The following is a 57,671-nucleotide window of genomic DNA, read 5'->3' on the forward strand; positions in this document are numbered from 1 at the left end:
GCCCGCGCCGATTTCCAGCATAAATTATCTCGCGCAATTGTTGACGAAAACCAAGCGGTAATTGTCGAGACGCTGAAAGCGGCAAATATGATGAAAAATCACCATCTGGCTCGTGCGATAGGCGATGCTGGATGGTCTGGATTCGTCGCAAAACTGGAATACAAAGCAGCAGAGAAAGGAGTGCATCTGGTGAAGTTGGATCAATGGTTCGCCAGTTCGAAAACCTGTCACTGCTGTGGTCACAAAATGTCGGAGATGCCGTTAAATAAACGCATCTGGCAATGTCCTGAATGCGGAGTAGAGCATGACCGCGATATCAATGCGGCGATCAACATCGAACGCAAGGGAATACTGGAATTACAAGCGGCGGGACTCGTCGTTTCTGCCCATGGAGGCCAGTGTAAATCCGTCACACAGACGGTTGCGGCCTAGGAAGTGGGAAGCCTCGCCCGACAGGGCGGGGAGCAGTCACGTAAGAAGAAATTAAAGATGGTGGTGTCTGGATGATTAATGTATAGAAGAGTCCCATTTTTTGCATCGAGAGCCAGATAATTCAGGCCAGTCCAACTTTTTGCTATGTTGGATGGCAATGCCTCATTGAAATGAGTATCTCGAAAGTAAGAGGTGAAGGCGCTGATGTTGCGTTTTTGTCTGGAGATTATAGAAAATATTAGCGCGCCTATTAATGCTAAAGAAACCCAAATAATCACCCAGAGTGTAATATCTGATTTTTGAAAACCATAATACTTCACATACTTATATATGAAGCCAGCTAAAGCGATGTGTATTGGAAGGCAGAATACTAAATACATGGCCGAAAGTGTTCCCACTAACGCGACAGACCATTTTTTTGATATGTTTAACCGTCATATGCATCGTCCTGATATGTTATCTGAGTCGTTTACTGGCGAGGTTATAAACTTCACTATGTTCACGTTTTCCGACAGCAACAACAGCAATGATTAGCTCATCATTAAGGATTTGGTAAACAAGTCTGAAGCCAGATGACCTGAGTTTAATTTTGTAGCAGTCCGGCATTCCTCTCAGCTTGGCAGAGGGAATATGGGGATTCTCAGAGCATTTTTTAAGCTTCTTAGCGAACTGCTGTTGAATGGAACGATCAAGATTATTCCATTCCTTAAGCGCATCAGTTCTGAACTTAACTTTGTAGATCATAAGTAACGGTCCAGATTGACATCATGCAATGTCTGTTCTGAACGCTCTTTGACCAGATTTGCTAGTTCCTGGTCATCAATAAACTCTAACATTTGTTCGTATAACTCTGCAGGAACGCAGTAAAACGCAGGTTGATTACGATTCAAAATCGCAACCGGATACCCATCTCCTGAGTTGACTGTTGCCATCGGGTTTGTTTTCAACTCAGTGATGCTGGCCGTTGTTGTACTAAGAATGGTCGTTGGCATAAAACCCTCGCTACAAAAGAACCTTTTTATAGGTTTTATAATAGCACTAAGAAACTTATTAACAAGTCGTTTGTGTGGTTTTTGCCCGGCTTTTACCGGGCAACCGATGCAGATGATTTTACTCCTGTATACCACAAATGTCGTCATATTGTAGTTTCGCTCCCATTACCCCTATCTGGGTAAATCGGGGCATATGAAGGCAAAAGCGTTATCTCTCTGGGATAAGCTGATGTTAAGAAGGCGATTTTTGATAGAAAGTGTGCCGCAGGCATACAAACTAGCAGCATAGGGAATGCAGCCAGTATGTAGCATAAGCTCAGGAGGAGATGGTGGTCGGCCCACCGAAGTCTGCTGTCGGAAGCTGGCTTCAAACCACCTCAAGCGGCTGCCGTAAAGAGCGGTGGTTGTGAGCGTTGAGGTCAAAGCATGAACAAAAAAAAATTTGCTACTCCGCCAAAACTGCATGCTATTTGGCAAGAGCAGCAAGAAATTAAGAGATAAAGGGAAGGAGATTGTTACCAAGGTCTCGGTAACAATCTCATGCAATATTATAGTCCTAAAAATTCAATATGCTGAATTAACCCCTGACCAGATAGACGTTTACCTTCTTCTTCATGTAATGTTAACAATAGAGGCCCAGCCTTTAAATCAACCTCAGTTGTCCGATATACAACCGGCCCGTAGTTTGAACCTGATTTATAAGGTGTTAAAACTCTTTCGGTAAAGAATTTGATATTTTTATCGAAAATAGTGCTGTTTGATTTTTCTAGCTTCATTTGAACTGCCGAATCAAAATTGAATGAATCTGCCATATAAGCATAATACATTCTTAAACGATACCGTCCTGCCGATTTAACCTGTAAGGTAATTTGAGTCGGGCCACGTTCATACATTTTCGGTTCTGTTGCTGAGAGATAATTATAACCACCGTTTTTAGATGATCTACCACCATTCAAAAATACATCGCCGAGAAAGATATTAATTATAGAATATTCAATATCGTGCATAGTTAGAATGATTATAATCCCGACTGATAGTATTCCTGATATTTTAGTCAGAACAGAGCAAAATATAGGTAAAGAAATTTTAGTAAAGAAAAAATAAACCTCTTTCTAAAGTCTACATCTGAACATTCTCATATAATCATAAAATTAATTAATAATTGTGATGGTGTTAATAGAGCAATAACATTCCTTATCCTATGCTTAGAGGTATCATCGCGACTTGCCAGCAAGTTAATTTACTGTGTTAATGTTGCTTTGAGTATGCATCCTGATGTGGAAGAGGTGATTCTATCTGGTGGAAACAATACTTTGGAAAGATTATGTTAGCATTAGTTAATGGTTTTATTCTTTGCTTAGGGCTTGTTGTTTCGATTGGCCCTCAAAACATGGAAATCCTCCGGGTTGGCTTGTTGAACGACCGTGTTGGTTTGCTCGCTTCAGTTTTTGTGATTTGCGATGTAATCCTAATTATCACAGGTGCGTTGGGTGTTGGAAGTATCATTGCGTTAAACCGGGGAATTACGGTGGCTTTGACGTTACTCACAGTAATGTTCCTGCTATTCCTGACATTCCAGGCGGGGCGCCGGGCTATGAATGAGGGTGGGGCGATTGTTTCCCTTGGCGAGCAACAGAATACCCGTCCCTTCAATATGGTGAAACGCGGGCTTGGTCTTTCGTTTCTTAATCCTTTAGCTCTGCTGGAAACTGTTGTTATCCTGGGCTCAACAGCAGCGCCTTACCCTGCCAATCATCGGATTTTGTTCGTGGCTGGCGCGCTTGCGGCCTCGACCATATGGTTCTACGGCTTGGCCTATAGCTCACGCTGGTTCTCGACCTGCATATCGAAACCCTGGCAGCGTTGCATTATGGAATGTGTTGTTGCTGTCATTCTGTTCATTACGGCTTGTTGGCTGACATTGCGTACTTTCGGTGGTTGAGTTGATAAAAGTTCAGATTTCTCAAACCAAACTAAATTGAATTCCTTAAGTGATCTACTATTTATTTAAGTATAATAGTTGTTAAAATTAATGTGATTAAGTGCTAAATTTATAATCACTTGAACGTAACATATGGCGTGTTACTGAAAAATCACGCAAACTATTGGAGTAGATAGCTTGGAATTAAATCAAGTCATTACCGCTCTTAAAAAGTCTGATAATAACTGGACTGTAGAGCAAACAGGTGAGTGCCTTGTTATCACTAATGAAGATGGTGTTAAGGCACATCTGGCAATTTGTGGAAAACAAATCACAGTGGAAGCGTTAATATTTTCGGAAGAGCATGTTTCGGATACTGCCGCCTTAAATAAATTCATTTTAGAAACACATAAGATGATCCCTCTGACCTCTGTTGGAATTACCGAAGTAGATGGTCAATCTTATTATACCGCTTTTGGCGCTCTGTCTTCGGAATCAAAAGTGGAGAGTGTTGTCATCGAAGTCTCTATGTTGTTCACCAACATCAATGAACTTCTTGATGCATATTCTGAGTTTCTGAAATAACAGTATAGGTAAATATCAATGAGTAGTGTATGGAAGAAGCTTTTCAAAGCAATCAAAGGCACGGTAAATAACGCGGTAGAAGCGGTAGCTGACGAGAATGCATTAACCATTCTTGATCAGGAAATTCGTGAGGCTAAAGCAGAAATCCGCCGTGCGGATGACAGTTTGATCAATATTATCGCCAAGCGCAAAATGGCAGAGCAAAAGGTTTCAGCTATCAAAGCCAGTATCACCGAATACGAAGGGCATGCTCGCTCCGCCGCCAATAAAGGTGACAATGGGCTTGCGCTGGAATGTGCTCAGAAAGTTGCGAGCCTACGTGGCGAACTGGAAACAGGGCAATCACAGCTGGACGCTTTCAAGACGGCTGAAGCCACCCACCGCCGTACTGTGCAAGAAGCTAAAGAAAAAGTGTCTCAGCTTGAGAATCAAGTTGACCTTGTTAAGGCTACTGAACAAGTACAGAAAGCCCAGGCCGCAACCCATAACTCTGTAGTTGGCGCGTCGTCAAAAACATCTACTGCGCTTGATTCCCTTGAACGTATCAAAGCGCGTCAGGCTGAAAAATCGGCTAAGTTTGAGGCCCAACAAGAGCTTCACGATAGCGCTACTTCAAGCGATTTGGACAAAAGGCTTAAAGAGGCTGGCATTACCTCAAGCTCCGCGTCCGCAGAAGATGAACTTGCCCGCATTCTTGGCAAGTAATCCCCCTGGTTTGTTAGTCAAGATCCTGCTCCTTAGGCGGGATCTTCCTCTGTAAATTCAAAGGATGTTTCTATGTTTTCCAAAATCGCTAAAGCGTTTAAGAGAGCATTCAACAGCAAAGAAATTGTGTCTGTTGGTCCGAAGGCACCAGAAGTATTGGGTTTGCGTATTGGCGGCGCACTTGAGATAGACCCGCTGATACTAAAACTGATCGAGTCTGACCTTACCATCGAAAACGCTGCTTCAACTCAGCTTATATGCTCTGTCGGTGTTGTCGATCTTGGTGATAATGTACGTTTGGTTCGCTACTACACCGATGATGAAGGCTACCTCCAAGTGCTTCAAGAAAACGAAAGCGATGATGGGGTGAAAGAGGTGAGCCTTTGGTACTTCTACGAAACCAGGCCGATCGACGCCCAAACTCAATGGGATGCACTGATTAAAAGCGGTATTGTCACACCGAACGGACAATATGACCTCGACGGTACCAAGTTTTCCCGGTTGTGGGACAACACGAAACCTGTCGCTATTACTGAGAAAACCTACCATAAGAACGGCGCCATGACTGAAACTGACCAATTCATGATGGTTTACACTCGCCAGGTTTCAGATAACAGGACAGAGGAGCTGTTGATTGCGGGCGAAGAGAAGATTATAGGCAACAACTTAGACCGGCTGATGGTAAAAAGCACCGGTATTCAACTTAATCAAACAGATTTTAAAGTGGTAGCATAAATGATTACACTCGCAGATGAAGAACAAGCTTTAACTCAATTTATTGATAGTGTAACCAACTTTGGCTTGTGTTTTGGTTTGGCGCTTGTTTTCTTCATTGTATTCAAATTCATCTATGTCATGGTGACTCCACAGGATGAATGGAAGTTGATCAAAGAAGAAAAAAATACGGCCGCCGCAGTATCGCTAGGCGGCGCTCTGGTAGGTTATACCATCGCAATTGCGAGTGCAGCGAGCAACTCTATAGGCATTACTGATTTCGTGATGTGGGGTGTTGTTGCACTACTGGCGCAGATTGCCGGTTTCTTCATGGTTCGCATATTCATGATGCCGAAAATTGTATCCCGCATTGAGAACAATGAGATCCCAGCCGCTATAGTTCTGGCAGCAGTTTCAATCTCTGTTGGTCTTCTAAACGCAGCTTGCATGACTTACTAATCCAGAGGCTGTATGACGAACGAGAACAAAAGACGCAGAATGCGCAGCACAGGCATCAACATTGAAAGCAAACGTAAATATTGGCGTACCTTTTCACTGACTTCGCTAACGCTCAGTATTGGTTCGCTAGTTGGCTGCGGTCAATCGATGGATGAACTGTCAATCAAGCTTTATAAGGATTTAGCGGCTTGTCAGAACGATCCACAGAATACGATTGCTGCTGAATGTGAAACCACGTATAAGGCAGCATTGCGTGAAGCAGATCGGACATCGCAGAAATTCAGACAAGAAGCAATGTGCAAACTTGAATACGGTGAGTGTGAAGAAATGCCGGGCAAGCTTGGTTATCGACCAAAGATGGCTGCCTTCATGATGGCGGATGTCAAGCCTGAGTATTTCAATGAATACAACATTTCTGACAAATACCGTAATGTATTCTATCAACCCATTTTCACTTCAACATCAAGCTATAGCGACCTGTACGGCAATCTATTTTTCGCTGATGGTAAGGTGATTGGTTCTTACTCAGATATGGACAATATCCAGTTCGAGATGAACCAGCGTTATTTGCATCCATTGGCAACCGTCCGTCTGCCGCCTAAGCAAGAAATCTCTTCGGGGACAGCAAACGCCTCTGCGGGTATGAACTCGACACTGGGTACAATAGGGTCTGCTTATATAGCATCTGAACTGCTCAAGAACAGAGATAGTGTGTATAGGGAAAGAATGTATAGAGAACGCCTAAATCGTGAGAGGGAACAACAATCTAATACAGGCTATTACGGCGGCTCTTCAACTCGCTCTAAGGACAGTTTCACCCGGCTCCCTGATTACAATAAACCCATCGTAACCACCAAGTCTAAAGGTGGTTTTGGCTCAACATCCTCAGCCAGATCAAGCTGGGGTGGTTAATCAGCTTTGGTAGTTAATTCAGGATGACAAGAAGCATCGGGAGGTCAAAGTCATGCTACAGGTCCCAACGACACCACGCCATGATTGGAAAACGCGCGCCAAAGAATTTGGTTTTGGTTTCCATACAATTGATGATGAACCATACTGGACGGAAGACCGTTACTATCAGTTCACTCTCAGGCAGATTGAGGAGCATATTGAAGCTCCGACAGAGGAAATCCATCAACTGGGCCTTCAGGCGGTAGAGCGAGTGGTTAGTAGCGACAAATTGATGGCTAAATTCCAAATTCCAGAAACAATGTGGTCGTTGGTTCGTGAATCTTGGGAGCGCCAGGATCCGAGCCTGTATAGCCGACTCGATTTTGCCTATGACGGCAAAAATCCGGCGAAATTATTAGAATTCAACTCAGATACACCGACCTCGATCTATGAACTTGGCTTCTTTAGCTGGTTGTGGCTGGAAGACAAAGTTGACCGTGGAGAAGTGCCACGTTCTGCGGACCAGTTCAACTTATTACAAGAATTACTTGTGGATCGCTTCTATGAGCTTAAACCGTTCCTGCCATTCAACACACTTCACTTTGCATGTTGTAAAGATACAGAAGAGGACCGAGGTACGGTCGAATACATGGCTGATTGCGCCAAAGATGCCGGTATTCACACAGAATTTGTCTATGTTGAAGATATTGGCCTGAGTGAATGCGGCAAGTTTACGGACAACAATAGTAAAATCATCGACTCTATATTCAAGCTGTACCCGTGGGAGTTTATGTTTCGCGAAGAGTATGCTCAACACTTAACAACCGCTGGCGTTAACTGGTATGAGCCAATGTGGAAGTGCATTACCTCGAACAAATCAATCTTACCGTTGCTTTGGGAAATGTTCCCAGGGCACCCAAACCTGCTTGAATCTTACTTTGCTGATGACCCGAAAGCTAAACGCTTGACGCATTATGTAATAAAGCCAATATTTAGCCGCGAAGGTTCGAACATCAGTATTCACAAGAATGGCAAGGTGATTGAGAAAGTCGGTGGGCCTTATGGGGAAGAAGGTTACATCGTGCAACAATATAGCCCGTTACCAAAATTCGGTGATAATCACGTTCTTATCGGCAGCTGGCTTATTAATGACAGATCGGCTGGTTTATCGGTGAGGGAAGATGTTGGCCGAATAACAAAGGACACATCGTTATGTGTGCCTCATATTATTTTAGGCTGATTACAGTAAGCCAAAGCGCTTTTGCTCGACGCATTGGGGTGAGCTCCCGCACTATTCGTCGATGGGTTGACGGGAGCAAACAGGTAAATTATGCGGCATGGTGCATATTATGTATCGATGGGGGTTATTCACATATTTGGCGGTAGTCAAGCGAAAAATAAAGGACACTCCCAGAGTGTAAGAATATGTCTTATACTATAGAATATTAATTAATGATCTGAAATGAGGTGTATTATGGTATCACGTACAATGACAGTGGATACTGGCGAAGAATTACGGGGTTTTGTAGAAAGCCTGGTCGAATCAGGTTATTACAAAACTAATAGTGAAGTTGTTCGGGAGGGATTACGGTTGTTACAGGAAAAGCAAGCTGAGTCCAAACTGGAAGCGCTTCGTCAGCTAATTGATGAAGGTGATAACAGTGGCAAAGCCGTAGCGTGGGATATAAATACCTTCTTTACCCGTATGAAAAATAAAGCACATAATGTCCAGTAAAACCTTTTTTCTAAAGCCTAAAGCTGAACAGGACTTAGAGGCTATTTTTGAATACAGTTACCAAAAATTTGGCCTGGAAAAAGCGTATCAATATATCAAGGATATCGACAGAGCTTTTCATACACTTGCCGAAGAGCCCAGGCTGGCCCGGAGTTACAGCCATGTTCGACCTGGGCTAAAGGCATTCCCGGTTGCTTCACACATTATCTTTTTTCGTTTAATGGCAAATGGGATCACTATTGTAAGAGTTCTGCATCAATCTATGGATTATCAACGGCACATAGAGTGAGTACTCCCTGCTACGGGTACCGTAAGGATTCCTGCGTAAATGAGTCACATCCCCAATTTCGCTACATTTTTATGCTCTCCCAGTTTGTATCTAAGATCATTATTGTGAGCGATAGTCGTTCATGTATTGATAAAATTAAAAAACATCTAATGTAACGTGAATAAAACTAGTTTTATAACTCTCTCTCAATAAGATGCTCTCTGAGTAGTTGAAAGGCATCAGTATTATTATTCTGTTGGTTGAAAAGGTACTTATGTCCTTCAGTTAACTGACTGTAGAACTGCCCACTATCTGTTACTTTTAATATCTGCCAAAGATCAGACCAGCCTGTTTCATTACTGAGCTCTAAAGGAGAAAGAGAAATAGATAACCCTCTTGTAGTGCCTGAAAAAAAGACGACCTTATTATTTTCCGTTCTGAGTGCCAAGTGATTGATGAAATAACACTCACGGTTATCTTTTCCTGCTAATAGATTAATAATTCCCTGAATACCTAACGAAGATAAAATGTATTTAGTATACAGCGAGGGGAAACCATTAAGAACATCTATATGGAAGGTGCTGTCCTCAATAAAAACATAGGAAGAAGGGACGTATGGAACCTGATTTAACTTAAATAGTAGGTTTTCTTGAGGATCATCAGTTTGTAACTCTTTAAAGTCGAAGCTTTTATGAACCAAGTTTATGTCAACATAACTGGAAAAAATAGATTCGGCATAAGTGTATTTCTTTGAGTTAGACGTGTAAAAACAAAGGTTCATAATCAAGTCACAATTTCATCTATTTTATATTTGGCATGAAAACCATTTAATCCAACAGAGAGCTACAATAAGCGCTTACTCACAGGCAGTTAAGTTTTGAGCAAATCTCAGTTCATTCCCTTTTACCATATTACCGTACACTTAAAAGATCAAGCCAGTACGTGAATTGTTGTCAACTCGAATGTATAAAAAATAAGCTTGACGTAGGATGTTTTCCGTTTTCCAAGCGAACCCAACTAAAAGGAACAGCACCATGCTGTTCCCAAATTATGATATAATATGTACTAAATATCAGGCAGGATTAATTGTTGTATCAATGACTTGGTAAAATGCGTTAAGGGTATCTGCAACAGTCCAGACACCCAGTATAACGTGATAACCTTGATATCCTTCTGGTAAGGTACATTTATTAATAACTTGATTCCCTGGCATTTTCTCCTGGTAATCCTCAAAACAGAAAGGTGTGCTATTAAATTGCTCTCTGGTTAAAGGCTTATTAGGATCCCAGTTCGGTTTGGTAATAAAATATTCCCAGCTTGCAGTTTTGTGTTGAATGACAATTTCCCATTTAAACTCAATATTACCGGTAGTAATAGGGATTTTTTTCCAGCGATCTTCTGTTTGGGCATCCAACTCACCAAAGTGACCAATACCAGCACTGGCAATGTGACCATCTTCGGGACCTGCTTGTGGGAAGCCTTTTTTAGCTTCAAGAGATTGGGGTTCATATTTAACCAGCCCACAATCCGTATTTTGTTTATCTCCTTGAGCAGAACAAAGGAATGCACGACTACCTGGACTATCAATATAACCATGAGCCCAGGCACCATTAAATAAAGCTGCAATTATCGTAGTGGCTAAAGTCATATTTCTCACTTTATGTTTATACATAATAGTGTCCTCCATCAGACAGGATGATTTATCTATGACAAATAAAGCCCCGGGACTTAATCATTCATTTTAGGTGAATATAATATGATTATCCATTTCATAAATTGATTAACAATCTAATTACATTAAGCTATTGAAAGTTTTTCTAAAATGTGCCTGTTATTATTTTTTATAATATAAAAGGATATGATTTTCTTAATTTATTTGACATGGTTCATGCTATAACAACCTATGCGTTTTGATAGCATTTATTAACTTAAAAACACTTACTTATAGTTATGGTGATGTGTTTTTGGCAGTATATTCTTATGCAGATAACCTGAATGATAAAAACTATCGATATGGAATAATTATATAGATTGATGAAAATATTAAATCATATCGTAAAAATATATAAAAAAGACATTAATTTAGTAAAGTTAAATTTTCTACTATACTAATTCTCTCTTTTTAATTTAGATTCATCAGGAGCAATTGAATTATCAATTTCTACTCAGAAAGCTAATTCATCTGCTTTCTATTGTGGAAAAACAGTCCCTGAAACTCCAAGGGATATTATTTCAATTTTGATATATAGCAGAGGTTATAGTGAGTATTTTATATAATGCTGTCGTGGGTCCTGGTGCTATACCGTATTATGGCTCCATTATTATCAATAACTTACATTATGATACCGGATACCAGATTCATATTGATAACTATCTGAGTTTTAACTTTATTTCTCCGGCTCCAATATTACCAACCAATATAAATCTGTCATTTTCCGAATGGAAAAATTGGAGTGTTGATGTTCAAAATATCTCTATTGATGCCAATACATTTTCTGTAACGATAACAATAACTTTCCCAAATCCATATATATTTATTGATTCAGACTCAATAAATATTAGTGTCAATGGTGATTTGACAACAGATCCCAATAAATATCTTGATTCCTTTGTTTTTGCCGCAGACAGCGCACCAGATCTCAATGGCACGGTTAATATTACCTGTGCAGCATCACCTGATCCTGCATTGGATAATCTTCAACCTACTGTGTTATTTACTATCGCAGGCGGGTACTCCGTATCAGCTAATGTGGTAATGGGCACAATTCAGCTGGAAAGCATCCTGGCTGGTGACTATTCGTTGAGTGCTTCAAACCTGGAAAATGCAGATTTAACTGTGGTGGCTCCAGTGTTAGTTACTCCGGCTACGATAAAGGTTATTACAGGCGAAACGACAGGGGCGTCGATCGACTTTGGTCAAGTTGAATACTACTGCTCCATTGATTTTACCGTTGATGATATTCCAGGGCTTGAACATGAGATATTGAACGTTACAGTATTAGATGCGATACATGGTGACATAATTGATAATTTCTTTACTAAAGTGAATGAAACCACCCAGTTACGCAAATTAAGCAGTAGTGGAGTAGTTAATATTGTTATTGACACTGTAAACCTCAATAACCAGATATACACCTTTGATGTTCTTCCGGTGGAATTACAAAATGAACTAATTGATGTCAGATACACTGCCAATTTAGTCACAATAGAGTTTGGATGGCAATAAGTAAGAAATGGGAACAGTACCATTCTGTTCCCATATTAGACATTGAGTAGAATATTCAACAATTGATGACTCGATATAATTATTATGAGAATAATAGTTTTCACAAAACATATTATAGGTATTAAATATTCATTTTCTTCTTTATATTTACCCGAAAATTAAATAATATAAAAAATCATATCCAATTCATCACTAATGTATTAATATATGATAAGATGAAAACTTTAAGTAATTATTAAATTAATACTCAATAATATATCTCTTCGATAAATAAAGCACTTTGGCCTTTAGCTAAGGATAAAAAACATGAAAGATGACACTTTATATGACCCTATTGCACATCTTTACGAGAGCTTTTCAGATGCTTCTGACCATATCAAAGTAGAAATCAGAACTATTTTAAATCTGGCAGGAGATATACACGGGAAATCGGTGTTAGATTTAGCCTGTGGATATGGTCTCTTTAGTCGAGAATACAAAAATGGCGGTGCGTCAAAAGTCATTGGAGTCGATATATCAGATAACATGATAGCAATTGCGAAAAGCAAATCACAACAATACGGTGACGATATCGAATTTCATATAAGAGATGTCTGCAAGATGGAGTCATTTGGCAAATTTGACATAGTCAATGCAGCCTGGTTATTCTGCCATGCAGAATCTATTGAAGATCTTGAAACTATGTTCCGTGTCATTGCCGCTCATCTCAAACCTTCCGGTAAACTAATTGCGTATACCTTTGAACCTGATTATCGATTAGACAAAGGGAATTATGAAAATTATTGTATAAAAATTCTGAGTGAAGAGCCGGTGAAAGACACCACTCTCGTGAAAGCTGAATTTCTTACCACACCACCCAGCCCTTTCACTATGTATCGTTGGAATCGTGAACAATATCAAGCAGCGATCCAAAAGGCGGGGTTCAAACAATTTAGATGGCAAAAACCCATGCTGTTAAAAAGCGATATTGATAATCATCCCCTAGGTTTTTGGGATGATTATCAACGAAATTGCCTTGATACGGCTCTTGTTTGTCAGTTTTAACAAGATAATTCCTGAGATCCGATATTGCTTTCAGATGTTGGGTAAAATAGGGCGCCACTAATAATAAAATGGAATAAACATTCAATCATCAATATTTATATTGATGATTGATTTTTTATATAGTTCTGCTATTGTTTAATTAGGGGAATTTTTTTCTCGCAAACATAGAGGTTACATTAATCAATTGAAAGCCAGTTGAATTTTAAACAGCTTTAAGTAATACACAACTGTATTCTAAATGAATATTGCAGGGTGAAATTATGTCAAAAGTGATAATGATTGGTATATTTGTCAGCACATCAATTCTATCTATTAAGCAGGAAATTAAATCTTATATTAATAAAAATATTAATCCGGCGAACTGGGGTGATCCCTATGATGATTATGGAATAATTATGATTGAATATGATGGTGATTTAGATGATGATGCCTTGGATTATTTGTGCAGAGAAATGCTAGGTAAATATAGCTCAGATATTAATTATATAATTGTAAATTAAGGTTATACGTAATTTACAATTTAAACATATTAAACTATTATGGCTTGTCAATATATTACGGTCTAAAACAAATAAAACTGTTTAAAACCGTAATATCCATTTAAATATGATAATCATATTCTGCTAATGCTTAATAACATAGAGATCTTTCGACGACACAAAACCGAGTGGACTCAGATAATATCCGCCAATATAAGGTTTTACTAATCTGGCGCCAATATAGTAATAAACAGGAATTGCAGGTACATCTTTTGCCAGAATATTTTCTGCTTGCTGAAAATATTTTCGATCATTTGTTTCTTTGGCTTTATTTATCAAATCATCATAAACTTCATTGCTATATAAGAAAGTATTATTAGAACTATTAGTCACAAAATTATTTAAAAACGATGCAGGGTTATTATAATCAGCAATCCGTGCATATCTCACCATCTCAAAATTACCTTGATGAATGACATCCAACAAGGCTTTTCGTTCTTGGTTTTGCAAAACAATATCAGCACCCAGATTTTTTTTCCACATTGAAGTTGCGGCAATCGCAATTCGTTTATGCTCCTCTGATGTATTATAAAAAAGTTTAAATCTCAATGGGTTATCTCTATTATAACCGGCTGCGCTTAATAACTGCCTGGCTTTTTCAATTCTTGCCTGCTGCGTCCATAATGCATAATCAGGCTGCTCTAAATTCATTTCTCCGGTATTGGGTGGGGTATGATTATAGGCGGGTTCTTGGCCTTGTCCTAAGACTTTATTTGCTATGATATCTTTATCTAAAGCCAAATTTAATGCTTGTCTTACCCTGACATCATTAAAAGGTGCTTTTTGGTTATTAAAATCGTAATAATAAACCCCTAATGCAGGTGTAATGTGAACCTGACTGCCTAATTTAGTTTTTAAAGATTGAAATAAAACTGAGGGGATATTCTTGGTTATATCTATTTCTCCGGCCAGATAACGATTCACATCTGCTGTTTCCGATGCAATGGGAAGATAAGTCACTTTATTAATAACAGTATGTACATTGTCCCAATATTGAGAATTCCTGACGCCAACGACTTTCTCATTAACCACCCATTCAGATAATTTAAATGGCCCACTACTAACAAATATATCTGGGTGAGTCCATTTATCACCATATTTTTCAACCGCCTTTTGGCTGACAGGCACCATAACAGGATAAGCTAGCATCTGTAAAAAATAGGATACGGGCTGTTCTAATGTGATCTCCACTGTCAAATTATTCAATGCTTTAACACCTAATTCATCGTTTTTTTTCTTACCGGAAACAATATCTTTAGCATTGATTATATGCATGTTTCCAAGATAACTACTGTATGGCGACGCAATTTGTGGATCAACTAAACGTCGCCAACTAAAAACAACATCATGGGCAGTAATAGGTGAGCCATCAGACCATTTTATTCCTTCTCTTAAATAAAATAACCAGACTTTATTATCTTTAGTTTCCCAACGAGTCGCTAAATCAGGATTGATTTTTCCATCATTGCCTGTGCTGACTAATCCACTGAAAAAGTCATGAATAATATTAAATTCAACATCATTTTCAACTTTATGGACATCAAGAGACGCAGGTTCTGAACCATTATTACGAACGATATCTTGCTTAACTGACAACATTGTATTCTCTGGAATAATCGCTGCGTGAGATAATGTTAAATTGCCAACTATAAAACCAGTGAATAAAAATATGTCTTTTATTACTCTTTTCATTACTCTCTCTCCAATAATATCTCATTTTTAAATTGATATTGCTGATTAATCAATGCTTGGTATTGATTCTTACGGAAATAGTCCTGTCCAGATACGGAGATATGTTTATTGTTATCGAATCCTCTGGTAGTCATTCAGTCGTTGGTAGACTGATTATATTGAATATCCTATTTGTTATCGCTATAAGTTTGAAGTGAGGAAGATAACTACAATTGAGTATTTGTATAAAATACTTATCAGAACTTCATCAATATTGTGAGATTTAAGTAATAAACTCCCTTTCTCTATTTAACAATGCTTCCTATTACTTAGGGTATAGACTATAGAAATATTCTTTCACTTTGGTTTAATATAACTTAGGAATTAATTAGTGATTTTTATTAAAGGAATATAATATACCAAAGAAAAAGAATGGCAATGATGCCCCTGGTCTTCTTATTTCTTTAAGAGGTGCCGGAGATAATCCAAATAATCTGACACTGACTTTTACTGATATCAAACTTAATTCATCCTCGGATGAAATAGATATCGGGATTAAATTAGAGGACGAAAAATGGGATATGCTTGCTACTACTCTTGCCAACCAGAGTAGCTTGAAAACGGAGATAATTAATAAATTAAATGAACCTCCCTAAGTCATACCTTCAGTTAGGCTGCTCGGTCTAAAGAAAATCTTTTTCGAAAGCCAGCCATGTTCCTGTAGAATAATTTGTTTCCATATTGTCAACATAATAAACCTGCGGTATACTGTTTCCAGATTGGAAACAATGGGGTATGGAAATGCATGTTATTTCAAGGGAGCCATTTGATTTAGCTACACGCCGCTACCCAAATAGTTCCGCCGCACTTGATGATCTATATAAGTCGTTGCAGTGCTTAAAGTTCAGTTCTCCAGATGAAATGAAGTGCGTATTCCCTAGTCTAGATCGGATGAAATATCGGGAAAAATGGTGGGTCATTGATGTTGGCGGCAATAATTTAAGAGTGATGTTTTTTGCAGATTTTGAGCGTGGGAAAATTTTTATCAAGCACATATCAACCCATGCAGAATATGACAAATTGACGGATTATTACCGGAGGAATAAAGAATGATGATCAACGAAGCAATTCAGGCAGTAAATGGCCTAGTAAGCATTGTCCCTCTCTTAGGGGGCAGCACTTCCCGCAAAGATTATGATGAGGCTATGAAGCTGGTAGAATATCTGGTCGAGCACAATCCAGATAGTCCGCTGGTCGATATGCTTACGGCTAAAATTGACACATACGAAAGTAGTGCACCAGAGTTTACAAAGTTCAATGAACGTATTGCTAGCACACAAAGCGGTATAGCAATTCTGCGTACATTGATGGATCAGTACGGCCTGAATCAGACTGATTTTGAGGACGAAATAGGAACGCGTTCCCTTGTTAGTCGTATTTTGAAAGGTAAACGTTCGTTAACGCTTGAAGCTATGCGTAAACTCTCAGTTCGCTTTGGTGTACCGGTTAGCGTTTTTATTGATTAATCAATCGGTAGTCTGCGGCCATTAAAGAAATGCCGGCATTACCCGCTTAGTATAGCTAAATATGTGGCAACCATGTTTTATGCTTTTATTCGTTTCAGCACTAACGGATTAACCAGATTTAGTAAAATTCTCCAAAAAAATGTGAGATAAACTATATTTATACTTAAGCGTTATCAAAATTTGCCCCGTTTTCTCTGCATAACATGCATCATACTCATGAGATGCAATGTGGAGGCTAATATGAAAAATAAAAAAATAAGTGATGAAGTCAACGAACAGAGTGATGAGTTAGTGGTCAGCCGTCGTCGTTTTGTTCAGGCCAGTGCAGCACTTATTTCTGTTCCTTTTGTTTCTGCCCGCACAACGGTTGCAGAGGAGAAAAAAAACCAGGAATCTCTGCCAGTTAGCGTTGTCGATACCGGCGAAACGAAAGTCGTACCAACCTGTAGTACCTTTGACTGCGGGGGAAGATGTGATATCCGCGCCCATGTTAAAGACGGAGTCGTCACCCGGATAACCACCAGACCGGATCATGAACTTGATGAAGCCATGCCGATTATGCGGGCTTGCATTCGTGGCAAAGGCTATCGCAAATTTGTTTATAACCCTGATCGCTTAAAATATCCGATGAAACGGGTTGGCAAGCGGGGAGAGGGGAGGTTTGAGCGAATCTCCTGGGATGAGGCAACCACCATTATTGCAGATAAGCTGAAACACATTACTGAAAAATATGGCCCGGCTTGTCGCTATGTCAGCGTTAATACCGCAGTCATCGGTGGTGTATCATCCGGTGATAAAATGTTGCGTCGTTTACTGAATATTACCGGCGGGCATTTACAATATTACCATTCCGTGAGTATGGGCAATACTGCGGCAGCGACACCTTATACCTATGGTGTGGCAACTTCCGGCAGCACACTGGATACTTTGGAAGATACGCCATTGGTGATTCTTTGGGGCCATAATCCGGCTGAAACTATTTTTGGTCACACCAATCACTATTTTCAAAAAATGAAGAAAAACGGCACCAAATTTATTGTTGTCGATCCCCGTTATTCCGATTCGGCTTCCTCGCTGGCTGACCAATGGATTCCTTTGCTTCCAACAACCGATAACGCGATGATGGATGCAATGATGTATGTGATTGTCAGTGAAAATTTGCATGATAAAGAGTTTATTGATCGTTATACAATTGGTTTTGATGAAAACAATATGCCGGAGGGTGTTCCTGCCAATGAATCTTTGGTTGCTTATTTAACAGGCGCTAAAGATGGCGTTGTAAAAACACCGGAATGGGCTGAGAAAATCACTAAAGTGCCGGCAAATACAATTCGCCAGCTTGCCCGTGAATACGCCAGCACTAAACCCGCAGTCCTAATGCAGGGATGGGGGCCTCAACGTCATATCTGTGGTGAACGTGTCGCTCGTGGTTCTACAATTTTAGCCACAATCACCGGTAATGTGGGTAAAAAAGGCGGGTGGGCAGCAGGTTTCGGTGGTGTCGCTGGGAATAAATATCTGTACGGGCTTGATCTTGGTAAAAACCCGGTAAAAGAAAAAATCTCCGTTATGAATTGGGTTCAGGCCGCCGACGATGCCAGTAAAGTTACCCCGGAAGAGGGTTTGGTTAATGCCGATAAATTAAACACCAATATCCGTGTGTTATTCTCACTTGCGGGGAATTATCTTGCAAATCAAAACCCAGATATCAACCAGACAGTCAAAATATTGGCAGATGAATCTAAAATTGAGTTCATTGTCTCCAGTGATCTTTACTTGGCGCCCAGTGCCCGATATGCAGATATCTTATTGCCGGAAACCAGTTTTATGGAGCGCTGGAATATAGCTTATCCCTGGGGTACCGGCAGTTATTTCATACTGTCATCAAAGCTGATTCAACCTGAATTCGAACGGCGTTCTGATTATGAATGGATACGCGAAGTTGCAGCAAAATTGGGTGTTGAACGCGAGTTCAGCGAAGGTCGTGACGAAAAAGAGTGGATAGCCCATATTATGGAATCTAATCGTCAGGTAATGCCGGAAGCAAATTTGCCAACTTTTGAAGAATTACAAAGTACGCATAAACATCTTTTCAAAATACCGCCTTACGTGGCTTTCGAAGATAATATTCGGGATCCGAAAAATCATCCATTCCCAACACCGTCAGGAAAAATAGAGATATTTTCTAAACGTCTGTATGACATGCAAAATCCTGAAATCCCGGCATTGTCACATTATGTACCTGCATTCGAAGGACCAGAGGATAAATTAACTGAGAAATATCCATTGCAATTAATTACCTGGAAAGGGAAAAACCGCTCCAATTCAACCCAATATTCAAACCCTTGGATACAGGAAGTTCAAACCCAGAAATTGTGGATTCATCCTCTGGATGCGCAAAAACGCAATATTGAGCCGGGGGATTTAGTGCGTGTATTTAATGATCGTGGTATTTCTATGGTTCCTGCTGAGGTTACCCAACGAATTATTCCCGGAGTGGTGGCAATGCCAACCGGTGCATGGTGGCAACCGGATAAAAATGGCGTTGATTGGGGGGGGTGTGTCAATGTGTTGACATCATCCCGTAAAACAGCACTTGCACATGGAAACTCTCATCTAACTTTATTGGTTGAGGTAAAAAAGTATGAGTGAATTTATTAACTTTCGACTGAAGACCAGCGCTAAAAAGACGCTGGTATGTTATGAAGGCGAGACCGATGCAACAAAGCTCAAAGACCGAATTTTTCTTTAAGTTTATCAATCTGTTGTTGTTGAAATAGCTCAAACTCGGCTCTTGGCTGCTGCAAACGTATAGAATCTAACATTGGATCTTTGACTTCAGTACGAATACCGCTCATCTGTTCAAGTACAGCCAATCCACAGAATGGTACATAAGACTCCGCATACCCGCCTTCATGAACAACGACTAGTTTTCCGTCGCATAAACTATCTGCTGCCTGTTGCACTAGCTGGGTCATCTCCCGAAAACTTTCACTATGGAGCAGCATCCTTGCCAAAGGATCCACCGCATTCGCATCATAGCCACAGGCGACAATAATCAGTTCCGGTTTAAAGCGTTCAAGCGCAGGAAGCACTATCTGTGTCATTGCATAGATATAACTATTATGTCCGGCTCCAGCAAGTAATGGGATATTCAGGTTATAACCTGCCCCTTCACCTTCCCCGATATCATCTTCACCGCTGTATCCTGGAGGGAAACAACCATCCTGATGTATCGAGATAGTCAAAACATCAGAACGATCCCAATAAATATGTTGAGTCCCATTACCGTGATGAACATCCCAATCAATGACCGCAACTCGTTTTAAATTAAAACGTGCTTTTGCGTGTTCAATTGCCAATGGGATATTTGCTAGAAAACAAAATCCCATTGGCTTGTCAGGCAAACAGTGATGACCTGGTGGTCGAGAAAGGCTGTAAGCATTATCAAGCTCACCGCTAAGCACTGCTTCCACCGCAGCACAAGCAAGGCTGGCTGAGAGCTTAGCAATTTCATAGCTTCCCGGACCCAGAGAGGCTTCTATACCAAGCATTCCTCCGCCGTTATCACTGACTTGCTTAAACTGTTTCAGGTACTCTTCGGGATGAATTCTACGTAGTGTTTGCTCATCAATAGGCGAGGCCGAAGAAAGGTGCAAGGAGTGGCTCAAGCCTGATACATCCATCAAATTTTTTAACCGCCGTTTTGTTTCCGGCGATTCAGCATGTGCAGTTCCAGAAGAAGGCTGAACCCAACCTCCGACAGGTAGAGTCATTACATGTATTCCAGTACTATGCCAAAAACAATGTTCATCAAAGAAAAACCCTGTTTTTCGTCTCATCAACCCTTCCTTATATAATATCAAATTTATTTACACATTATTAACATAATCAGAATGCCGGGTAAATACGAGCCAGACTGTTTTTAATTACGAACCACTACCACTAGAAATTTCCGGCTCCTAGAATTATCCCTCTCAGCTCCAACAATCCGGTGCAGTCAACCTTCTGAAAATAACATCCCGGATGCCCACAACTTTCATATTTTCTGTTTTGTGACAGTAACGACAAGTCAATCAACTTTAATTATTCCCGTCTCAAAGAGACTTAATTTTTCCTGAAATAAGGATCATCCTTAAATTAGTTATATAACTCACCAATCAATAATTAAAAAGGAGGGATGTTTTCAATATTTAACAATTTAAATCAGTAAATTAACTTCATATCGTATCTTAGGCATTTTAAATAAACTCAAGAGGAAGCTGATAATGAGTTCCGCACCTGATGCGCCTAAAAAAGTGTTCGGCTTCAACGAGCCATTTTTATGCTTAGGTTCGATCAGACCGTCAGGCGGTTCATATCATCATATACCATAAAACAACGGTTGATATCACACCGTATCTTGGTAACACAACATAATAAGGAATGTCATGGGCCGTATGCTAGAAGGTAAGGCTGTGATTGTCACTGGCGGAGCAAGTGGCATCGGAGCGGGGCTGCCCGTCATGGCGCCGCGACCATCATCATCGGTGTGATGTCACCTCGCGCAGTGATATGGACTCGTTGGTTGATGTTTCTACGCCATTCGGTGGTGTTGATCTGATGGCTTGCAACGCCGGAATCGCGTTAGCTACCGATGGCCCACAAATTAGTTCGGACGATTTTCACAAGTTGCTTACTGTCAATCTTGATGGCGTTCTATTCAGCGCGCAGGCAGCAGCTGAACAGATGATGAATCTGGGCAAACGTGGGAGTATCGTGGCAACGTCGAGTATGGGGTCCATTAGGACGGGTCAACTCACGACGGCCTATTCCACCAGCAAAGCGGGCGTAAATATGATGGTCGCTGCGTTGGCTGATGCCTTTGGGCCGTCGGGTATTCGCGTCAATGCGGTATGCCCAGGGTTGATCAATACCGCACTTCCTCTTTCTTCGCCTGAAGTTGCCAAAACGTTTGATGTGTTGTGTGAACGGATGCCACTCCGGCGGCTGGGGTGCTGTGATCGTTTATTGGCTCAGATTTTACACACAGCATAAATAACACTTGTTCAGGCTGTTGCATCAGAAGAGCCGAAGATCTGCGCCAATTTCACTAATTGAGCAATTTCATCATTTGACGCACCATTTCTGAGAATATCCAGTACTGTTGTAGATCCGTCTATGCCGATATCAAGATCAAATGTATTGATTCTACGGGTGAAAAAATGGCATTTCCTGATGTTGCTTACTTTCCCTATATTAGCCAGTATTTCTGGAACGCCTTTTAAGTATCCTCTATTACTGGTTTTTTTATTTACCGAAAACTGGAAAACAGGATATAAATTTTCTATTCCCCAGTTTAATACAATGAGTTTATGATTCTCACCATATTTATTTACTGTGGGGCGGGTCACTCCTAATATGTCAGCAACTTTGCTGGACTTGTAGACTCCGCCGAATTCCCCAAGACAGGCAAGAAAAGCGTTTCTGCTTTCGATAAACTCCTCATGTTTTTTCTTTTCCAGAGTGGCTGTTTCCACTATTTCAATATAGTTGGCACGTCCTTTGATTTCCGCCCAAAATTCATCATCCGGCAAAGTCAGTAATAGGGAAATACTATCCGGGTCTTTTCTGCTAAGCACATCAATAAAATGATCAGCAAGGTTGGTGATGCGTGCTTTGATAAGTTCAGATTGGTTAAACCCACTTGTCGGTTTTATTACCCAGTTATTGGATTCTTCGGCTATTGTCTCCATTCTCACCTCAATGGCATTTTTCGATTTTAAGAATCCAGCATACATGATTTACATGCACTCGCCAGTGGCGGGTCTAGCTTTCATGGTAAATGATACCAAGTAAAATAGAAGAATTCACGGTATCGAAGGCTGTTCTACTCCTATTTCTCCCAAGGGTTGATAACTGGCACGCCAGCAGCTTCTATCTTATCACGCTGAAAACCTTCAAAATCTTTGTCCTTCAACCCCACTTGACGGCCAATTGCGGCAAGTGAGTCTCCTAGGCGTACACGTCCTTCTGGCTTCACAGCAGCAGCCAGAATGTTGCGGATTTCCGCTTCGGTACTGCAACCGTGCATTGCGGCTCGCACGCGTAAAGCGCGGTGTACCTCATCAGGTAAATTGCGAATAGTGACAGATGACATATCAATACCTCTCTTTGATATCAATGGTTGCACTTTAAATTAATGACATCACAAAGACAACATTTATCAACTGTACTTCTGTGATTCCAAATTGATTAAAAACCATCAATTAAAAAGTTTATTGCAGCTTTTATAGATTGCGTATTGTATCGTTAAAATGACGACTCATGAGAAGAAACGAACAGATAACCGACAATAATGTTGGTAATAACTTATTCTGAGTTGTTCACATATTTGTCATATAACAGTTTTCTGTTATGGTCATAGTTTAATGGGTTTTTTGTCCTACGGCACTTCAAATCCCACTTATCATATTAAACGAAATCCATAATAAAGGATCGTCAGAAGAAATAAGAGGTATGTATGCACAGCCAAATCAATTCATTACCCCAATATATGTTAGCGGTCAGTATTGTTAAGCCTGGCGGCCCGGAAAAATTGCATCTGGTTCAAACGCCATTACCACGATTAGAAAAAGGCTACTTGCTCGTTAAAGTGGCTGCGGCAGGTGTTAACCGGCCTGATATATTTCAGCGAATGGGTTCTTATCCACCACCACCTGATGCTTCTTCATTACCTGGCTTAGAGATTGCAGGAGAAATTGTTGCCAGAGGTGAAGGTTGTAAGCGCTGGAATATTGGCGATAAAGTTTGCGCTCTTGTTGCCGGCGGTGGTTATGCTGAATATTGCTTGGTACATGATTCCATTGCTTTACCTATATATGGATTGGATTTTGTCCAGGCGGCGGCATTGCCGGAAAACTTTTTTACGGTCTGGGTTAATGTTTTCCAGGCTGGCAAGTTGAAACAGGGAGAAAGTTTGCTGATTCATGGGGGAACTTCCGGGATAGGGAGTGTCACTATTATGTTAGCAAAAGCCTTTGGCGCCAAAGTGATTACAACTGTCGGCTCGGATGAGAAGGCTAAAGTTGCACACAGCTTAGGCGCTGACTTTGTTATTAATTATCGCAAAGAAGATTTTATTGATCGGGTATTGAAAATAACGGGTAATCACGGCGTTGATATGGTTGTTGATTTAATCGGTGGTGATTATGTCAATAAGAACTATAAAGTTGCTGCTAAGTTCGGGCGAATTATTCAGATTGGTATGATGAAAGGAAATTCTGAAAACCTTAATCTGATGCCTTTAATGCAAAAGCGTCTGACTCATACGGGTTCTACATTACGTTCACGCAGTGTGGAAGAAAAAGCAGAGATAGCCAGGGAATTGGAAAAACATGTCTGGCCACTGCTGAAATCAGGAAAAGTCAGCCCATTAATTTGTAAAGTATTTGATCTGAAAGATGCCGCTGATGCACATCGTATGATGGAAGCCGGTGATGTTATTGGCAAAGTGATTCTGGTAAATGTATCGTCTTGAAAATATTTCTTCTTAAATCAGGGCTATTTTCAACGGGTAGCCCTGTATTTTGTCTATTAACAGCTTCATGTTAGAAAAAATCCTTATGATTAATAAGCTTACTATCTAATAAGCTATTATTTCCCTCTGTTTTTGATTAATTTTTATCCATTATTTGTCCTCGCGCACAAAATCAGAATTTATATTTAACATTATCATTAATATTTTAACAAATATAGACTATATCTATTAACAAATGATCGGTTATAGATATGTTAATGACTAATCAATTTCACCTGATGGTTTTTTTTAATGTCTGGATTGCTAAGGTATAACCAGCTTTTGGTAAATCAGGTGGCATAAAAGTTTCTGTCTGCTTATCAGAGAATGATAGTGATTTCATTAACAAATAAAGAAAATCGAAATCTCTCTGTTGCTGACAGTCGTTTTTGTCAGTTGGAAAAGGGTATGTGATTATGACTAAGCAGTTTACTTCGCACTTAAACATTGATGCGTTGTTTTTAGGCCCTAAATCAGAAAATGCGGTTTTTTTTAGAGAAATGATGGAATATGCCGTAAGTGAGCATATGCACTGGCGTTCTGATTTTCATCCGGAAGATCCCGCCTTGGTAACTTCAGTAGATCGTTATGAACCTGATTACAGAGAAACCCTTTATAAAACGGAGGGGATTCTGAACCAGCTCTCTGCAAAATTGAAAAACACCTCTATTCCCTGGTTTTCTCCTCGCTATATGGGGCATATCAATGCCGATACCTTAATGGTTTCTAATCTCGCTTATGTCATGGCGATGATGTACAACCCGAACAACTGTGCTCATGAGTCATCCCCGACGACAACCGAGCTGGAAATTGAAGCAGGGTTGGATTTGTGCCGGATGTTTGGCTATGACGCCCGTCGGGCCTGGGGACATATCACATCCGGTGGAACCGTTGCCAACTATGAGGGATTATGGGTTGCGCGTAATTTAAAAACCATGCCGCTTGCCATTGCAAAACACCCGCAATCTTGTGATTTGACTGAGAATAAATCAGAGCAACAACTGTTGAATATGTCGTCATCAGATATTCTGGATCTAACTGATGAATTAAAACGGCGTGGTATTTTCGAACAAGTTCGTGAACTTTCTTGCCGTGGTATCGGGGTAAAGCCAGAAATGCTTGGCAAAGTTCTGGTTCCACAGTCGAAGCATTATTCATGGATGAAAGCGATGGATGTTCTAGGGATAGGTCAAGAGCACATTGTTTCACTGCCGGTAGATGAAAACTATCGTACTGATGTTGAAAAAATGCGTGAAATCACATTCAGCCTGATAGAGCAGGGCGAACCGATTTTGGCTATGGTGAGCGTCGTTGGAACCACTGAAGTTGGTGCTATTGATCGGGTTGATGAAGTTATTGCATTACGCAAAGAGTGTGAAGAGCGTTATGGCGTCTCATTTTACCTGCATATTGATGCTGCTTATGCAGGGTATGCCAGCGCAATGTTTCTTAACGAACAGGGTGAGTTTATGGAATATGATGAACTTATCTGCCGTTATCGTGAATTAGACATTATTCCTGAAGATATTATTTGGCCTAAGCCTGAACTTTATCAAAGTTTCAGGGCAATGTGTCAGGCTGATTCGATTACCGTAGACCCGCATAAAGTTGGCTTTATCCAATATGCAGCCGGTGCGGTATGTATGAAAGATAAGCGTATTATTGACTTGATTTCCTACCGTGCTGCTTATGTGTTTGAAGACGTTGAGACACAATCGGAGCAATCCGCTAACCAACATGTAGTGCTCGGCGCTTCTATTATGGAGGGTTCAAAAGCTGGGGCTAGCGCAGCCGCAATTTGGGCTGCACACCGATTGGTTCCACTGAATATCAGCGGCTATGGAAAAGTGATTGCTTCAGGCATTGTGGCAGCCAATTGGATGATTAAAAAACTTTTAATGGTAGAGCCCCTTGTTGTTGGTAAACGCCGTTTTGAAATTCATGCCATGCCGCATCCTGATTTCCATATGGTCAATTTTACTTTTAAAGAGCAAGGCAATGACGATCTGGGGCATCACAACCGCCTTAATAAACGCATGTATGAGCTTTGTTCATATGCCTCTGGCCGTACTTACACCAATGATTTTTTGACCTCTTCCACCTCTCTTGGTTATGGAGAATATGGGGATACTCCCTGGCATTATGCTGAAAGCTGTGGTTTCAGCCGGGAAGAATGGGAGAAAGTTCATAGCCTGTACTTGTTACGTGCCGCAGTCATGACCCATTGTTTGCGTAATACTGATGATTTTGATGAATATTGGGAACGGCTCCAGAAGATTTTTATTAAAAAACTGACTCAGGTCATTGATGAAGAAGATAAAAAGAAAGATGCCTGATTTTCTATTATTAAACATTTGCTGTTTATTTGAAGGGAAAAAATATGAAAAACCGTACTCTTGGAAGTACCTTTATCATAGCCGGGACTACAATTGGCGCTGGAATGCTGGCCATGCCATTGGCGACCGCCGGTGTAGGATTTGGTATAAGTTTTATCATGCTGGTTGGGTTATGGGTTTTGATGAGTTATACCGCATTATTGATGGTTGAAGTTTATCAATATGAGTCTCCTGATACGGGGTTGGGAACACTGGCCCAACGTTATCTTGGCAGTGGCGGTAAAATATTAGCAGGTTTCAGTATGATGTTTCTGATGTATGCACTGACATCAGCATATATCAGTGGAGCAGGGGAATTACTGACAACCAACCTCAATAAGTGGTTTGATTTATCTTGGCCTGCTTCAATCGGTGTTGCACTGTTTACTGTGATTGGCGGTGGAATTGTTTGCATTGGCACCAGTTCAGTAGATATGGTTAACCGGGTACTTTTCAGTGCAAAAATCATTTTTCTGATATTAATGCTGGGGCTGATGATGCCGCATGTTCAGCATACCAACTTACTGACTATGCCATTACAACAAGGATTAGTGTTATCCTCAATTCCTGTGATTTTCACCTCATTTGGTTTTCACGGCAGTATTCCCAGCATTGTCAAATATATGGGTGGAGATATACGTAAATTACGCTGGGTGTTTATTATCGGTAGCGCTATTCCGCTATTCGCTTATATTTTTTGGCAATTAGCGACGTTGGGCAGTATCAATTCCGTCACATTCGTTGGTATTTTAGCTGAAAATTCAGGGTTGAATGGTTTATTACACAGTATTCGTGAAGTTGTTGCTTCACCAAAAACTGAAATTTCAGTACAAATGTTTGCTAATCTGTCGCTCACTACCTCATTTCTTGGTGTTGCACTTGGTTTGTTTGATTTTCTCGGTGATCTGTTTAAACGCAAAAATAATATAACAGGACGTATGCAGACCGGTTTGCTGACTTTCGTTCCACCATTGGTTTTTGCTCTGTTTTATCCAAAAGGTTTTGTGATGGCTTTGGGATATGCCGCTGTGGCTTTATCTATTTTGGCGCTGGTATTACCCAGCCTACTAGCATTTAAATCCCGCCAGCATAATGAACGCCGGTATCGGGTATTAGGCGGTAAACCAGTATTGGCGCTGGTATTTGCCTGTGGTGTTGCAGTGATAGCAATTCAGATCGCGCTTGTGGGTGGGATGCTGCCGAAAGTGGGATAAACATTCTGTTGAAGATAACTTCTTTTTTGACCCAGAATGTATTCTCTGACAGACTGCCATATGAATTATCTGTATGGCAGGCCTATTAGTGGGGGCAGTTATGAATCATACACGTTACGAAACTGATGTAGTCGCTTGGGCAAATGAGCAGGCGGCATTATTACGTGCCGGTAAATTTTCTGAGATTGACATAGTCAACATTGCTGAGGAGATCGAAGACGTGGGTAAGAGCGAGCAGCGTGAGTTGGCTAGTCGCATGGCAGTATTAATTACTCATTTACTGAAATGGAAATATCAGCCAAGTTATAGAGGAACAAGTTGGGAAAGAACAATTAAAGCACAAAGAAAAGAAATTCTTTATGGCTTAAAAGAATCGCCCAGTTTAAAAACGAAATTAAGCGATTCAGATTGGATTGATGTTGTTTGGTCGAAGGCCGTCGCCTCAGCAATGAATGAAACGGGGTTGGATGTGTTTCCTGATGTATGTATTTGGCATATTTCCCAGATCTTGTCTTCTGAGTTTTACCCTAATTAAGATTTGTGATGCTGAAAGCAAGATAAACATTTTAAAAACAAAAAAGAAAAATTAAAAGTTATGATAACAATCAGTGTTTGACCTTACGAAAAACGAATGTTGATGATAAGGAGTTGGATCATGGCGAAAGAACTATTTACTGCCACAGCAAAATCTGTAGCTGGATTGAAAGTTGAATGTACATCAAGAGATTTCTCCTTTTATTTAGATGAACCGCGTAATTTAGGCGGCACTGACCAAGGGATGAATCCTGTTGAGGCTCTGCTCTGTTCTTTGGGGGCCTGTAAATGTATCGTCGCAAAAGCCTTTGCTAAAGTGCATAAAATTAATTTAATTGATATTCACATTGATCTGGAAGGTGAGCTTGATACTGATGGTTTCACTGGTAGAAATAAACAAGCGAAACTAGGTTTTTCTAAAATAGTAACAAAATTTCATATTAAAGCCGATAATAGCGAAGAAGAAATTCACGCCTTTGTTGATTTTATTAATAAAACTTGCCCAGTTCATGACACTATTGAAAATACGCCAAATTTCGCCACTGAAGTATATTGCGAATAATAGACGTCGTATTGGAATAATTCCATAAAGGAAAAGTTGTTTAAGTTAATTTAAAAATCCTCTACTATTAAGCGGAGGATTTTTTTAACTCTTTATCCTGTTTATAATAATGTAACAGTTAATTTCTATTGTTTAATAACGTAAACCGTAGTTATATTACAACTTGCGTTTTCTATACCAACTTTAATATTTAAACCCTGTAAATAAGCTTGACTTAATAGCTTATTGATGTTTTCAGCGCTTGATCCTGACCAAATATAACCTGGTTTTCCACAGTTACCGACTAAACTTCCGCTGAATGTATAAAGATAATGTGCAGGATTGTCCCAATCAGCTTTTATTTCTGCAACTCTAACAACACCACTATTCGTTTCCGCCGAGAATGCGGGGGCACTAATCATACCAATGAAAATAAATAGCATAGATATTAATTTTTTCATATTCAACTCCTGATTAATAATAAAGAAAATCTGACGCACTTGAAGTGTAAATCATGAAAATAATCTTTGCATCAACTTCATATTAATATAATAGGTTCCGCTCTTGATAAATAATGCCATAAAATTCTTAATCAAAATAAATGATTAACAAAAACAACATCAGCATTGTTTAAAATAATAAAAAAACCTCTATAGTAAAATAGAGGCAGACCGCTGACAAACCAAGTTTACAGGTTTTATCCTTTTAATTTTTGTCGCTTCATCAGGAAACCCCTCGGGGTGAATTCCGTGAATTTCATCATAATGCAGATGTTGCAGAGAGTGTTCTATATAAAGTACGTCACGGCAAAGTGAAATAGCCCATAGTTTTATAATATCTTGGTGGAATATAGAGATCATAGCCATTTTCTTTACAAAATAATCTTAACTCTATAACTGATCTAACAGAAAGTTTCTCATAAATATCTTCGAAATATTTTTCCACAGTACGGCATGAAATATCCATTTTGACCGCTATATTTTTATTACTGAGACCGCAGCAAAACAGGAAAATAACCATCCACTCTTTCTCTTTTAATATATCGTTCGGTGGATTAAATTTAACAGGGGTAAACATATGATGTTTAATATAATGAGTCATTGCAAAATGCTCTATTTCTCTAGCATGAGAAACCACACCAATACATTGATTATTTTCATCCATTAATGGGAATTTGTTATAAAAATAAGATCTAAATTGTTCACTTTTCCCCACTGGATAAATCCCTATGGCTGATATTCTCTGCATACGCTCTAAGACCTTACTATCATGTTCTTCAAAAAAGTGGGCAAAATGACGAAATGGTGTCAGCAATTCTTTTTCAGAATACCCGATAACATCAAAGTCTTTAGGAAGTTTATTAACTTTAATAAATACCTTGTTTCCATAAATTAAACGGAATTCTCTATCTTTTACAAACCACAGTTCAGAACTTTTATCCCACATATTTGTTAGCTGACGAGTAATTAAAGGGAAATTCTTGCATCTCGATTGATTCATATACAGGGAGTCCTTAAGGCATATCTTTGATGGTATAGACACCCGCCAAAGTCAGCAGCAGTAACGATACATGACGGGGTGGAAGATATTGTGCGTCATAGTGCAACACTCACATCCAACCCAACATTCAAGCCCTTACTTATCATATTGAGTGTATTTGGCCCTACTTGGAAACTGGAGACTCGGTATTTTTTGTCACCCAGATTTTCGCCGTAAAGTTTTATGTTAATGCCATGTGCCATTTCTAAACTGAGTGAAGCGTCGCAGAGGGTATATCCTCCTTGCTCAAGGGTATTCGCTGCATTAAAGTAGCTTTTTGAATAGTAGCGGGCGCCAGCACTTAAATAGAGGTTACCCGGTAACAGTGTTTGATCAATCAGATAGTCGAAACCTGCATTTAGCATGACATCTGGTGCATAAGGCAGACGTTTGTTGTCATAACTTACACCCGTTTCTGTATCGGTCGCGTTAGTGAAATTTGACTTACTGATACTCCCACCAAGAGAAAGTTTAAGTCCTTGCATGGGTTTAATCTGACTATTCAGCTCAATACCTTTGCTTTCCGCTTTGCCTGCATTGCGAATAGATTGCATAGCGACTGGTCCAACATAGATCTGCTTGTCTTTTGAACGGATATAGTAAACAGCACTATCTAACGTCATGACGTTATCGAAGAACGATGTATGCCAGCCAAACTCATAATTATCTGAAGTTTCAGTATCGTAGGGCTTTCTATCGTTGGCGGTGGCGACAATATTATTGAATCCGCTGGGTTTGTATCCTTTAGTGGCAGAGAGATAGAAATGGGTATCTGGCGTCAATTGCCAGCCCAAGGCCGCCTTAGGAGTGAATTCATTGCTGGAGACCTGATTATCAAAAGCTTCGACCGCCATCATGCCAGTACGACCTGAATAGTCTATCTGCGATTTTTCATGCGACAAGCGACCGCCAAGGGTCAGATCCCATTGAGAAGCAACCGGTAATTTAACTTCACCAAACAGTGCCAGCGATCTTCCTTTTATTGTGTTAAAGGCATCACCATAGTAACCGGGATAGCTGCTGGTATGATGTTTATTACTTTCATCTGAAAACCAACCACCGAACACGCTGGTAACCCCATTTGAAAAGCCGGAATTTAAACGCAGTTCCTGGGTTGTGGCGTGATGTTTCTCTTTCCATTTACCACCGATGAAATCACGGTAAATATCACGATCCTGATAAGAAAGGTGAATTTTCAGCCCATGCCACAGGCGAAATCAGACAACATAAGGCAGACGCCTTAGCATATTTTCTTTTCATATAGATACTCTTTGTACTCTATTTATCTGTGTCTTATAAAGTTAAGTGTGGAAAAAATCTGAAAAGGAGACTATCGGGAGTCGTAGAACAAGGCTAGCGGGATAGGGACAAAAGTAACGCATTACGTACTATTGTAACTAGGATCATTAATGATGGCTAATATGTAGTTAGCAATCTGCTTTCAGTGCTTACCTTCTTGAGTTGAAAAGCTGAATGCTAGAAACCCATGTTTACAAGGCGTGGTATTAAATTATAAATAAAAATATAATAGTACTTTTGAGGCACTTGGCGCTAATTTGACAGGGGAGCTCATGGATACGATTTATAGCAGAAAATTGAAAATTTTCACTGCTGGTCATTGTATGAATTCACATGAGGAGGAAAATAAGGCGAACTCACCGTTTCTAACGGAAGAATTATCTGATGGAATTCATATAAACAGAATGAATTTCGAGATTAAGCAAGATATTATAGAATATTGTGAGGGTCCGCCGACCGTATCAATTGCTTTTGTTCTAAGCGGGAAAGGCAAGATGGCGATTGAAAATGGCGATGTTTTAGATATAAATTCAGGAACGATGCTGTTTTTCTATTCCCCTAAGACAACACGAGGCATGAATTTCTTTGGTTGTGGAGAATGGCATATTCTCGATATTCGATTTTCATTAAGCGAAATTGTCGCCCAGGGGTTACCGCCTTTCACTCAATTAGCTGCTGGTTTTGAGAAAAACGGCAGTTACAGTGATGTATTGATGATGGCATGCCCTATCTACCCACCATTTATGCAGATAGTTAATCAAATAGAAGAGTGTCAGCTAAATGGTAGTATAAGGAAAATTTATTTAAAGGCGAAAGCATTAGAGATACTCGCTTGTGTATCGGCGCAAATTTATGATTGTCAATATGATGTGATCAACAGTTTGCAGCGCCGGGCCATTTACAATGCAATAAAAATAATTAACAGTGATTATCATTATCCCTGGACGATAAAATCATTATCAAAATCGGTTGGTTTGAATGAGCGGCAATTAAAAGAGGGATTTCGTGCTGTTGTTTTTTGTACTTTCCATCAATATCTGGAAAATGTCCGTATGACAACCGCAGAAAATTTATTGAAAAAAGGGATGACTGTCATTGATGTTTCTACCGCAGTGGGATATTCCAGCCCAAGTCATTTTTCTAAACGCTTCCGGCAACATTATTTGATCAATCCTAAAGCATGGCAGGCGAAATATGCGGTGGTTCATACATCATTTACAGAGCATATGGCTGTGGAAACTAAGTAAAAACGCCTGATTTGCCAAAAGGTGGCCATTTTTCATGGCCACATTATGGATAAGTGTATCGCATGATTTTTGTGTTGTTATGCCAATATTATATTGTCTGCGAACAGGCTATCCATACTTATGCCAACCAAAGTGACTGAATTTTGCCCAAAGGTAAACACCACATTATTGTCCACCATCGTAGCGTGATCCAGATAACTACTTTTTTCGTCACTGCTGCCTTCTGTGCCCAGAAATACCAGTTTATCGGTTTTATTGTAACCGTAAACAATATCTTGTCCAAAATCGCCGCTGAACAGGAAGGTATTGTTATTACCCTGACTTTTCAGCACATCGTTACCTTCACCGCCAACAAAAACATTGTTGTTGCCGAAGCCGATCAGAGTATCGTCACCATCCAGACCGAACAGCCAGGAGCCGGAGGTTTTGGAAGTGAGGGTATCATTCCCATCATTACCGGTTACCGAATTGGCGTACTGTTTCACTCCTTGGTTGGAATATAAACCGTCAGCTCTGACCTGCGAATCCACCGTTTTGGTCAGAAACAACCAGGTACTTTCCTTGCTTCTTATTGTGGAGATGTCCGTGGCGATAGTGATATCACCGTGTGCATCGCGCAGATACAATGTCCCCGCCTTGTCATAGGCTATTTCCGCGTTCTTTAACGACTTCTGTAAGTCAAAGGTATTATAGCCTTTCCCGCCAGCAATCATATTAAATCCACCGTCATCGCGGAATATATCATTACCGTCGAAACCTTCCAGATAATCGTTTCCTTTGCCACCTTTAATCAGATCATTACCTTTAGTACCAATAATGAAAGTACTACCAGTATGTTTCTCCGCGTTCCGGTTTAAATCCTCCACCCAAGTATTGCCACGGGTGACGTTGGAAAGATTGCTGACGACAATCGTGGAGTCTTTATGGGTTAGGTCATAGAACGTTGAATCCATAACCCGTTGCATACCACTCTGATAGAAAGGTGTGACATGCGAAACCCAGGTTGACAAGTTGGCGATAGAGAAGGGAAGCAGATTCCACGCGGTTGATGCGTAGTGATCGTTAAAGTTGACAATATTATTTGTCGCCGAATCCTTTGGTGCATCGTGCACGCCCACCGACGATGCAGTGGTGCTGGTACCAGTCAGTACACGGAATACCGGGTCATTCTCATATCCCACGTTCAGCACCTTGTTGCCTTTCTCATACTGTGATGGCGAGGCGAAGGTTATATAGTTCGACTCAGAGTAAAACCCACCCCATTTCGTCTCGCTGGATCCCGCCATGCTATTCGCCGCTAACCCACCCAAACTATGGCCGCTGACCAGAACATCCTGCCCAGTCAGACCGTGAGCTTTGGCATAGTTGGCGACATGATCTAACAGTCGGCCAAAAGCATTTGGTGTATAGTTATTCGAATATTCTGTTTTCCCTAAACCTACCAACACATTATTAATAACGTCGCCGAATGTATCGGTGATTAATGATTCCCGGGGGCCGCTGGTGCCACGAAATGCAATACCAATTGATGTTAGGTTACCATCAGCATCATATTTCCCCATCACCTCAGCCTGGGCAGTGGAGTGACTTGATTTTTCGCCATAAAAAGTACCACGGGCATCCGTTTTCCCCTTATAGTCCAATTCATCGGCGCTGATAGTAAACCATCCCTCTTCGTTTAGTTTATCCCGTGCTTGTTTTTCCGCATCTGGGTTCCAGGGTAATTTAGTCGAGACACCCTGTGAGGTCGTACTACCAATAAGCGCAGTCACCAGCGTTAATGGTATTCCCAAACCATAACCATAGTTGTAATACCCTTCGGCAAACCCACTGCCTAGATTATGGTAAGCATACCCTGAAATAACTTTAGCGTCAGAAAATAATTCTTTAGAAGTCGTGTCATCAAAATCTTTATACTGAAAAACACCCATGATGCATATCCTTGTGAGGTTAAAATAAGGTTAAAAGAGTGTTCTAAAAATATTAACGAACTAGATAAGTATAGATCTACATGGAGATTTTAAAGAGTAACCATCTGTTAATTTATAAATTAGTGAGCCATCATGAAAATTTGATATTTTTACAAATTATATATTGTAAAAATATTTTTTTGTGCTAAAAGAGCGAGGATAAGAATAAACACTCTGACATTTATATCACCGCTGGTGGTTTGATAGCGGCGAAAAGATAGATAGCAGATAATCCGCACTATTATAAATAGAAATCTATTAATTCCATTTAATACTTATAATAAAAATGTGGATATATGAATTCTGATGAAAAAATCCTATCGCTGATTCATTAAATTATTTTAAGAGAAGTAAATTTCTATTTGTTAGAATGATGAGTATTATAGTGTCAATGTCATTAATTTGATAAATAATTTCTTAATAAGTAGGTTTATTTAATAGATTTAAATCTAGTGTTATTGGTTTTTTATCTGGGTTTTTTATGAATAAATACCATAATAAGATTATTATTATGTTTTAATTACAGTCAAGAGCGGTGCAGGCCAGCGTTGATATTGAATCAGGTAACCAGGCTGAGCGCAGAACAATTACAGCCGGGTGAAGCCGTATGGTGCCGTCAAATCACTTGAGCAGACGCGGGGTGTATAGAGAAATTTAACATTTTCACCCCAAAAATACATTAAAATTATTTATGTATATCATTTGGTATCTTATAATACAGAGTATAAAATATTTGCCAATATAGAAGAAGGTATCTCAAATCAGGGATATTTTTTGCTAAATTAAGATTATTACCTGTGATGAATGTTTCACTTTTATCGAACTTCTCAAATTGCCAAAAAAGCCATTAAAATTACAAAATATCTGATATTTCAATCAGATAATTCTTTCTGTAAATTTGACAAATTATTCAGTGTTTCAAGGCCAGTGAAATCATGAAAGGATAGAGAGGATAGTCATCGATGAACTCGATTTCTTTTATATGATTTAAATCACAGTGTCAATAAAAAAACAATTAATTTAATTGTAACGTTAAGGTGAATTTGTTACTTTGTTGTTGCGTAAAAGTTAATTATGCAAGATGAGTTTGTTCGGTGGAAGATTAGGCTAATCTGATAACTGACGTGCTTCAATACAATGCTTCGATGATGCTCTATTTTTTGATTTGTTTGCCAGCATGTCTACAGAAGCTGAACGGGCTATCAGTGGTTTGTTTCGAGTGTATATTGACAGCATGTTGAGCCCTCAGTACGAGAACGAGGCTTTATTTAATCATCCTCGTGTGGGAGATACGTTCAAGGACTATGTATCCAGAGCTACTGCTGGAAATAAGTTCGGCATTATTGTGAATGGCGCTGAACAATGGTCCGATCCACTAGCTCGAATGGGGGCTCGCATTTTTGCACCAGTCGTCCATTTCCATATTGGTTCCACTTCCAAGGAGATGACTCTTTTCAGTCAAAAAGAGTTTCATAGTCATTACATGTATATATATACATATAATCAACATTACTTTAAAATGATAAGTGCAATACAATAACAAATTGTTACATGTTGAGTTATATAACCGTTTGTTTTTACTTTCTTATATTGAATCAAGCTTACATGAGAATGACATGATGACAGTATCTCCCAAACCCAACCTTCAGCTTGTCTACGTATCTGATATCGAACGTTCGACAGCCTTCTACCAGACACTTTTCAATTCTGAACCCGTGTTTTCCAGCCCCCGCTATGTGGCATTTGCTGCCGATGGTAAAGCACTGTTTGCTATTTGGTCTGGTGGAACCAAGCCAGATGTTGCTGTCCCGCGGTTCTCTGAGATCGGTATTATGTTGCCATCTCACGAAGACGTAGATCGCCTCTTTGAGGAATGGCGGAAGAACCCCGACATCAAAATCGTGCAAGAACCTTACACTGAAGTCTTTGGTCGTACTTTCCTCGTTGAAGACCCTGACGGTCATATTATTCGGGTATGCCCCTTAGATTAAGCAAAAACCGCCGTAAACCCCGTCTTGTCCGACAGGGCGGGGAACCCTATATGAATACATTCATTGGCAGTCAATGCTTACTGCAAGAAAATAACCATACATATCAATATTCCATGAAATAAATTATTTTTTAGAATTGAAAATAATATTTATTCACATCATTTCCATTCCCTATTTTTCACTTTATTATTTCCATTTAATTAAACACTTTAGAATCTAACAAATTGATAATTAATATAACCATTTCAGGTTAGCTATGATAAAAACCACAATTAACATTTTAATTACAACTATATTTTAATTTTTCTTACTAATCAGAGCTTCACTACTAAAAATAGCAGATTAAAAAATAAGACAAGTATGAAAATACACTTTAATTACAATACATGATTTTTAATTTAATCTTTAAATACAAACAATTGAATTAATTTGAAAGATTTTCGACATTATATTTAACCTCGTAAGTATTGCATTAAATTAATATACATGAGAACTTATTCACCAGCCGACACACGGTGGGTTTTAAATATAATTAAATGTGTCACAGCATATTAGATTGCTATAAATAGACGTTAATTGATCTCTTCGTCTATCTCATCTTGTTCGGTTATTTAATCAGGTTTGGTGCGGTTTAACGTCAGTTTGCACTTCCTGTCATATATAAAGGTATAAAGGTGCCATGAATACTCAACGTAAGCTTGATAAAGTGAGACCGCCCCGAGTTCAGATTACTTATGATGTTGAATTAGGTGGTGCGGTCGAGAAAAAAGAATTGCCTTTGGTCATTGGTGTCATTGGTCAATTTGCTGAGCAGTCAATTCCTATGCGTGAACGCCGTTTCATGCATATTGATAAAGATAATTTTAATGCAGTAATGGAAGGTATGACACCTTCATTGGAATTACAAGTTGAAAGTGCACTGCCTGGCCAAAGTGGATTTATTAATGTCGATTTGCAATTTAAATCAATGGCGGACTTTACCCCAGAGAATTTGGCGAAGCAGATTGAACCGCTGCGTAATTTACTGGAGGTTCGCAGCAAATTAAGCGATCTGAAAGGCCGAGCATTGAGCAATGAAAAATTGCGTGATCGTCTGGCGGAAATTCTTGCTGAACATGCAGACAAATTACCGCAAGTAAATAAGGAAGAGGCAGAAACGCCAGCCACAGAAAATACGGCGGATGACGTCACTCCGGAAAATAACAATGCACAGTGAGGAAAGCATGGAACAGAGCGTTGTTGAACAGCAAGAATTGAAAACGCTGGAAACAAACGGTGATTTTCTTGATCAGATTATTGATAACACCCAAGCTATTCGCCGGGAAGCCGATCGTGATCGGGTCAAAAGCCAGCTCGACCAGTTTCTGGCCGAAGTAACGTCAGGTTCGCTGGTGGTCTCTGGTGATTTAGTAAACAGCATTGAAGAGCGTATTGCCGCGATTGACGCGCTGATGTCCGCTCAACTGAGCCTGGTGTTGCATCACCCGGAATTCCAGCGTCTGGAATCGTCTTGGGTAGGGCTTAAAGGATTACTCGACCAAAGTGAAACTGATAATACCCAGATCCGCATGTTGAATGCGACAAAAACCGATTTAATTAAAGACTTTAAATCGGCATCTGATTTCGATCAGTCAATGTTGTTTAAGAATGTTTACGAGTATGAGTATGGCACCTTTGGTGGTGAACCTTACTCAGCATTTGTCGGTGATTTTGACTTTGATAACAGCCCGGAAGATCTTTACTTGCTGGAGCAGATTTCCCATGTGGCAGCAGCAGCCCATGCACCGTTTATCAGTTCAGCCAACGCAGGCATGTTAGGGCTGAATGATTTTGGTGAACTGCCACGTCCACGTGATTTGTCCAAACTGTTTGAAACATCCGATTATCTGCGCTGGAAGCGTTTCCGGGAATCTGATGACTCCCGCTATGTTGGCTTGACTTTACCGCGGGTGATTGGCCGTTTACCTTACGGGGCAAAAACCATCCCAGTTGAACAGTTCTGTTTCGAAGAGCGGGTAAAAGAAGGGGACAGCAGCAGTTATCTGTGGATTAACGCCGCTTATGCACTGGCAGGCCGTATGGTATCTGCATTTGAACAATATGGCTGGTGCGCGGCGATTCGCGGTGTGGAAGGCGGGGGATTGGTAGAAGCATTGCCGACCCATCATTACTCCTCTGTGTCCGGTGAAAAGATGTTGCAATGCCCGACTGAGGTAGCCATTTCTGATCGCCGTGAAAGAGAGTTAGCGGAATTAGGGTTCATTCCTCTGGTTTATTATAAAGGTACCGACTATGCCGCCTTTTTCTCGGTACAGTCGCCTAACAAACCGCGGAAATATAATTCCGACCTGGCAAATGCCAACGCAAAATTATCAACACAATTGCAATACATTATGACGACTTCTCGTTTCGCCCATTATTTGAAAATGATCGTGCGTGACAAAGTGGGGAGTTTTATGTCCCGCGGAGAATGTCAGTCTTATCTGCAAAGTTGGATCAACCAATATATTGTTGGCTCTGATACCGTCGGTGCAGAAATTAAAGCCAGTCATCCATTGCGGGAGGCAAGGATTGATGTTGTTGAAGTTCCCGGAGCACCTGGAACATACCGAGCGGTAACTTATTTAAGACCGCATTTCCAATTGGAAGGATTAAGTATGTCTTTACGGTTGGTTGCTGATTTACCGCCGTCATCAGCATCGGCGGCTTGATTATTCTATTTATTAAAATTTGTCCCATTTATTTTTATTTATTACAACTAACTGGAGTGGTTAATTATGAGTTCTTCAATTTTTTTACAAATCGATGGTATTAAAGGTGAGAGTACCGATAGCAAGCATAAAGACTGGATTGAGCTGGAGCATGTCAACTTTGGTGCGTTCAACCACGCACGTATCGCAGACAGTGGTAAACGTAAAATTACCGTTGGCGCAGCGGGTTTCCGTACCATTGACTGTGTGAAGGTGATGGACATCAGTTCTATCAAATTGTTGTCCGCAGTGGCGCAGGGTACGGCGATTAAGAAGGTGAAACTGGAAATCTGTACGATTTTCAAAGGGGAAATGCATCCTTACGCGGAAGTGGAAATGGACGAATGTATTATCTCCGATGTTCATGAAACCTGTTCACGCGGTGGTGAATTTCCACAAGAGCAGTTTTCTATCACTTATTCCAAAATTAAATGGACATTCACCCCACTCAGCCCAGATGGAACCAAAGGCAGCAAAGCAGGTCCAGAAGGTTGGGATCTTATCGAGAACAAGAAACAGTAATCTTGATTGTTTACTGCCGGCCTTTGGCCGGCGGTTTCTGCCCGGAAAGATATTATGATTCAGCCCTCATTTCTCCATCGTCTGAAAGACGATTACCCACAAGATGAAAAACGTGGCGTAACGCTGAACTGGTCACGTCAGGAAGTCGTACGAAGCCTGATTTCCGATTTGGGTATGCTGTTTTCATCAAGACCGATCTCTGCAATTTCACCATTATTTGGGGAGTTGCCGAAATCAGTTTTAAATTATGGTGTTTCCGATGTCATTAATGTGGATATTTCCGATGATGAACGTATTGATGCACTGAGCAATAATATTTACCAAGCTATTTCCTGGTTCGAACCACGCTTGAAAAATGTCGTTATAACATTACAGAAAAATACGCCGGAGAATATTACTTTCTGGGTGAATGGAGACTTTTTCAATGAACAGGTGGTGTTTTCTATTTCATGGAGCAGTACCGCATATACCTATTCAATTTCATGGGATAAATAATAATAAACAATATGATGCTATTACCACAGAAAATACTGACTTATTACAACCGGGAATTAAATTATTTAAGACAATATGGCGCTGCGTTTTCTCAGCGTTTTCCTAAAATAGCTAAACGTCTTGGATTTGCGGAGGGCGTTTCGGAAGATCCGCATGTAGAACGTCTGGTGGAATCTTTTGCTTTTTTAACGGCAAAAATCCATCAACGTATTGATGAAGATATGCCGGAGCTAAGTAACGCAATGTTGGAAGTGCTAGCGCCGCAGTTTTTGCGTCAGGTACCGTCGGTATCGCTGGTGCAGTTTCAACAAGATCCGCAGACATCCGGCGTTACCGGGATGATGTCGGTAGCACGGCATACCTCATTGATTTCTCAGCCGGTAGATGATGTGGCATGCCATTTCCGTACAGTATATCCACTGGAAATGTTGCCGTTGGATTTAACTTACGCGGAACTGACGCCGGACCCTTACGACCGGGATTTTATCTTAACGTTGAACTTTACGTTGTGGCCAGGCGCCAGTTTTCAGGCTCGCCATATTCGTTTGTACTTACATGGCGTACCGGTGCTGACTCACAGCTTGTATGAATTGCTGTCGGCACAAGTTAAGCAACTGGAATGCCGGTTGGGCGAGCGCACATTCAGCATGAATAGTCGGGATATTCAAGTGGTGGGTTTTGACCCGCAAGACAACTTATGTGCTGATGATTTATTGATAAATCCGGTTCACCACTTGTTCCGCGATTATTTCAGTTTTCCTGAAAGATTTTTATTTCTGGATATTCCGTTACCTGATGCCGGCTTGATCTCCAGTTCATCAGACGAGTTGCAATATCGTTTCCGGCTTAAGGATTGTATAGCATTGCGTCGTATTGAACGTATGAATGATAAAATCAGCAACGAAACCTTCCGGTTGAATTGCGTACCCATCGTCAATCTGTTTCCTCATCAGGCGGAGCCAATTATTCCACTGGAAACCGAGCATGAATACTTGGTTCAGCCGGATGCACGTCGTCCACAAAGCATGGAAGTTTATACCATCAACCAAGTTGAGGTTGTCAGCCGTCAGCAAGAGCAATTGAGTTCCAGTCCGATGCCGTCGTTATTTGGCATTGAACACACACAATATGACGAGCCGATTCCATTGTTCTGGCAGGCGTCACCGCGCCCTTCACTAAGACATGACGACACAGGGATGAATATGTTCATCAGTTTTTCTGATAGTCGCGGCGAACATCTGAAACCAGAAACCGATGTGGTGATACTGAGTCTGACCTGTACCAACCGCGATGTACCACAGCAGTTGAGTAACGGTCATCCTGATGGGGATTTCGAATCGGAAAGTGCTTTGCCAGGTGTGAAAATTCTGGGATTGATCCGCCCCCGATTACCGGTACGTCCACAACCAAGTTGTGCGTTGAACTGGCGGCTGGTGTCGCAACTCAATTTGAACCAAATGTTACTGAGTGGTCCGCAGGGAGTTCAGTGCTTAAAAGAAACGCTGGAACTCTACAACCTGATCAGTGATCCGGCCATATCGAGGTTGATTGCACAATTACAACAGATTGCGATTGCGCCGGTAAGTGCACGCTTAAACCCCGCCGACCCTTATTCTCTGGCGCGGGGACTGGAGGTAACCCTGATCTTTCAGGCACAAGCGGGTGAATTTGTCGATTTTTATCTGTATTGCAGTCTGTTGGAACGTTTTATCGCTATGTATGCGCCAATTAACAGCTTCACGCAAACTGTCACACAGTTAGAGACGATTAATAATAGTACGCGTCGCTGGCCACGCCGCAGCGGGAAACTGACATGGCTTTAACAAGCAATAATGCAAAAAACAAGGTGCGTTTGGTTGGTGGTCGTTTTTATCAGAATGTACGCCGGTTGCTTAAACGTCATCGTCAAAATGAAGAAACAGTGATCATCCCTGATGATGTGGTGCAATTCAGTTCTGTACCAACACTGGAGGCGCCGGAAAGGGAAGTCGAATCCCTGATGCCTCCTCAAGAGGGGCATGAACAATATCGCATGGCGGTACATCACTTTGGCCTGTTAGGGACTTTTGGCGCATTACCGTTGCGCTATACCGAATGGCTGATCGACAGGCGTTATCGCTATGGTGATGAATCAGCTCAGGCGTTTATTGATATTTTTACCCATCGGCTGCTGAGTTTACGTTTTCAGGCATGGCAGAAATACCGGTTATACGTCAACGCAGAACTGCAAGGTTCTCGGGCACTACCGGCAGTCATTGCTGCGGCAGCCGGACAATTGACCGAGAGCGAAACCCAACGCGCTCATCCTGCTTGTGTTGGGTTACTGGCGACACCAGTTCGCACAATGGTGAACTTACAGCATCTGTTGCAGCGGGAATTTAACATGCCGGTCAGCATTAATCCCTTTAAAGGGCGCTGGCAATATGCCGAACAGGCGCATTGTTGTTGCCTGGGCCGCAGTTTGTTGGGTGATAACCCGATGTTGGGTCATGCCTATTGGGATATCCAGTCAGGGTTTCATATTCAGTTGGGGCCGTTTGCCGCCTGGCGGCACGCCGCATTTATGCCGGGAAATGAACAACATCGCAAATTGACGCAGTGGGTGTGGCAATTTGCCGGGCCGCTGCTCTCTTTTTCGCTGGAATTACTGGTGCAGCATAGTGGGCAGGGCAATAGGTTAAATGGCAGCCGCCGATTGGGGTGGGATGGTTGTTTAGGGAATACCGGAGATAGCAATATTCAGCGTGTTTATTTGGCTGAATGTGCGAATCTTTACGCGGTTTGAATAAAAAAATGCAGGTAAAAATATGCTGTTAGGGCAAAAAAATCGTTTTTTACAGGTTATCGGTAGCCTGTCGAATATTGTGGCGCTGAGTAAAATCGAAGGTGAAGAACACCTGTCTCAGCCTTATTCATTTTCTGTTCAGCTCTATTCCAGCGCAGACTGGGACAAGCTGGAGCCTTATATCGGTAAACCACTGGCATTTCGTATTGGTGAAGCGCCAAATTACCGTATTGTGCATGGCGTATTGACTGAATTACAGCAACAAGGTTTTACCGACGGCCAGTTTTGTTATCAGGCACGCATTGAACCGTGGCTGAAAATGCTGACGTTAACCCGCAATCTGCGCGTTTATCAGCGTATCAGTGTGCCGGATATGGTATGCGATATTTTCCGTAAACGTGGGTTTAACGACGTTGAACTGGCGTTAAAAAGCCATTATCCGAAGCTTGAATATTGTATGCAGTACAAAGAATCGGATTTTGACTTTGTGACGCGTCAACTGGAACAGGCAGGTATTTTCTATTTCTTCCGCCATGAAGAGGGGCGTCATGTACTGGTGTTGGCTGATCACCCTTCGACGTTTATTAATGCGCCTTTAGCCGTATTACCGTATCAATCGAAAATCGGCGATCAGCAAGGATATGGGCTACGCGCCTGGCATATTCATCGCATGATTATCCCAGGTTCTGCGGAAATGAATGGTTATAACGTTAAAAACGCTGCGGCAGTCAGCGCCAGCGCCAAAGCGAACAGCGGCTATTCCATCAATCCCAAACTTTCTATCTATGACGACCGGCGTCAGGAAGAGCGTAATCAACTGGAGGCACAGGCGGCGTTGTGCATGGAACAGTGGGAATCACAGTCACATTACGCGCGTGCCGTTAACAGTTATCCCGGTTTACAGGTTGGGCATCAATTTACGCTGAAAGGACACGCCAGCGCCGATGGTCGGTATGCGGTGGGCCACCAGCAATTAAAAGCGGAAAGTAACCTGGAAGAAGGCGGATTACTGTTTTCGTCGCAAGTCGCTTTATTTCCGGCGAATAAAGTATTTCGCCCACGTCCTTCTGTCATCCGGCCCTATATTTCCGGTGTGTTGTCTGCGTTGGTTGTCGGTCCGTCGTCAGAAGAGATCCATACCGATACGCAAGGACGTATCAAGATCCAGTTTCACTGGGATAAAGAACACAAAAAAAATGATGACAGTTCTTGCTGGGTGCGAGTGAGTCAATTCTGGAATGGCGCAAAGTTTGGGGCGCAATTTGTACCACGTGTGGGCAGTGAAGTACTGGTGAGTTTTGTTGACGGCGACCCGGATAGTCCGTTGGTGACCGGAACAGTTTATAACGGAGTGAAGATGCCCCCATTTACGTTGCCAGGGCAGAAAACGCAAAGCGGCATTGCCACGCGCAGTAGCGCAAAAGGCACAGTGGAACAAGGGCATCAGCTTTGTTTCGAAGATAAAAAAGGGGGAGAATTTATTTTACTTCATTCACAAAAAGATATGCGTCTGAAAGTAAAGAATGATTTTTCAGCGCAAATTGATCGCAACGCGCAATGGGAGATTGAAGAAAAGCGCGATACCCAAATTAAAAAGGGCAATGACACGTTAATCCTGAGTGAAGGCAGCGCGTTAACCGAGGTAAAAAAAGGCGATAAGACGCAAACGCTGGATCGCGGCAATTTCACCACGACCGTTAGCGCAGGTAATTACGCGCTGGAAGTATCCAGAGGCAACGCTAAAATTAATGTTGGTCAGAAATGCACTATTACCGCAAGTCAGGGGATTGAGCTGAAAGTCGGCGCCAGCAAATTATCGATTACCTCAGCGGGAATTACCATTAAAGCGCCGTCTGTCACAGTAGAAGGCTCAGGAAAACTGGCGTTAAAGAGCAGCGGCGTAGCGGAACTTACCGGGACCACGGTAAAAGTAGCAGGCAGCGCAATGGCACAATTAAAAGGCGGCATTGTTCAGGTGGATGCTACCGGCATTGCTATGGTGAAAGGGATTTTGACCAAGATTGGTTAATGCAGGATCAAAGAATAACAAGAGCTTAGAACAATGGTTAAATTACGACACTGCCAGCTTTCTCCACAGGCGGAATTGGCATTACAGCAACATGCAGTACACGAACAAAATCTATCGGCGCTCAATAAGGAAATGTTGTGGCAAGACGCGGTGTTCTACACCATTTTCATGTTGCCGTATGCTCAGGCTTTGGAACTGGCATTGACATTTATCTCCCGCGTTTACGAACGAGACTTGATGCAAGAACAGCGTTTGTTGCTGCAACAAATACGGCGCTGGCGAGCGAATGGCGGTGATCCGCTGCGTCATGAATTGTTCGAACAGGCGCAGATTGTGGGGTTTGATAACCCGATTTCCTGTCTGGCGCTTTCAGTTTTCTGGAGTGAAGGCAGCATGACAACACCCGATCTGGAAGCGGTCTACCCACAACCGTGGCAATCACTTGCGGCACTGGCAGATACGTTGTGTCTGATCCTACATGTTTATGGCGAACAACCGGAACAGCAAGCGCTGTACGTTGAGCAATTTTTTCAACTGGCACACAGTCAACTGAAGCAATTGCCGCCGTCACAAGATCAGGGACGCAAAAACTATCTGTACCATGAAGCTACGTTATAAGGAGAACAATGATGCCAATGCCAGCAGCCCGTATGGGTGATATGCATATTTGTCCAATGATGTCGCCGGCGGTACCGCCAATACCCCATGTGGGAGGGCCCATTATGCCGCCAGGCGTACCGACGGTGCTGATTGGTGGTTTGCCGGCAGCAACAATGGGATCACTGTTGGTATGTGTCGGGCCGCCGGATACGGTGGCGATGGGCAGCCCGACCGTGTTGATTGGTGGGAGACCCGCAGCCAGACTTGGTGATCTGTGCGCGCATGGCGGCACAATTACCACGGGTTACCCGCTGGTGATTATTGCCTGAAATGGAAATCACTGTGAATTTAGCACAAACAGATATCGCCTGTTTTTTACATCCCATTTCTGCTGATGAACCGGCAGGATGTGATATTGAATACGAACCTATTTTTGAACAAATAAATGCGGCACGCGAAACCGATGAGGAGTTTCTCCAGGATGATACATGGGGATGTGAAACCCGTCAGGCTGATTGGATGCAGGTTTCAGCGTTATGTCAGGAAGTACTGGAAAAGCACAGTAAAGACTTACAGATAGCGTGTTGGCTAACCCAGGCACAAGGGGAGCTGTATGGTTTGGAAGGTATCGCCGGTGGTATCACGTTACTGACCCGCTTGTTGGAAACTTTTTGGCCGGTGCTTTATCCGCCTCTGGATGATGATGATGAAGAAAACAGTGCGGATGCCCGTCTTGGCCGCTTGAGTTGGCTGGATAAACAGCTGGTGAAACAGTTGGACAATCTGACACTGACTGATGATGACAAATTGAGCCTGAATGTCTGGCAACGGGTGCAATATTTTGAACAACGTATCGCAGTTAATAGTGAATTACGTGCTCCTCTGATCAGTGATGGCTATTTTGGTCTCGCTGAATGTGACGACAGTATTCGCGCCACACCAGCCGGGCGGTTTAACCGGTTACTGGAACAGGCCGAACAGGTCCGCAACGCACTGGAAGCATTGCAGCAAATCATGCTGGGTTTATTGCCGACATCCGGCAACAGTATGAGCACGAGTACGCAGCATCTGCAAAGTTTGGTGGCATTAATCGAACGTTTTCGTGAAATTGTCGCTCCGGGATCAGCTCAGAAACACAGCAATGAAGAAACCGTGTCAGGAGGAAAAGCGTCAAACGGCATTAACACGGCTTTTTTAGCGGAAGGTCGGACACATCATGAAATGCGCGCTATCGCCATTGAGCAAATGATCAACATCGCCAATTATTTTCGACAGAATGAACCTACCAGTCCGGTGCCATATTTAATGGAGCGGGCAGCACGTTGGGCGAATATGGGCATGGCCGAATGGCTGGAGGAAATGATAGAAGATAATTCCTCCGCGTTACAAGAAATTATGCGCGTGATAAAAGGGCCGGATAAAAACAGAGGGCAAGATGAATAATATAAATTTTTATAATGTCATTAAACGCATTCTTTTAATATTAACAGTAATTTCTCTAATCAGTGGTTGCAGTGATTCCATTTCCAATAATGAAAAACGCTTGCAGGCAATTGAACAAGCCAAGCCTATTTATGCCAATAATGCCATTCGTTTAAAAATGACTGCCGATGCACAACTGAATATTTTTAATAATATACCGAATAGTTGCACGATATTAATTGCTCAGGCGGAAAAACGCGAACAACTGGATAAATTACTGGCTAATTCGGTGTTGTTACGTAATTTATTTGCCGGCACCGGTGCGATAGAACAGATATTACAGTTAGATAATTATGTGATGATGCCGGGGCAATCTGTCTCTTTACATATTGATAGAGCAGAACAGGCGCGTTATATCGCATTGATTGCCGGTTATTACCCTGCACCGCATAGCACTCATGTACGAGTATTATCACTACCGTTGCGTCTTGAGCAGCAAGGTTGGTGGAATAAATCCTGGAATGCTGAATTTATTCCCATGAATGTTGAGTTGATGTTGGGGCGTTATGCCATTACCCGCAGTGATTTCTCCGCAGGCAACGCTGGGGATGAGGTGATTTACCCGGGACAAACGGCCGGCTCCGGCAATGACAGAAATCCATTGAGGAAGTAACGTCATGTTTGAATATAAACCGATGTATTGGTATTCAGGATTGTATTTACAGCCGCAGCACTTTCAGGCGAATGAGCTGCAACAGGAATACTGGCAAGGACGTTATCAGTTACTGACTCAACCTTATGCGTTTGGTGTGGTGAAGTTGGCGTTCAATCTGGCTGCGCTAAGTGATGAAGTGCTCAGTGTTCATAACGCAGCGTTCATTTTTCCCGACGGTTGTTATGTGGATTGTGGCGTCAACGGCGTACTCAGCGCCCGATCATTACGTGATTGCTGGCTGGTACGCGAAAAACCGCAGCGCATTTATGTCGGCTTACATATGTTTAATCATCATCAGAGTAACGTCACCGGTATTACAGATAGCGGAAGTGTCGGTAATATTACCAGCCGCTGGGTGACATGGCCGCAAGAACGGCGTATGCGGGATGCTTTTGGTGAAGGACCGGAAGCAGAAGTACAACAACTTACCTATAACTTACGTTTTTTTCTGCACGATGAGATTACACAAGCAACGGGTTATACCCTGTTGCCTGTGGGTCAATTGCACAGTACCGGTGACGGCATTGAGTTGGATAACCGCTATCTGCCGCCATGTTTGACGCTATACGCCGCGCCACAATTGGGACAACGCATTGAGCAACTGTGCCAGGAGCTGACCGGGCGTGTCCATCAATTGGAAGAATTGAAACGTCCACAAACGCTGGAAGGGGAAATTTATACCCAGGAAAAAAGCACACTATTGCTGACGTTGCGTACTCTGGCGCGTTATGTCGTGCAGTTACATCATTTTCAGGAGGCGCGGGATGTTCATCCCTTACAGATTTTTGGGCTATTGCGTCAACTGATCAGCGAGCTTTCCTGTTTTACCGACCGTTGCTCTTTTTTAGGGCAGTGGAATGGGCAGGAAGAAATGCTGGAAAAATATCAGCATCTGAATCTGGCCCTGACTCTCGATAGTTGTGAACGGACAATTACTGATCTGCTCAATGCATTGGTGCTGGAACCGAATACGGTTATTCCTCTGCAACAGGAAAGCTGCGGTTATTATCATGCCGTGTTTAATGTTGCGGGAGCCAGTGAACAGCAGCGGGTTTATCTGGTGCTGCATTCTGACAGCTTTACCCATAGCGAACGTGAAATTCCTGACGATCGTTTGATTAAGCTGGCTGCGGCGGAACAGATCGACGGCATTATTAATCGCGCTTTGCCTGGTGTACGTTTGTATTACCAGGAAATTGCGCCGCATGGTTTACCTAACCGGACAAATACACGTTATTTCCGGGTAGAAAATCACGGTGCGTTGTGGCGGCAGGTAGAAGAGAGTAAACGTGTGGCGGTGCACTGGGCTGATGCGCCAGACGATTTACAGATAGAGATCGTTATAGTGAGAGCATCATGATGCGTTTGTTAGATTGTTATATTCCGGTATTCACTTGTGTGCTGCGTATGATTCAACAGCAGGTGAATCATGCCGAAGAGTTGCGGCAAACACTGTTAGCCGCGCTGGCGCAGGCACAAAATAAAGCGCGTCTGCATGGTTATGGATTGCAGGATATCGAAGAGGCAAACTTCGCGGTGGTGGTTTGGGCAGATGAAGCCATTCTGTGCGCAGGTCAAAAAGAATTGAGTGTTTGGCGACAATCATCATTGCAGGCAGAGCTTTATGATGCCGAGCTTGGTGGAAATACGTTTTTTGATCGTCTTGCCGCATTAGCGCCGGATAATTACCAGGTTCGTCTAGTCTATGTTTTTTGTCTGCTTTCTGGGTTTTATGGTCGTTATGGCCAACCTGACAATCTGGAATTGCATAATATTATTCATCAGGAATTAGAGAATCTTCCTGATACTTTGCGTCGTTATATTTCTTTAGAAAATCATCGGCTAATGAATACATGCGATAATCTTCTGGAAAATAGACGACCCAATAATAAATGGCGCGTTAAATTAATATTATTAATGTTATCTCTTACATTAATTTATATTTTCATCAACGTCTATTTATTGAATATTGGCCGATAAATTCGGAAATTAAACATGAAAAAGTTATTTTATGCCATTGGCTGGTTCAGCGTGATGGCTATCCTTCTGCTATTCAGTTTAGCTATTGCAGTGGCGCTTTCATGGCCGACAATAGGTGGCCTGTTATTGTTTCTTTTCCTATTACTGTTGTTATTACTGTTGCGTGGAGTGATGGCATTTTTACCGCAGATAACGAATAAACTGCGCGGGATAAATAAATTCTGGCGGAAGGGAAGTCATCGCCTGGAGTATTTACTGTATCAGCACTGGTGGTGGGGAGGACATTTACAAAGCTGGCGCCGGTTTCGTTCGCTGTTACACCGTAACGGATCTATGCCGCCGTGGTTTCTGGTGGCGGGAGAGCGTGGTAATGGTAAACAGGGACTATTAGCTCACTGTAATGTGGCGCCGATGACAGGGAAGAATCTGCCATCGCTTACAGAAAATAGCTTTACCTGTCGCTGGTGGTTTTTCCGCCGTGCTATGTACATGGTGGTTTCTGGTCGTTATACCGAAGGGCAATCGTTGTACCGGCAAGCATGGCTGCGTCTGATACGCTGGATCGCGCAAGTACATAAGCCCGCCGGTGTATTAGTTTGCCTGTCAGTGGAGCAGTTGCTAAACAGCGACAACAAAGCGCTGTATATTGCAGCGCGCAATGTGCGGGCGCAGTTGGAGCCATTACAGATACGTCTGGAACGCCGCTTGCCGATTTGGTTGATCCTCACACATAGTGAAGCATTGCCGGGTTTTAACCACTGGCGTGCACAACTATCGGTAGAACAACATGCTGAATTGCTGGGCAATTTTATTGAGCATCACACGGATAGTCATGTCGCCGATGTGCTGGACAAGAGTATGAGCACTATTGTTAACGCCTTGAAAGCGATGCGCCTTAAACTGCTCAATCAGCAACGGCAACAACCGGAAGCTGAAGTGCTAGCGTTGCCGGAAACTGTTGCTCAACTGCAACCAGCACTGGGCTACTACCTGAGCGCATTATTTGATCATGACCATTATCTGGAGCATGGTCTGTTGCGGGGCATGTTTTTTACTGCGGAACATCAGGCAGAACCACAGCAAATTGAAGGCGTTTTCAGCCACCGTTTGTTGGGAGAATATTTGCCCGAACAGGTTCATCGTAATGATGCCGTTTTACTAACAGGTTGGCGAACACTGACCAAACGTGTGTTGATTATCATATTCAGTTTGATGCTGGTGTACGGAGCAGGTAACGCATTAGTCACTACCTGGCGTGGTGTCATGCAGCTTGAGCATATCCATGGGGCAAACCCGCTTGAACGCAGTTACTTGCGTTATCGGCAGGTTGAGTATTGGTTGCAGAAAACCCTGTCACATCTGATTTTTTATCCGGTTACCCATACGATGGAACAACGTATGGCGAGGGACTATCAGCAACAAGCGCCTGTTAAAGCATTTAACCCGGAGTCGATAGTTACACACTTGCTTACACGCTTCCATAACGCTGAAGCACCGCAAAAACGGCTGTTGGCTTTACATTGGGCACGCTTTATCAATATTGAACAAGCCATGGCGCATGGCGCTACGCTGGAAACTTTGCAACGTATGCCAGCTTATTCCGCTTCACTGTTAAGCGGTGAAAATGATCCTTTATCAGCAGAACAACGCGTGGCTCTGCGTCTGGCGCAATATCAGCAGGACAACGCACAGCAGGAATTTGATCAATGGCGGAATGTATTGCACTCCTTACTGGAGAATCCCGGTAATTGGCAATGGCTTTTAGCCGACGAACAACCCGCAGGAACACGTTCGCTGACGCTGGCTGATTTCTGGCCGCTGACCGGCGATGATGCCGCCAGAATTAACGCCCGTATTCGCGGCATTTATACCCAGGCAGGTGAGCGCGATATTCAGGCTACTCTGGATGAACTGGCACAAGCACTTCACAGACCCGCAGTTTTTGTTCCTTTACGGCGCTCGTTTCATCAACAGTATCAGAATCAGCGCCAGTCAGAATGGTTAGCATTCGCCCAAGTTATGCCACAAGCGGAAGAGTGGGTACGCGGCAAGAAAAACTGGAGAGCGCTGATATTGGCGACAGGTCAATATGATAGCCCCTATATCGCCTTCTTAAAGCAGTTGGAGAGTGATTTATCTACCGTGGCGCCGGAGGATCAACAGCCCTGGTTGCAGACGCAGCAGCGTTTATGGCAACTGCATGGTTATGTGCAAAAAAGCAACGTGATGCAACGCGTTTCGTTGGGGAACATCTCTTTGCGTCAGCGCATCATGTCATGGCTTGGCATTTCACCGCAGATCTCTGTGCAGCTGGATGACAACGCGCTGACACGCTATCGCGCCTACCGACAGGCTGTGCAGTTAAATAGCCAACGTGAATTGCTCAGTGATATGGAAACAGAGTTGTTGGTCAAAAATGCGCTGAATAGCGAGAAAAGGGAGCTGAATGATAACGGTTTACGTACCTTATTTAATCTTTTCACTCTATGGCGTCATGAGACCGAAAATAAGCAGAATGAGATTGTCAATGAAACCTTATGGCGACTCTATCAGGGTGATGCACATCTGGTATTGCGTTATGCATTCTTAAGTGCCGCCAGCCGTTTGCAAACACAATGGGAAAGCAAAGTGATCTGGCCGATGGAAAAATTAAGCAGGCAGGAATTGTTTGATGGCCGGGAATTGAACGCGCGGTTGTATGAGTACAGCAATGCGTTTGTGCGGGATACCGCAGAGTATGCGCTGGATATTCGTCCTGAGGGTATTCAACGCCAGGCAATAGAAGATGTGGTCTTTCCGTTTAACGATGATTTCATTTTCTATATCAATAATCTGATCCAGCCGAACAACATGCTTTCATCGACATCTGATATTCGTCGTCGCCTGCAAGAGAAACTCAACTTGCTGGAAAGTGAGCGTGAACTGGCAACTGAACAGCAGGAACCGAAACAGGATCAATCGGCGGAGGTGATGGTTACCAGTCAGCCTGCGACTGCCAATCGAGGAGCCCGGGTATTGCCGGTTGGCAGTTCAGTGACGCTGAGTTGTGATGATGGTGTACAGCAACTCAAAAGCATGAATTTCAATGACAGCAGGACTTTGCACTGGAGTCCGGGATCATGCAGCAAGGTACAGATTGAGGTGTATTTCCCTGACTTTACGTTAAGTAAAAACTATGTTGGTACTGATGGTTTATTGCAATTTATCCATGCCTTTTCCAGTGGTGAATTAACGATGGCGGCACAGGCATTCCCACATCAACACGATGAGTTAAATTCGCTGGGCATCAATAACATCACCGTGCGCTATCAGATCAGCGGGGGGAAAGAAGTTTCAGCATTGTATCGTCAATGGCAGCAACATCAGCAGCAACAAACGGCGTTGTTGGAACAACGCAACCGACTGGACAGCCAGTTACTAAATTTAAGTGAACCGGTAGTGGCGAAAGGAACCCTTTCTACGTTGCCGTTACAGATCACCACATATTGGAATGAATTAAGGAAACCTAAAAGTGAGTAATTATCTTAAACAGATCGTCAGTAAATTAACGGTGGAAGCGCGTCAGTGTCTTGATGAGGCTGCTAACCTGGCAGTACGGCGCACCCATCACGAAGTGGAAATTGAGCATCTGTTGCTGGCTTTGTTTGAAAAACAGATGCCGATGATGGAACAGGTGTGTCACCACGGTGGTATTGATGCTATCGCGTTGCTGAATGTCTGTCAGCGGTCACTGACGTTATTACGCAGCGGTAATCATCGTCCTCCGGTACTGGCTACTAACTTAACAGAATGGATGGAGCAGAGCTGGATGTACGCCAGTACCCACTGGGGAGCGTTGCAGATTACCCCTCAGGCGCTGATTGCAGCACTGATAATGAATCCGTCACTGCATCATTCACTCACATCAGAGCTACAGCAGGCGTTACAGTGTAACACTGATGCGATAGAACAGTGGTTGCGTACACAGTTACATACAGAACCGCAGCACATTACAACTCCCGTCGGGAATAATACCCAATCCGCGCTGGCGCAATACACTCATCACCTGACAAAGACGGCGCGTGATAACAAACTGGATCCAGTTTTGGGCCGTGAACGGGAGATTCGTCAGTTAATTGACGTGCTACTGCGTCGTCGCCAAAACAACCCGTTATTAACCGGCGAAGCAGGTGTCGGTAAAACAGCGCTGATCGAGGGACTTGCTCAACGTATTGTCGATGGCCGTGTACCGGAAGTGCTGGCACAAGCTGAATTATTCACGCTGGATATGGGGCTGCTACAAGCGGGCGCCAGCGTCAAAGGTGAGTTTGAAAGTCGCTTGCAGAAATTATTGGATGAAGTGAAAGGGTATCCCACACCCGTGATTTTGTTTATTGATGAAGCTCATACTCTGATTGGCGCTGGTGGTCAGGCCGGACAAAACGATGCGGCTAATCTGTTGAAACCGGCGTTGGCGCGTGGTGAATTGCGTGCTATTGCTGCAACTACTTGGGCGGAATATAAGAAGTACTTTGAGAAAGACGCTGCATTAGCGCGTCGTTTCCAGGTGATCAAAGTCGAAGAACCTTCGATCGAACTGGCGACAGCCATGTTGCGCGCCATGACTCCGGCGATGGAAAAACATCATGGCGTCAAAGTGCTTGCAGAGGCGGTGACAGAAGCCGTTGTATTATCCAGCCGTTATATTAATGGACGTCAGTTGCCGGATAAATCGGTTAGTCTGTTAGATAGCGCTTGTGCCCGTGTTGCCGTTTCACAGACTGACGAACCTGCACCGATTGAAGATCTGCGTGCCATGCTGGCAAATATCGCCGCCGAACAGGAAGCATTATTGCGTGAAGGTGGTCATGAAACCCAATTACAGAAGTTGGCACAGCGTCAAACCGAGTTGCAGGTATCCCTGGAGAAAATTTTGCCGGAATATCACGCTCAACGTCAGTTAGTGAACGACATCCTTGCCTGTGAGGAACACGACGAACGGTTACCTGTGCTGAGTGCGGAACTGCGTCAGCGCCACTATCAGCATGCCTATGTATTTGACTGTGTTGATGCTGCCTGCGTCGCCGATATTATTGCCGGCTGGACCGGGATACCTCTTGGCCGGATGGTGGAAAATGAACGCGATGTGCTGCGCCAGTTGGAAACGCGCCTTAGTCAACGGGTAATGGGACAAGATCATGCGCTTAGTCAGATAGCCCGTCAAATTCGGATTGCTAAGGCACAGCTGGCTGATCCGGTAAAACCGACCGGTGTATTTATGCTTGCCGGTCCTTCTGGTGTGGGGAAAACCGAGACTGCTCTAGCGTTGGCACATGAGCTGTATGGCGGTGAACATCATCTGATCACTATCAACATGTCGGAATATCAGGAAGCACATTCTGTTTCCGGTCTAAAAGGCTCTCCCCCAGGGTATGTCGGTTATGGACAAGGGGGCGTGCTGACTGAAGCGGTTCGCCATCAGCCCTACAGCGTGGTGCTACTTGATGAGGTTGAGAAAGCACACCCTGATGTATTGGAACTATTCTTCCAAGTGTTTGATAAAGGCATGATGGAAGATGCCGAAGGACAGCAGATTAATTTCCGCAATACGTTGATTATCCTGACCACTAATGCTGCATCGGATTTGGTGATGCGTGCAGCGATGCAAGGCGTGAAAGTACAGGGGGAAATTCATCCGGCAACACTTGACGATATTCAGGAAATTATCCGGCCGAAACTGCAACGTATCTTTACGCCTGCATTTTTAGGTCGTTTGCAGGTCATTCCTTATTTGCCGGTACATGGCGAAATTCTGCATGCCATTGTGCATCAAAAACTGAATAAAGTTGTGATGCGTTATCGTCAAGCAACCCAATGCGAGTTGCACTATAGCAATTCGCTGGTGGATTTTATTGCCGAAGGATGCCGTATCGCGGAAAGTGGCGCCCGTGAAATTGATAACCTGTTAACCCAGTTCGTCTTGCCGCTGTTATCAGATCAATTGCTGTTAGGCGATGCACCGGTGAATGAGGATGTACGCCTGGATGTTATCGAAGGCCAAATACAGTTATCGTAATGACAAAATAAACTATCATCATTAAAGACTAAAACTATCAAACATTATCAATTTAGGGTAAGAAATGGCCTTCTCTGCTATTATTACCTCATGATGTAACATTTAGTGTTACGTATTATCTTGTGATGTAACATTCAATGCTGCATATTATCTTATGATGTAACATTCAGTGTTACGAAATGAGATCCTGATGAAAATGAAAAAGATAGTGGTCTTTTGGTTTATTTTTACGCTAATCAATTTTGCGCTGGCACTGCTGAGTTTACAAGTGCGTGATGTCTGGAGCCTGTCGTCACTAGTGTGGTTTCCGGCTGGCCTGTTACAAGGCATTTTTTGCGCCAGGGCGCCACGGTATTGGCCTGTTTGGTTAATAACGGGTGCTCTAATTTCGCTAACAGCCAGCCAATGGTATGGTAGGCCGGTGAGCGTCTCGCTGATATTTTCTTGTCTCAATGTGGTGATGCTGGTAGTAACAGGGTTGGTCTGGCAATTTTTCTACGGTGTAATGTGGGCCCCGAGGCGGGCAAGTGACATCTTCAATCTGACAGTGCTTTGTTCGTTAAGCGGAATTATTGAGCGATTTATGGCAAAGTGGGTACTTCATTTATTGGGTTACCCTATTGATATATCTATTTCATTACCGATTGTTGTCTGTTCTGTGCTGAGTTATCTGCCGTTTACGTTTTTTGTTATTTCTTGCATTACCTATAAGAAAAGCCGGGTTGAAGACAAGAAAACCTATGGTTTATGGTTGGTGGCCGTATTTGCCATGACAGCACTGTTTACCAGCCCGCCACCTGAAACCGGGAAAATACATTGGCAAGGAGTAGCGCTCCTCTTTTCCTTCGGCCTGCCGATGCTATTGGCGTTAAGAGGTGATTTGCTGTTATTAAGCGGCTTTTTATCCTTATGTACAGTAGGGATCGTGAGTGCAACCATTTTTGGCTTTGGGCCATTCGCATCCCGATTAATGAGCATCCAACAGAACGTGCAAATTGCGGCATGGTACAGCACCGCATTTACCTTGCCTGCATTATTATGCTGTGGTTATTTATATAACACAATCAATGCATTACATCGCCATAAAGCGCATTTTTTGTTAATGAGCGCTATGCTGGAGCAAGAACAGATTAATTATTTTCGGTTAAGTGCCGACGGGCACCTGTATTGGCATCATGACGCGGCCTGGATGCGGTGTGGTAAAGCGCCCGCCTGCTGGTCGCAGTTACTAGCTTGGGTGCATACAGAAGATCGGCAGAAAATCGAACAGCTTAAACGTTCCGTCTCGCAGATACCACAGACGTTAAAAATTCGGATTGCTGATGGTAAAGGCGAATTTAAC

54 protein-coding genes (1 of these 54 running past the window's edge) are annotated in these 57,671 nt (G+C 42.3%); 41 read left to right on the forward strand and 13 right to left on the reverse strand.

The window, feature by feature from the left end; translation table 11 throughout:
• On the forward strand, window positions 1-432 hold a 432-nt coding region (locus ABR397_RS00005), incomplete at its 5' end, for an RNA-guided endonuclease InsQ/TnpB family protein (protein WP_350303907.1).
• A 456-nt stretch (window positions 433-888) separates the two neighbouring features.
• Here the strand turns inward: ABR397_RS00005 and ABR397_RS00010 are convergent.
• From ABR397_RS00010 to ABR397_RS00020, 3 genes are all read right to left on the reverse strand, one after another.
• Window positions 889-1,176: a type II toxin-antitoxin system RelE family toxin gene (locus ABR397_RS00010; RefSeq protein ID WP_350303908.1), complete on the reverse strand. Its 288-nt coding sequence runs from the start codon at window positions 1,174-1,176 to the stop codon at window positions 889-891.
• Window positions 1,173-1,424, reverse strand: coding sequence for a type II toxin-antitoxin system Phd/YefM family antitoxin (locus ABR397_RS00015; RefSeq protein ID WP_111967997.1), 252 nt, complete (start codon window positions 1,422-1,424; stop codon window positions 1,173-1,175). The genes ABR397_RS00010 and ABR397_RS00015 overlap by 4 nt, the downstream gene beginning before the upstream one ends.
• A 548-nt stretch (window positions 1,425-1,972) precedes the next feature.
• The gene (locus ABR397_RS00020) at window positions 1,973-2,431 is read right to left on the reverse strand and encodes a hypothetical protein (protein WP_350303909.1); all 459 of its coding nucleotides are present in this window, start codon (window positions 2,429-2,431) and stop codon (window positions 1,973-1,975) included.
• 317 nt (window positions 2,432-2,748) lie between these two features.
• Between ABR397_RS00020 and ABR397_RS00025 the strand changes: the two genes are divergently transcribed.
• From ABR397_RS00025 to ABR397_RS00065, 9 genes are all read left to right on the forward strand, one after another.
• Window positions 2,749-3,366: a LysE/ArgO family amino acid transporter gene (locus tag ABR397_RS00025; protein WP_350303910.1), complete on the forward strand. Its 618-nt coding sequence runs from the start codon at window positions 2,749-2,751 to the stop codon at window positions 3,364-3,366.
• 177 nt (window positions 3,367-3,543) lie between these two features.
• Window positions 3,544-3,930 carry a DUF2170 family protein gene (locus ABR397_RS00030; RefSeq protein ID WP_350303911.1) on the forward strand — a complete coding sequence of 129 codons (387 nt, stop codon included), beginning with the start codon at window positions 3,544-3,546 and terminating at the stop codon, window positions 3,928-3,930.
• An 18-nt stretch (window positions 3,931-3,948) separates the two neighbouring features.
• Window positions 3,949-4,635: a PspA/IM30 family protein gene (locus ABR397_RS00035; protein WP_350303912.1), complete on the forward strand. Its 687-nt coding sequence runs from the start codon at window positions 3,949-3,951 to the stop codon at window positions 4,633-4,635.
• A 72-nt stretch (window positions 4,636-4,707) separates the two neighbouring features.
• Window positions 4,708-5,370, forward strand: coding sequence for a YjfK family protein (locus ABR397_RS00040; protein WP_350303913.1), 663 nt, complete (start codon window positions 4,708-4,710; stop codon window positions 5,368-5,370).
• The gene (locus ABR397_RS00045) at window positions 5,371-5,808 is read left to right on the forward strand and encodes a DUF350 domain-containing protein (RefSeq protein ID WP_350303914.1); all 438 of its coding nucleotides are present in this window, start codon (window positions 5,371-5,373) and stop codon (window positions 5,806-5,808) included.
• 12 nt (window positions 5,809-5,820) lie between these two features.
• The gene (locus ABR397_RS00050) at window positions 5,821-6,720 is read left to right on the forward strand and encodes a DUF1190 domain-containing protein (protein WP_350303915.1); all 900 of its coding nucleotides are present in this window, start codon (window positions 5,821-5,823) and stop codon (window positions 6,718-6,720) included.
• Between the two features lie 52 nt (window positions 6,721-6,772).
• The gene (locus tag ABR397_RS00055; RefSeq protein WP_350303916.1) at window positions 6,773-7,939 is read left to right on the forward strand and encodes a glutathionylspermidine synthase family protein; all 1,167 of its coding nucleotides are present in this window, start codon (window positions 6,773-6,775) and stop codon (window positions 7,937-7,939) included.
• Between the two features lie 234 nt (window positions 7,940-8,173).
• Window positions 8,174-8,434, forward strand: coding sequence for a type II toxin-antitoxin system ParD family antitoxin (locus ABR397_RS00060; RefSeq protein WP_350303917.1), 261 nt, complete (start codon window positions 8,174-8,176; stop codon window positions 8,432-8,434).
• Entirely contained in the window at window positions 8,424-8,723 is a 300-nt protein-coding gene (locus ABR397_RS00065; protein ID WP_350303918.1) for a type II toxin-antitoxin system RelE/ParE family toxin, read from the forward strand. The genes ABR397_RS00060 and ABR397_RS00065 overlap by 11 nt, the downstream gene beginning before the upstream one ends.
• A 172-nt stretch (window positions 8,724-8,895) precedes the next feature.
• On the opposite strand, the gene ABR397_RS00070 is transcribed toward ABR397_RS00065, so the two are convergent.
• Both ABR397_RS00070 and ABR397_RS00075 read right to left on the reverse strand, forming a co-directional pair.
• Window positions 8,896-9,483, reverse strand: coding sequence for a non-canonical purine NTP pyrophosphatase (locus ABR397_RS00070; protein ID WP_350304059.1), 588 nt, complete (start codon window positions 9,481-9,483; stop codon window positions 8,896-8,898).
• A gap of 291 nt (window positions 9,484-9,774) precedes the next feature.
• Complete coding sequence (locus tag ABR397_RS00075) at window positions 9,775-10,374, reverse strand: lytic polysaccharide monooxygenase (RefSeq protein ID WP_350303919.1); 600 nt, start codon at window positions 10,372-10,374, stop codon at window positions 9,775-9,777.
• 588 nt (window positions 10,375-10,962) lie between these two features.
• On the opposite strand from ABR397_RS00075, the gene ABR397_RS00080 reads away from it, so the two are divergent.
• The 3 genes from ABR397_RS00080 to ABR397_RS00090 all read left to right on the forward strand — a co-directional run bounded on the left by ABR397_RS00080 (window position 10,963) and on the right by ABR397_RS00090 (window position 13,472).
• Window positions 10,963-11,928, forward strand: coding sequence for a hypothetical protein (locus tag ABR397_RS00080; protein ID WP_350303920.1), 966 nt, complete (start codon window positions 10,963-10,965; stop codon window positions 11,926-11,928).
• A 306-nt stretch (window positions 11,929-12,234) separates the two neighbouring features.
• Window positions 12,235-12,972, forward strand: coding sequence for a class I SAM-dependent DNA methyltransferase (locus ABR397_RS00085; RefSeq protein ID WP_350303921.1), 738 nt, complete (start codon window positions 12,235-12,237; stop codon window positions 12,970-12,972).
• Window positions 12,973-13,232: 260 nt separating this feature from the next.
• Entirely contained in the window at window positions 13,233-13,472 is a 240-nt protein-coding gene (locus tag ABR397_RS00090; protein ID WP_350303922.1) for a hypothetical protein, read from the forward strand.
• Between the two features lie 123 nt (window positions 13,473-13,595).
• Here the strand turns inward: ABR397_RS00090 and ABR397_RS00095 are convergent, their stop codons facing one another.
• Window positions 13,596-15,203 (reverse strand): ABC transporter substrate-binding protein, encoded by a 1,608-nt coding sequence (locus ABR397_RS00095; protein WP_350303923.1) that lies wholly within the window; start codon window positions 15,201-15,203, stop codon window positions 13,596-13,598.
• Between the two features lie 780 nt (window positions 15,204-15,983).
• Here ABR397_RS00095 and ABR397_RS00100 point away from each other — a divergent pair.
• The 3 genes from ABR397_RS00100 (at window position 15,984) to ABR397_RS00110 (ending at window position 19,360) form a co-directional block, all read left to right on the forward strand.
• Window positions 15,984-16,295 carry a type II toxin-antitoxin system HigB family toxin gene (locus ABR397_RS00100; protein WP_350304060.1) on the forward strand — a complete coding sequence of 104 codons (312 nt, stop codon included), beginning with the start codon at window positions 15,984-15,986 and terminating at the stop codon, window positions 16,293-16,295.
• Entirely contained in the window at window positions 16,292-16,708 is a 417-nt protein-coding gene (locus ABR397_RS00105) for a helix-turn-helix domain-containing protein (protein ID WP_350303924.1), read from the forward strand. Before ABR397_RS00100 ends, ABR397_RS00105 begins: the two co-directional genes overlap by 4 nt.
• A gap of 240 nt (window positions 16,709-16,948) precedes the next feature.
• Complete coding sequence (locus ABR397_RS00110) at window positions 16,949-19,360, forward strand: DMSO/selenate family reductase complex A subunit (protein WP_350303925.1); 2,412 nt, start codon at window positions 16,949-16,951, stop codon at window positions 19,358-19,360.
• Between the two features lie 77 nt (window positions 19,361-19,437).
• On the opposite strand, the gene ABR397_RS00115 is transcribed toward ABR397_RS00110, so the two are convergent.
• Window positions 19,438-20,550, reverse strand: a complete 1,113-nt coding sequence (locus tag ABR397_RS00115; RefSeq protein WP_350303926.1) for a class II histone deacetylase — start codon at window positions 20,548-20,550, stop codon at window positions 19,438-19,440.
• Window positions 20,551-21,187: 637 nt separating this feature from the next.
• Between ABR397_RS00115 and ABR397_RS00120 the strand changes: the two genes are divergently transcribed.
• Complete coding sequence (locus tag ABR397_RS00120; protein WP_350303927.1) at window positions 21,188-21,745, forward strand: SDR family oxidoreductase; 558 nt, start codon at window positions 21,188-21,190, stop codon at window positions 21,743-21,745.
• An 11-nt stretch (window positions 21,746-21,756) separates the two neighbouring features.
• Here the strand turns inward: ABR397_RS00120 and ABR397_RS00125 are convergent, their stop codons facing one another.
• Both ABR397_RS00125 and ABR397_RS00130 read right to left on the reverse strand, forming a co-directional pair.
• Entirely contained in the window at window positions 21,757-22,443 is a 687-nt protein-coding gene (locus ABR397_RS00125) for a hypothetical protein (RefSeq protein ID WP_350303928.1), read from the reverse strand.
• Window positions 22,444-22,583: 140 nt separating this feature from the next.
• Window positions 22,584-22,847, reverse strand: a complete 264-nt coding sequence (locus ABR397_RS00130) for a FitA-like ribbon-helix-helix domain-containing protein (RefSeq protein ID WP_350303929.1) — start codon at window positions 22,845-22,847, stop codon at window positions 22,584-22,586.
• Between the two features lie 363 nt (window positions 22,848-23,210).
• Here ABR397_RS00130 and ABR397_RS00135 point away from each other — a divergent pair, with 363 nt between their 5' ends.
• The 5 genes from ABR397_RS00135 to ABR397_RS00155 all read left to right on the forward strand — a co-directional run bounded on the left by ABR397_RS00135 (window position 23,211) and on the right by ABR397_RS00155 (window position 28,951).
• A complete protein-coding gene (locus ABR397_RS00135) occupies window positions 23,211-24,227 on the forward strand; it encodes an NAD(P)H-quinone oxidoreductase (RefSeq protein ID WP_350303930.1) in 1,017 nt (338 codons plus the stop codon).
• 455 nt (window positions 24,228-24,682) lie between these two features.
• Window positions 24,683-26,602: a pyridoxal phosphate-dependent decarboxylase family protein gene (locus ABR397_RS00140; RefSeq protein ID WP_350303931.1), complete on the forward strand. Its 1,920-nt coding sequence runs from the start codon at window positions 24,683-24,685 to the stop codon at window positions 26,600-26,602.
• A gap of 44 nt (window positions 26,603-26,646) precedes the next feature.
• Window positions 26,647-27,855, forward strand: a complete 1,209-nt coding sequence (tyrP, locus tag ABR397_RS00145; protein WP_350303932.1) for a tyrosine transporter TyrP — start codon at window positions 26,647-26,649, stop codon at window positions 27,853-27,855.
• A gap of 100 nt (window positions 27,856-27,955) precedes the next feature.
• Entirely contained in the window at window positions 27,956-28,390 is a 435-nt protein-coding gene (locus tag ABR397_RS00150) for a DUF29 domain-containing protein (RefSeq protein WP_350303933.1), read from the forward strand.
• Between the two features lie 120 nt (window positions 28,391-28,510).
• Window positions 28,511-28,951 carry an OsmC family protein gene (locus ABR397_RS00155; protein WP_350303934.1) on the forward strand — a complete coding sequence of 147 codons (441 nt, stop codon included), beginning with the start codon at window positions 28,511-28,513 and terminating at the stop codon, window positions 28,949-28,951.
• A gap of 125 nt (window positions 28,952-29,076) precedes the next feature.
• On the opposite strand, the gene ABR397_RS00160 is transcribed toward ABR397_RS00155, so the two are convergent.
• The 3 genes from ABR397_RS00160 to ABR397_RS00170 all read right to left on the reverse strand — a co-directional run bounded on the left by ABR397_RS00160 (window position 29,077) and on the right by ABR397_RS00170 (window position 31,680).
• The gene (locus ABR397_RS00160) at window positions 29,077-29,391 is read right to left on the reverse strand and encodes a hypothetical protein (RefSeq protein ID WP_350303935.1); all 315 of its coding nucleotides are present in this window, start codon (window positions 29,389-29,391) and stop codon (window positions 29,077-29,079) included.
• A 340-nt stretch (window positions 29,392-29,731) separates the two neighbouring features.
• Window positions 29,732-30,430, reverse strand: coding sequence for a helix-turn-helix transcriptional regulator (locus ABR397_RS00165; protein WP_350303936.1), 699 nt, complete (start codon window positions 30,428-30,430; stop codon window positions 29,732-29,734).
• Between the two features lie 95 nt (window positions 30,431-30,525).
• On the reverse strand, window positions 30,526-31,680 hold the full coding sequence (locus tag ABR397_RS00170; RefSeq protein WP_350304061.1) for a TonB-dependent receptor: 1,155 nt from the start codon (window positions 31,678-31,680) through the stop codon (window positions 30,526-30,528).
• A gap of 360 nt (window positions 31,681-32,040) precedes the next feature.
• On the opposite strand from ABR397_RS00170, the gene ABR397_RS00175 reads away from it, so the two are divergent.
• Entirely contained in the window at window positions 32,041-33,015 is a 975-nt protein-coding gene (locus ABR397_RS00175; RefSeq protein WP_350303937.1) for a helix-turn-helix transcriptional regulator, read from the forward strand.
• Window positions 33,016-33,092: 77 nt separating this feature from the next.
• On the opposite strand, the gene ABR397_RS00180 is transcribed toward ABR397_RS00175, so the two are convergent.
• Window positions 33,093-34,946, reverse strand: coding sequence for a polyurethane esterase (locus ABR397_RS00180; protein ID WP_350303938.1), 1,854 nt, complete (start codon window positions 34,944-34,946; stop codon window positions 33,093-33,095).
• A 1,216-nt stretch (window positions 34,947-36,162) separates the two neighbouring features.
• Here ABR397_RS00180 and ABR397_RS00185 point away from each other — a divergent pair.
• The 18 genes from ABR397_RS00185 to ABR397_RS00270 form a co-directional block, all read left to right on the forward strand.
• Window positions 36,163-36,525 (forward strand): hypothetical protein, encoded by a 363-nt coding sequence (locus ABR397_RS00185; protein ID WP_350303939.1) that lies wholly within the window; start codon window positions 36,163-36,165, stop codon window positions 36,523-36,525.
• Window positions 36,526-36,601: 76 nt separating this feature from the next.
• The gene (locus tag ABR397_RS00190; RefSeq protein WP_350303940.1) at window positions 36,602-36,976 is read left to right on the forward strand and encodes a VOC family protein; all 375 of its coding nucleotides are present in this window, start codon (window positions 36,602-36,604) and stop codon (window positions 36,974-36,976) included.
• A gap of 679 nt (window positions 36,977-37,655) precedes the next feature.
• On the forward strand, window positions 37,656-38,192 hold the full coding sequence (tssB, locus tag ABR397_RS00195; RefSeq protein ID WP_350303941.1) for a type VI secretion system contractile sheath small subunit: 537 nt from the start codon (window positions 37,656-37,658) through the stop codon (window positions 38,190-38,192).
• A 7-nt stretch (window positions 38,193-38,199) separates the two neighbouring features.
• Window positions 38,200-39,687 (forward strand): type VI secretion system contractile sheath large subunit, encoded by a 1,488-nt coding sequence (tssC, locus tag ABR397_RS00200; RefSeq protein WP_350304062.1) that lies wholly within the window; start codon window positions 38,200-38,202, stop codon window positions 39,685-39,687.
• A gap of 66 nt (window positions 39,688-39,753) precedes the next feature.
• The gene (locus tag ABR397_RS00205) at window positions 39,754-40,248 is read left to right on the forward strand and encodes an Hcp family type VI secretion system effector (RefSeq protein ID WP_036839875.1); all 495 of its coding nucleotides are present in this window, start codon (window positions 39,754-39,756) and stop codon (window positions 40,246-40,248) included.
• A gap of 54 nt (window positions 40,249-40,302) precedes the next feature.
• On the forward strand, window positions 40,303-40,743 hold the full coding sequence (gene tssE, locus ABR397_RS00210; protein ID WP_350303942.1) for a type VI secretion system baseplate subunit TssE: 441 nt from the start codon (window positions 40,303-40,305) through the stop codon (window positions 40,741-40,743).
• An 11-nt stretch (window positions 40,744-40,754) separates the two neighbouring features.
• Entirely contained in the window at window positions 40,755-42,566 is a 1,812-nt protein-coding gene (gene tssF, locus ABR397_RS00215) for a type VI secretion system baseplate subunit TssF (RefSeq protein ID WP_350303943.1), read from the forward strand.
• Window positions 42,557-43,528 (forward strand): type VI secretion system baseplate subunit TssG, encoded by a 972-nt coding sequence (gene tssG, locus ABR397_RS00220; protein WP_350303944.1) that lies wholly within the window; start codon window positions 42,557-42,559, stop codon window positions 43,526-43,528. The genes tssF and tssG overlap by 10 nt, the downstream gene beginning before the upstream one ends.
• A 22-nt stretch (window positions 43,529-43,550) precedes the next feature.
• Complete coding sequence (locus ABR397_RS00225) at window positions 43,551-45,557, forward strand: type VI secretion system Vgr family protein (protein ID WP_350303945.1); 2,007 nt, start codon at window positions 43,551-43,553, stop codon at window positions 45,555-45,557.
• Window positions 45,558-45,590: 33 nt separating this feature from the next.
• Entirely contained in the window at window positions 45,591-46,175 is a 585-nt protein-coding gene (locus ABR397_RS00230; RefSeq protein ID WP_350303946.1) for a DUF6931 family protein, read from the forward strand.
• Window positions 46,176-46,186: 11 nt separating this feature from the next.
• A complete protein-coding gene (locus ABR397_RS00235) occupies window positions 46,187-46,486 on the forward strand; it encodes a PAAR domain-containing protein (protein WP_350303947.1) in 300 nt (99 codons plus the stop codon).
• A 13-nt stretch (window positions 46,487-46,499) separates the two neighbouring features.
• The gene (gene tssA / locus ABR397_RS00240) at window positions 46,500-47,600 is read left to right on the forward strand and encodes a type VI secretion system protein TssA (protein WP_350303948.1); all 1,101 of its coding nucleotides are present in this window, start codon (window positions 46,500-46,502) and stop codon (window positions 47,598-47,600) included.
• Window positions 47,593-48,252 (forward strand): type VI secretion lipoprotein TssJ, encoded by a 660-nt coding sequence (locus ABR397_RS00245; RefSeq protein WP_350303949.1) that lies wholly within the window; start codon window positions 47,593-47,595, stop codon window positions 48,250-48,252. Before tssA ends, ABR397_RS00245 begins: the two co-directional genes overlap by 8 nt.
• Window positions 48,253-48,256: 4 nt before the next feature.
• Window positions 48,257-49,654, forward strand: coding sequence for a type VI secretion system baseplate subunit TssK (tssK, locus tag ABR397_RS00250; RefSeq protein WP_350303950.1), 1,398 nt, complete (start codon window positions 48,257-48,259; stop codon window positions 49,652-49,654).
• Complete coding sequence (locus ABR397_RS00255; RefSeq protein WP_350303951.1) at window positions 49,651-50,274, forward strand: DotU/TssL family secretion system protein; 624 nt, start codon at window positions 49,651-49,653, stop codon at window positions 50,272-50,274. The genes tssK and ABR397_RS00255 overlap by 4 nt, the downstream gene beginning before the upstream one ends.
• A 15-nt stretch (window positions 50,275-50,289) precedes the next feature.
• Window positions 50,290-53,793 carry a type VI secretion protein IcmF/TssM N-terminal domain-containing protein gene (locus ABR397_RS00260; protein ID WP_350303952.1) on the forward strand — a complete coding sequence of 1,168 codons (3,504 nt, stop codon included), beginning with the start codon at window positions 50,290-50,292 and terminating at the stop codon, window positions 53,791-53,793.
• On the forward strand, window positions 53,786-56,329 hold the full coding sequence (tssH, locus tag ABR397_RS00265; protein ID WP_350303953.1) for a type VI secretion system ATPase TssH: 2,544 nt from the start codon (window positions 53,786-53,788) through the stop codon (window positions 56,327-56,329). The genes ABR397_RS00260 and tssH overlap by 8 nt, the downstream gene beginning before the upstream one ends.
• 190 nt (window positions 56,330-56,519) lie before the next feature.
• Window positions 56,520-57,671, forward strand: partial view of a hypothetical protein gene (locus ABR397_RS00270; protein ID WP_350303954.1) — the 5' portion only. 87 nt of this gene lie beyond the right edge of the window; only the first 1,152 of its 1,239 coding nucleotides appear in the window; its start codon is at window positions 56,520-56,522; its stop codon lies off the right edge, out of view.

Source organism: Photorhabdus viridis, assembly GCF_040256935.1.
Classification (GTDB): domain Bacteria; phylum Pseudomonadota; class Gammaproteobacteria; order Enterobacterales; family Enterobacteriaceae; genus Photorhabdus; species Photorhabdus viridis.

Excerpts from the sequence above, each read along its gene's own strand:
- ABR397_RS00010 (WP_350303908.1), bottom strand. The coding sequence starts at position 1,176 with ATGATCTACAAAGTTAAGTTCAGAACTGATGCGCTTAAGGAATGGAAT.
- ABR397_RS00015 (WP_111967997.1), bottom strand. The coding sequence starts at position 1,424 with ATGCCAACGACCATTCTTAGTACAACAACGGCCAGCATCACTGAGTTG.
- ABR397_RS00020 (WP_350303909.1), bottom strand. The coding sequence starts at position 2,431 with ATGCACGATATTGAATATTCTATAATTAATATCTTTCTCGGCGATGTA.
- ABR397_RS00025 (WP_350303910.1), top strand. The coding sequence starts at position 2,749 with ATGTTAGCATTAGTTAATGGTTTTATTCTTTGCTTAGGGCTTGTTGTT.
- ABR397_RS00035 (WP_350303912.1), top strand. The coding sequence starts at position 3,949 with ATGAGTAGTGTATGGAAGAAGCTTTTCAAAGCAATCAAAGGCACGGTA.
- ABR397_RS00040 (WP_350303913.1), top strand. The coding sequence starts at position 4,708 with ATGTTTTCCAAAATCGCTAAAGCGTTTAAGAGAGCATTCAACAGCAAA.
- ABR397_RS00045 (WP_350303914.1), top strand. The coding sequence starts at position 5,371 with ATGATTACACTCGCAGATGAAGAACAAGCTTTAACTCAATTTATTGAT.
- ABR397_RS00050 (WP_350303915.1), top strand. The coding sequence starts at position 5,821 with ATGACGAACGAGAACAAAAGACGCAGAATGCGCAGCACAGGCATCAAC.
- ABR397_RS00055 (WP_350303916.1), top strand. The coding sequence starts at position 6,773 with ATGCTACAGGTCCCAACGACACCACGCCATGATTGGAAAACGCGCGCC.
- ABR397_RS00060 (WP_350303917.1), top strand. The coding sequence starts at position 8,174 with ATGGTATCACGTACAATGACAGTGGATACTGGCGAAGAATTACGGGGT.
- ABR397_RS00065 (WP_350303918.1), top strand. The coding sequence starts at position 8,424 with ATGTCCAGTAAAACCTTTTTTCTAAAGCCTAAAGCTGAACAGGACTTA.
- ABR397_RS00070 (WP_350304059.1), bottom strand. The coding sequence starts at position 9,483 with ATGAACCTTTGTTTTTACACGTCTAACTCAAAGAAATACACTTATGCC.
- ABR397_RS00075 (WP_350303919.1), bottom strand. The coding sequence starts at position 10,374 with ATGTATAAACATAAAGTGAGAAATATGACTTTAGCCACTACGATAATT.
- ABR397_RS00085 (WP_350303921.1), top strand. The coding sequence starts at position 12,235 with ATGAAAGATGACACTTTATATGACCCTATTGCACATCTTTACGAGAGC.
- ABR397_RS00090 (WP_350303922.1), top strand. The coding sequence starts at position 13,233 with ATGTCAAAAGTGATAATGATTGGTATATTTGTCAGCACATCAATTCTA.
- ABR397_RS00095 (WP_350303923.1), bottom strand. The coding sequence starts at position 15,203 with ATGAAAAGAGTAATAAAAGACATATTTTTATTCACTGGTTTTATAGTT.
- ABR397_RS00100 (WP_350304060.1), top strand. The coding sequence starts at position 15,984 with ATGCATGTTATTTCAAGGGAGCCATTTGATTTAGCTACACGCCGCTAC.
- ABR397_RS00105 (WP_350303924.1), top strand. The coding sequence starts at position 16,292 with ATGATGATCAACGAAGCAATTCAGGCAGTAAATGGCCTAGTAAGCATT.
- ABR397_RS00110 (WP_350303925.1), top strand. The coding sequence starts at position 16,949 with ATGAAAAATAAAAAAATAAGTGATGAAGTCAACGAACAGAGTGATGAG.
- ABR397_RS00115 (WP_350303926.1), bottom strand. The coding sequence starts at position 20,550 with ATGAGACGAAAAACAGGGTTTTTCTTTGATGAACATTGTTTTTGGCAT.
- ABR397_RS00125 (WP_350303928.1), bottom strand. The coding sequence starts at position 22,443 with ATGGAGACAATAGCCGAAGAATCCAATAACTGGGTAATAAAACCGACA.
- ABR397_RS00130 (WP_350303929.1), bottom strand. The coding sequence starts at position 22,847 with ATGTCATCTGTCACTATTCGCAATTTACCTGATGAGGTACACCGCGCT.
- ABR397_RS00135 (WP_350303930.1), top strand. The coding sequence starts at position 23,211 with ATGCACAGCCAAATCAATTCATTACCCCAATATATGTTAGCGGTCAGT.
- ABR397_RS00140 (WP_350303931.1), top strand. The coding sequence starts at position 24,683 with ATGACTAAGCAGTTTACTTCGCACTTAAACATTGATGCGTTGTTTTTA.
- tyrP (WP_350303932.1), top strand. The coding sequence starts at position 26,647 with ATGAAAAACCGTACTCTTGGAAGTACCTTTATCATAGCCGGGACTACA.
- ABR397_RS00150 (WP_350303933.1), top strand. The coding sequence starts at position 27,956 with ATGAATCATACACGTTACGAAACTGATGTAGTCGCTTGGGCAAATGAG.
- ABR397_RS00155 (WP_350303934.1), top strand. The coding sequence starts at position 28,511 with ATGGCGAAAGAACTATTTACTGCCACAGCAAAATCTGTAGCTGGATTG.
- ABR397_RS00160 (WP_350303935.1), bottom strand. The coding sequence starts at position 29,391 with ATGAAAAAATTAATATCTATGCTATTTATTTTCATTGGTATGATTAGT.
- ABR397_RS00165 (WP_350303936.1), bottom strand. The coding sequence starts at position 30,430 with ATGAATCAATCGAGATGCAAGAATTTCCCTTTAATTACTCGTCAGCTA.
- ABR397_RS00175 (WP_350303937.1), top strand. The coding sequence starts at position 32,041 with ATGGATACGATTTATAGCAGAAAATTGAAAATTTTCACTGCTGGTCAT.
- ABR397_RS00180 (WP_350303938.1), bottom strand. The coding sequence starts at position 34,946 with ATGGGTGTTTTTCAGTATAAAGATTTTGATGACACGACTTCTAAAGAA.
- ABR397_RS00185 (WP_350303939.1), top strand. The coding sequence starts at position 36,163 with ATGTCTACAGAAGCTGAACGGGCTATCAGTGGTTTGTTTCGAGTGTAT.
- ABR397_RS00190 (WP_350303940.1), top strand. The coding sequence starts at position 36,602 with ATGATGACAGTATCTCCCAAACCCAACCTTCAGCTTGTCTACGTATCT.
- tssB (WP_350303941.1), top strand. The coding sequence starts at position 37,656 with ATGAATACTCAACGTAAGCTTGATAAAGTGAGACCGCCCCGAGTTCAG.
- tssC (WP_350304062.1), top strand. The coding sequence starts at position 38,200 with ATGGAACAGAGCGTTGTTGAACAGCAAGAATTGAAAACGCTGGAAACA.
- ABR397_RS00205 (WP_036839875.1), top strand. The coding sequence starts at position 39,754 with ATGAGTTCTTCAATTTTTTTACAAATCGATGGTATTAAAGGTGAGAGT.
- tssE (WP_350303942.1), top strand. The coding sequence starts at position 40,303 with ATGATTCAGCCCTCATTTCTCCATCGTCTGAAAGACGATTACCCACAA.
- tssF (WP_350303943.1), top strand. The coding sequence starts at position 40,755 with ATGATGCTATTACCACAGAAAATACTGACTTATTACAACCGGGAATTA.
- tssG (WP_350303944.1), top strand. The coding sequence starts at position 42,557 with ATGGCTTTAACAAGCAATAATGCAAAAAACAAGGTGCGTTTGGTTGGT.
- ABR397_RS00225 (WP_350303945.1), top strand. The coding sequence starts at position 43,551 with ATGCTGTTAGGGCAAAAAAATCGTTTTTTACAGGTTATCGGTAGCCTG.
- ABR397_RS00230 (WP_350303946.1), top strand. The coding sequence starts at position 45,591 with ATGGTTAAATTACGACACTGCCAGCTTTCTCCACAGGCGGAATTGGCA.
- ABR397_RS00235 (WP_350303947.1), top strand. The coding sequence starts at position 46,187 with ATGCCAATGCCAGCAGCCCGTATGGGTGATATGCATATTTGTCCAATG.
- ABR397_RS00245 (WP_350303949.1), top strand. The coding sequence starts at position 47,593 with ATGAATAATATAAATTTTTATAATGTCATTAAACGCATTCTTTTAATA.
- tssK (WP_350303950.1), top strand. The coding sequence starts at position 48,257 with ATGTTTGAATATAAACCGATGTATTGGTATTCAGGATTGTATTTACAG.
- ABR397_RS00255 (WP_350303951.1), top strand. The coding sequence starts at position 49,651 with ATGATGCGTTTGTTAGATTGTTATATTCCGGTATTCACTTGTGTGCTG.
- ABR397_RS00260 (WP_350303952.1), top strand. The coding sequence starts at position 50,290 with ATGAAAAAGTTATTTTATGCCATTGGCTGGTTCAGCGTGATGGCTATC.